This is a genomic window from Stenotrophomonas sp. YJH_SMC_43 (assembly GCF_059372535.1).
In genome coordinates, this window is the sequence record NZ_JCAFVQ010000003.1 from 847990 (window position 1) to 904247 (window position 56258).

Sequence of the window (56258 nt, forward strand, 5' to 3'; positions counted from 1 at the left end):
CCGACCAGGGTCGGCACGTGCCAGCGGATGTAGTCCCAGCTGCTGCTCTGGTCGCCGGTCCAGGCCACGGCGTAGCGCTGGATGCCGGCCCAGCCCATCACCGTCCACAGGAACGGGCGCGAATCGGAATTGTCGAGGATGCCGTTGAACGCCTGGCGGTTGGCGTCCATCGCGAACTGGTAGCCCTTGCCGGTCCAGGCCACGTCCAGCTTCTGCACGCGGCTGCCGGCCTTGCCCACTTCCCAGGCGATCTTGTCGACGCCGTTCTCGGTCCACAGTCCGGTGCGGAAACCGTAGCCGGCCAGCCCCTTCACGGTTTCCGGCAACTGCTTGTAACCGCAGCCGTAGCCGTCGTTGGGCAGGATCCAGCCACCGGGCATGTCGTGGGCGCGGTACTGCTTGGCCACGCTGTCGATCACATCGGGGGTGGTGCCGGTCGGGCCGTCGCTCCAGCCTTCGGGCACGGTGCCGGGCTTCTTGCTGTTGTCGCCATCGTTGTAGCAATCGGCGTCGCCGTAGGACAGCGCCCAGCGCGCGACCATGTTCGGGCGGCCAGTCAGCTGGGTGTAGCGCTCGATCAGTTTCGGCAGGTCGGCGCCGACGAAGTAATAGGCATCGAAGCGGTCTTCGCGATGCAGCAGCGTGGCCTGGTCGCTCTGGCGCAGATCGTAGCTGCCATCGCTCCAGGTATTGCGCAGCATGCCCCAGCCACGGCTGCTCAGCAGCATCGGTGCTGGGCTGGGGCGGTCGCCCTCTTCCCAACCGCCGGAATAGGACACCTCCAGCTCGCGGCCCTTGAACTGGTAGCGGCCGTTCTGCTGGCCGCCACCGAAATAGCCTTCATCGGCCTGCGAGGACAGCACCTGCACGCTCTGCGCAGCATCCAGGTCCAGCGGCTGCAGTTCCTGCCACAGCGCGGTGGGCTGGCCGTTGTCCAGCCGTTCCAGGCGCATGCGCAGCGGCTGCCGCTGTACATGCAGCACCAGTGCATCAGTGCGCACGCGGATTTCCTGCGCGTCTTCTTCCAGCTGCGCCTGCACGTTCGCCTTGGGCTGCGGCAGCACGATCGGTGCAGCCTTGTCGCCGGCACCGGTCAGCGTGCCGTTGCGGCCAGCCTGCACGCGGATGATGTCGGTGGCCGGCAGTTCGATGCGGATGCGCGCGCCCTTGTCGGTCTGCAGGTCCCAGCCCTGCACGCCGTCGCGGCTGGCGCTGGCGGCAACCGAACGCAGGTTGCCGACCGACTCGGCCTGGGCCGGCATGGACGCCAACATCAATGCCGGCAACAGAGCCAGCATCAGCGGCGAGCGACGAACGCAGATTTCCACACGGACTCCCAACCCGTTCACCGGGCGTTTCGAAAGCGGTTGGGCCGACTCTAGGGCAGCGATTCGAAAGATGTCAACAAATTGAAAGGAAAAAGGAAGATATATTCCGTTGAAACGAAAGTTGTTGCGTCGCAATACTTTGTGTAATCGATTGCAGCTGCCTGTTAAGCATTGTGCGATACGGCATTCGCCCCGTTCTTTCGTTTTCCCGAGCGCCCGGCAGCGGGAAAAGTCATCGCGTCATTTTCTTTCTTTTTACTTTCGATGTTTGACATTTCGAAAGAAAACGCAGATGGTGCGCTGGCCCAACTGGAACCTCCGAATGGACGTCACCCTGCTTTCCGATGTGTCCGCCTGGCAGCGCCTTGGCGGAGCCGATACCGCTACCGAAATCGCCCAGCAGCCAGCGCTGTGGGAAGCCCTCGCCCAGGATCTGTCGCGTGCCCGCGACCGCCTGCAGGCCTTCCTCGGCGGCAGCCTCAACGATCCCAACCAGCGCGTGCTGTTCACCGGCGCCGGCAGCTCCGGCTTCATCGCCGAGATGGTGGCCGATGCGATCAACGCGCAGTGGCCGGCCGAGGTGCGCGTGGTGCACACCACCAGCCTGCTGACCCATCCGGCGCTGTACCTGCAGCGCGACCGCCCCACCCTGCTGGTCTCGTTTGGCCGCAGTGGTTCCAGTCCGGAAAGCGTGGCCGCGGTGGACCGCGTGCGCGCCGATGTGGATGAGGCACGCTTCCTCGACATCACCTGCAACGCCGATGGCGAACTCGCCCGTCGTGGTGCCGGCCGTGCCGATACCTGCACGCTGCTGATGCCGTCGGCCAGCTGCGATCGCGCCTTCGCCATGACCAGCAGCCTGACCTGCATGCTGCTGGCCGCACTGACCGTGTTCGATCGTTCGCCGTGGGATGCGCGCGTGGCGCGCCTGAAGCAGATCGCCGCGCTGGCCCGCGAAGGCCAGGCGCAGTGGGATGCACCGGTGGCGGTGCTGGCGCAGCGCCCGTTCAACCGCATCATCTACCTCGGCAGCGGCCCGCTGGAAGCGCTGGCGCGCGAGTGCGCGCTGAAGGTGCTGGAGCTGACCGCCGGCCGCGTGCTGGCGCTGGCCAACACACCGCTGGGCTTCCGCCATGGCCCGAAGTCGACGCTGGACGGCAACACCCTGGTGGTGGTGCTGCGCAGCGTGCAGCCGCTGGCGCGCCGCTACGAACAGGACCTGCTGGAAGAACTGCGCCGCGATGGCGTGGCCGGCCAGGTACTGGCGATCGGCCCGCATTCGGACATCGGCGCCGACGACGAATACACCCTCACCGTGCCGGCACTGGACGATCCGTGGCTGGCACCGGTGTGGCTGGGCTTCGCGCAGCTGTTCGCGCTGCAGCGCTCGGCCGCGCTGGGCCTGACCCCGGACAACCCGTTCCCGGACGGCACCGTCAACCGCGTCGTCAAGGGCGTCACCATCCACCATGGCTGAGCTGATCGCCCACGCCTGCTACGGCATCGACATCGGCGGCACCAAGATCGAGCTGGTGGCGTGCGATGCGGCGATGCAGGTCACCTGGCGCCGCCGCGTGGCCACCCCACAGGGTGACTACGACGGCTTCCTGAAGGCGGTGGTGGCGCTGGTGGCCGAGGCCGATGCGGCGCTGGGCCGCGGTGATGCCGCCATCGGCATCGCCCTGCCCGGCGTGCGCGACCGCCGCAGCGGCCGCCAGCTCAGCGCGAACGTGCCGGCACTGACCGGCCAATGCGTGGCGCAGGATCTGCAGGCACGCCTGCAACGCCCGCTGCACTTCGGCAACGACCTGCAGTGCTTTGCCCTGTCGGAAGCGCATGGCGGGGCCGCCGACGGCTACCCCAGCATGTTCGGCGCCATTCTCGGCACTGGTGCCGGCGGCGGCTTCTGCCTGCAGGGCCGCCTGCTATCCGGCTTCAACGGCCTGGCCGGCGAATGGGGCCACTGGAGCGTGCCCGGCCACCTGCTGCAGCGACATGGCCTGCCGCTGATCGACTGCGCCTGTGGCCTGCAGGGCTGCGTGGAGCGCTACGTGTCCGGCAGCGGGCTGGCAATGATCGAGCGCCACCTCGGTGGCAGTGCCGCAGACGCCAGCGCCGTGATCGCCCTGGCCGAAGCCGGCGATGCACATGCGCGCAAGGCGCTGGACATCCACCGCGATCTGCTTGGCCACAGCCTGGCCGCGCTGGTGCTGGCGCTGGATCCGCACGTGATCGTGCTCGGCGGTGGCCTCTCGCAGTACGCGCCGCTGTACCAGCAGCTGCCGGCGGCCATCGCCGCTCATCTGTTCAACGGCGTGCAGGTTCCGCCGATCGTGCCGCCGCGCTTCGGCGATGCCGGTGGCGCACGTGGTGCCGCCCTGCTCGCCTGCCAACCCTCGTTTTCCTGATTGACCGGAGCCTGACCATGTCCCCGTTGCAGACCCTGCTTGCCTCCCACCGCGCCGGTGCCAACGTCGGCCTGTACAGCGTCTGCTGCAGCAACGAGCAGGTGCTGCGTGCGGCCATGCACGTGGCGCTGGCGCACGGCACCGTGCTGCTGATCGAGGCCACCTCCAACCAGGTCGACCAGTTCGGCGGCTACACCGGGATGACTCCGCCGCAGTACCGCGATTACGTCAGCACGCTGGCCGATGAAGAAGGTTTCCCGCGCGAGCGGCTGATCCTGGGTGGCGACCACCTCGGCCCGAATGCCTGGCAGAAGCGCCCGGCTGCCGAAGCGATGACCCACGCGCGCGTGCTGATCGAAGCCTACGTCGCCGCCGGTTTCCACAAGATCCACCTCGATTGCAGCATGTCCTGCGCCGATGACCCGGTGCCGCTGCCCGACGCCATCGTCGCCGCGCGCTCGGCCGAGCTGGCCGAGATCGCCGAACGCACCGCCGCCGATCATGGCCTGCCGCCGCCGGTCTACGTGATCGGTACCGAAGTGCCGATTCCCGGTGGCGAAGCCTCGCTGGCCGAAGGCCTGCAGGTGACCACGCCCGCTGCTGCCGCGCAGACCCTGGCGATTCATCAGCAGGCGTTCGATACGCCGCAGCTGCGCGATGCGTGGCAGCGCGTGATCGCCATGGTGGTGCAACCGGGCGTGGACTTCGACCACAGCAGTGTGCACGAGTACGACCCGGCCGCCGCCAGCACGCTGGCCGACTTCCTCGAACAGCAGCCGCGCATCGTGTTCGAAGCGCATTCCACCGACTACCAGCGCGAAAGTGGCCTGCACGCCTTGGTGCGCGACCACTTCGCCATCCTCAAGGTCGGCCCGGCGGCGACCTTCGCCTACCGCGAAGCGCTGTTCGCGCTGGCCGCGATCGAGGCCGAACTGCTGCCGGCCGCACAGTGCTCGCGCCTGCCGCAGGTGCTGGATGAAGTGATGGTGGCGCAGCCGAAGTACTGGCAGTCCTACTACCAGGGCGATGAGGCAGCGCTGCGCCTGCTGCGCAGCTATTCCTTCAGCGACCGCTGCCGCTACTACTGGGGCGAGCCCGCGCTGGTGCAGGCGGTGCAGACCCTGTTCACCAACCTGGAACAGCACGCGCCGCCGCTGGTACTGCTCAGCCAGTACCTGCCGGAGCAGTACCGCGCCGTGCGCGAGGGCACCCTGGCCAATACGCCTACCGCGCTGGCACGGCATCGCGTCGGCCTGTGCCTGGGCGAGTACGCCCGTGCGTGCAGCGCCAACCAGGCCGGAACCCGCACGCATCACGCAGACGCGGCTGCCGCCGTTGCTGCGAACGGCTAATCTCTACCTTTCCCCGCGACACCGAGAATGGCCATGCGCAACACCCGCTCCCGCCGGCAACAGATCCTGCAGCTGCTGATCGAGCACGGCTCGGTGCAGGTGGCCGATCTGGTCGAGCGCTTCGGCGTGTCGGCGGTGACCATCCGTGCCGACCTGACCCACTTCGAATCGCAAGGCCTGGCCAACCGTACCCACGGTGGCGCCACGCTGGTACGCACGCCGCCGCAGGAACAGGACATCCACGAAAAGGACGCACTGAACCTGCCGCTGAAGGAATCGATCGGCGCGTGTGCCGCGCGCCTGGTGCGGCCCGGTGACAACATCATCATCGACTCCGGCTCGACCACGATGACCCTGGCCCGTCACTTGCGCACCCAGCGCGACGTGACGGTGATGACCAATGGGTTGAACATCGCCTGGGAACTGGCCAACGCGCCCGGCATCAACGTGCTGCTGACCGGTGGACTGCTGCGCCAGCAGTCGTTGTCGCTGCAGGGCAGCCAGGCCGAAGCCAGCCTCAACTCCTACAGCTTCGACACCCTGTTCCTGGGCGTGGACGGCCTGGACCTGCAGTTCGGCCTGACCACCCACGATGAAGCCGAAGCCCGCCTCAACCACCGCATGGTCGAGCGCGCGCGCCGCATCGTGGTGCTGACCGACGCCTCCAAGTTCGGCCGCGTCAGCCTGCACCGCATCGCACTTCTCGATCAGATCCACGCCATCATCACCGACGCCGGCATCGACGACGCAACCCGTGAAGGGCTGCAGCGGCTGGGCATCGAGGTGATCATCGCCGAGCCCACTGCATGACCGACACCCGCACCCTGCATGGCCGCATCCTCACGCCGCTGGGTTGGCGGCGTGGCCACGTCCACTTCGATTCGCACATCCGCCAGCTGCAGGTGGACGACCACAGCGGCGCTGACGACCTGCAGCTGCCGGTGATCCTGCCCGGCTTCATCGACCTGCACGTGCATGGTGCGGCCGGCGTCGACCTGATGCAGGGCGGCGACGTGGCCCGCACCATTGCCCGCACCCACTTGCGCTTCGGTACCACCACACTGCTGGCGACCACCATGACCGCCGGCCTGGATGAGATCGAGCACGCGCTGCACGGCGTGGCCGCGACCATGGCAGCGCCCGATGCCGACGCCGCCTGCATTGCCGGTGTACATCTGGAAGGGCCGTTCATCAGCCCGCAGCGCCTGGGCGCGCAACCCAACCGCACCATCGAGGCGACGCTGGCGCTGGTGCAGCAACTGCATGCACTTGCACCGATCCGGGTGATGACACTGGCGCCGGAAATCGGCGAGCACACCGCGCTGATTCCCGCGCTTTCGGCAATGGGCATCCGTGTGCAGCTTGGCCACAGCGCTGGCACTTACGAAGAAGGTGTTGCTGCGCTGCAGGCCGGGGCTTCCGGCTTCACCCATCTGTTCAACGGCATGACCGGCGTCGACCACTACCGGCCTGGCATCGCCGCGGCGGCGCTGGCACATGCGCAGTACGCCGAGATCATTCCCGACCTGCAGCACATCCATCCCGGCGTGATCCGCCTGGCCGCGCGCGCGATCCCGCGCTTGTACGCTGTGACCGACGCCACCGCCGCCACCGGCATGCCCGATGGCGAGTACGCCCTGGGCGAACAGCGCGTGCACAAGTGCGGCGGCTGCGTGCGCCTGGCCACCGGTTCGCTGGCCGGCAGCGCACTGACCATGGACCAGGCGCTGCGCAACCTGGTGCGTGTGGGACTGGAACTGGCCGATGCCTCGCATCGCGTGTCCACCTTCCCCGCCGATTACCTGGGCCTGGATGATCGCGGTCGCATTGCGCCCGACGCCCGTGCCGACCTGGTGGTACTGGATGCCGGATTGCGCCTGCAGCAGGTGGTGATCGGCGGGCGCGTCGTCGATCTGACCTGACGCAAGCGATGCGGCCCGGATGCCGCGCGGGCTCCCTGTAGAGCCGAGCCATGCTCGGCTCGCCGCGCGAAGCGCGGCATGGGGAACCTCGATATCGGAACGGAAAGCAGCCGAGCATGGCTCGGCTCTACAGAATGCACTCTGCGACGAACCGCCGCCGGGCCTGGCCCGGCGCTACCACAGGAACTGCCGATGACTGCAAGCACCGCCCCGCGCTGGCCCGTACGCTACCTGCTCTTCATCGGCGGCCTGGGGGGCCTGCTGTACGGCATCGACATCGGCATCATCGCCGGTGCCCTGCCCTATCTTGAAGCGACCGCCAGTCACGCCTGGCAGCTCAGCAGCCAGCAGCTCGGCTTCGTGGTGGCGGCCGTACTGCTGGGCAGCGTGCTGTCCTCGCTGTTCGCCGGCATGATCGCCGACCTGATTGGCCGCCGCGGCGCGATGCTGCTGGCCGGCCTGCTGTTCACCGCCTCGATTCCGATCATGGCACTGGCCTCCGGCTACACGCCGCTGCTGCTGGGACGCCTGCTGCAGGGCATCAGTGGCGGTTTGATCGGCGTCGTGATTCCGTTGTACCTGGCCGAAGTGCTCAGCCCCGAACGGCGCGGGCGCGGCGCGGCCATGTTCCAGCTGCTGCTGACCGTTGGCCTGGTGCTGGCAGCCCTGATCGGCCTGTACCACGCCCATGCCGTGGATGCCGCCGCCGAGGCCGTGCGCTCGCTGCCGGTCGCGCAGCAGGCGCAGGAACTGTTCACGGTGAAGGACCACGCTTGGCGCACCATCTTCTGGACCTGCCTGGCGCCCGGCCTGCTGTTCTGCGCCGGTATCTTCTGGCTGTCCGAATCACCACGCTGGCTGGTGCGCCGCGGCCGCATCGATGAAGCCCGCCGCAGCCTTCAGCGCGTCCTCCCCGCCGCAGACGTCGAGCCCACGCTGACCCAGATCCAGGCGCCGGAATCGAGCAGCAGCGACGGCAAGCGCGATCCGCTGCTCAGCCGCCGCTACGTGGTGCCGTTCGTGCTCGCGTGCGTGGTGCTGGCCTGCACCCAGGCCACCGGCATCAACTCGGTGCTGGCCTACGCGGTCAACATCCTCAACCAGGCCGGCCTGTCCGGTTCGGTGGCCAACGGTGCCGACGTGGCGATCAAGCTGCTCAACGCGGTGATGACCGTGGTCGCGCTGCTGCTGGTCGACCGCAAGGGCCGCAAGTTCCTGCTGATGCTGGGCAGCGGTGGCATCTGCGTGGCCCTGCTGGCGGCGGCCACGCTGTTCTTCCAGGCCGAGCGCGGACGCGCCGATGTGCAGCCTCAGCTGCAGGCGGCGGTCAGCGGCGACGGCCTGCAGCTGGTGCTGGATGACGCGCAGTGGCAACGCCTGAGCAATGGCATCGACAGCCAGGGCCGACCGATGCAGCTGACCGTGTCGTACGCCTATGGTGATTTCACCAATGTGCGCGCCCTGCGCAGCGACAACCTGATTGATCGCGAACTGCGCATCGAGCGCACCGGCACCGTGCAGCCGGACAGCGTGATCGGTGCGTTCTTCCGCAAACTCCACCTGAATCCATTTGCCGACCCGGCCAGTGCCAGCCAGGCGCCATTGCGCATCGAGCAGGCCCGCATTGGCCCGGTGCCGCCACCGGCACACGGCTGGGCCGTGGCCACCTGCATCCTGGTGTTCGTCGCGTTCTTCGCGGTGGGCCCCGGCGTCTGCGTGTGGCTGGCACTGTCGGAGCTGATGCCGAACCGCATCCGCTCCAACGGCATGAGCATCGCGCTGCTGATCAACCAGTTCGTGTCGACCACCATCGCCGCCCTCTTCCTGCCCACGGTGGGGCACTACGGCTACGCCAGCATGTTCGTGTTCTGGGCGGCGTGCACCTTCGTGTTCTTCCTGGTGGCCGCATTCTGGCTGCCGGAGACCAAGGGCAAGTCACTGGAGGAGATCGAGGCACGGTTCGCCCGGTAGCAGTCGACCTTGGTCGACCTCCGCGCGCAACGCGTTGGTGTTGGCGCGCCCGTCACTGACCGGTGATGTGCTTCGCCAACGCCTGCGCCTCGGCGATGCTCGGCAACCCGCTCAGCATCATCGATTCACCGAACGGGCCTTTCACCGTCGCCACCATCAGCACGCGGCCGTCCACGCTGAGCGCCGCGCGCTGGCCCACCAGTGCTTCCGTACCATCGTGGATGCGCTGGTGCGCTTCGGGCCGATAGCGGATCTGCAGGCCCGGCTGCTTGGCCTCGTCCAGCACGTAGCGCACATCGGCGATGTCGGCGCTGCCAGCGATCGGCGGCTCGCGCAGGGCGAGCGTTTCGCCCTGCCACTGCGCCTGCCTGCCCTTGCCGTCCGCATCGACCGCGCTCAGGCGTACATCCACACCCGCGCGCGGCGCATGATCCTTGCCTGCCAGCGCACCGGGCGTGGCACCCGGCATGCATCCGGCCAGCACCAGCGCTGCGCCCAGCAGGAACGGAAACGCGCCCCTCACTTCAGCTTCCGCAGCTTGAACGCCACCAGCACCTGCAGCAGCCCGTACAGCAGGCTGCCAATGCCGATCCACAGCGTGGTCACCGCCACGCCTGCATACGGATTGGCCGCGAACAGCAGCCCCAGCACCGCCGCCAGCACGCCACTGAGGATCAGCAGCCACTCGCCCTGGATCTGCTTGCGCACGCGGATCGCGAACACGATGCGATAGATGCCGGCCACCAGCAGCCACGCCGCCAGGAACAGCACCAGCACGCTGGCGGTGGCCAGCGGATTGATCACCGCCAGGATGCCGAAGCCCAGCGAGGCGATGGCATACAGCGCCAGCCAGCCGCGCGGAGCACCATTGCCGCCGCTGATCAGTGCGAACAGGCTGATGACGCCTTCAACGATGGCCATCACGCCCAGTGTCCAGGCCAGTGCCATCGCTGCGGACAGCGGCCAACCGATGGCGATGATGCCGAAGCCCAGTGCGACGAGCCCGTACAGCAGCAGGATCCACCAGCTGCGCCCAACCGCCGACAACAAGGGAGACAGGGGGGAATTCATGGCCACTCCACCGATCCGGAACCGGCCTCATCCTAGCCCCTGTGGATGAAGAGGGCGATCACGGCGCCCGCGCACAGACCCACACGCGCACCTCCGCTGCTCCGGCCAGGCGTAGCGTCTCGGCGACCTCCATCACCGTGCTGCCAGTGGTCATCACGTCATCGACCACGGTCAGCCGCGAGGGCACGGAACCACGCACGTCGAACGCATCGAACAGGTTTTCCCTGCGCTGTTCGGCCGTGCGTTCGGACTGCGGCGCGGTGTGGCGGCGCCGGTACAGCCCTTGCCAGACCGGCATCGGCAGCAGGCGGCACAGCTCGCCCGCCTGGTTGTAGCCGCGCTGGCGCAACCGGCGATTGTGCAGCGGCACCGGCACCAGCGGTGGACACCACCAGGGCGGCGGTGCGCGTTGCATCAGCTGCGCGAGCAGGCGTCCGGCTGCGAGATCCTGATGGAACTTGTAGCGCACCAGCAGCTGATCCACGGGCGGCAGGTACAGCAGGCTGGCATGGGTGGCGGCCTGTGGCGGGACCTCCTCACGGCAGGTGCCGCAGACGATCAGCGCGGTGTCCGGCAACGGCAACGCGCAGCGCAGGCAGGCCCGGCCTGCCCAGGGCAGATCGGCCAAGCAAGCCCAGCACAGATCAAGATCATCGTGGCCCGGGTCGCCGCAGACCAGGCAGCGGAGCGGTAGCAGCACACCAAGCAGTGCGCGCGAGACACGGGTTGCCGAACGCAGGAGATAAGTACGCATCACCCAATACTTGATGGCGCACGCCGCGTGCGGCCATCGGCGAAGCACCGATTGCAGTGTCGGAACTGCCCTCAACTGCGACGGGGGCCGCCGCCCGTCAGGAAAGGCGTTCGCCCTGTCCGGTCGCCGGTGGCGTAGCGGCGGGCCCGATCAACAACTCCGCCAGCCCGCGATAGATCGGCACCCTGCACACCAGCCCGGACACGCCACGCGCGATCAGCACCGTGGCCAGTATCGGCAGCAGCAGGTCGCCGCTGTCGGTCAGCTCCAGCGAGATCACGGCCGACGTCAGCGGGGCCTGGGTAACGCCGGTCAGGTAAGCACACATGCCCAGCAGCACGAACGCGCGCGGGTCCACGCCCGGCATCAGCACTGCCAGGTTGTGGCCGAGTCCAGCGCCGACCGCCAACGCCGGCGAGAACAGGCCGCCGGGAATGCCCGCCACGTACGAGGCCAGATTGGCCAGCAGCTTCATCAACCCGAACTCGTGGCCGACCACCGCCTGCCCCTGCACCAGGCTGCGCGCCTGCTCGTAGCCGGTGCCGAACGCGCCTTCACCGAAGACCAGGGCGAGCAGTACCACCACCAGGCCGCAGCCTGCGGCCAACAGAACCGGATGCCGCTGCCGCAGTTGCCCGAGCCAGCGCGGGCGGCCCGCCGCACTGGCCAGCACCGCACGCGCGAACAGGCCACCCAGCAGGCCCGCCACCACGCCGCACAGCAGGATTGCCAGCCAGCCCTGGCCGAGCGGCAGGCGTGCGCTCACATGGCCGAAGTAGGTGTAGTTGCCCAACAGGCCCAGCGACACCACGCCACCGACGATCACCGCGGTCAGCAGGGTGCCTGAGAAGCGATGCTCGAAACGACCGCTGAGCTCCTCGATGGCGAAGACGATGCCGGCCAGCGGCGTGTTGAACGCCGCCGCGATACCCGCCGCACCACCGGCCAGCAGGAAGTGCGAGAGCTCGCGGGGATCCTTGAAGCCGAACCAGCGGCCGAACAGGTACATCAAGCTGGCGCCTACGTGCACAGTCGGGCCCTCGCGGCCCACCGAGGCGCCACCCAGCAGTGACAGCGAGGTCAGCAGCAGCTTGCCGGCCGAAACCGCGGGTGAAAGGTTGGTCTTCCGGAACGGCTCATCGGCCTTGTCCAACGCGGCGATGACCTGCGGAATGCCGCTGCCGCGCGTGGGCTTCAGCACACCGGCGGTCAACCAGGCCAGCAGCGCGAAGATGCCCGGCGTGAGCAGCAGGGCCCACCACGGCGAGTGCGACGTGATGCGCTGGAACAGATGGAACGCCGCGTCGCTGGCCTTGGCGAACAGGATCGCCACCAGCGCCACGGCCACGGCGCCGCCCCAGAGCGCGGCGCGGCGGCGCCAGGCTTCGCTGAGAACCAGCGCGGTGATGCGGCCGCGGAGGCGATGGAGATCGGTCATGGGAAAGAGTCTGCGCGCCAGCGCTTCCGTTGGGCAGCGGCCACTTTGGCCGCAGCCCTTGCAGGATGCGGTGAAATGCGGCGTTTCCGCCAGGCTTGATGGGAGCGGCCAACCGTAAACCACAATAACAACATTGAGGTTGACAGCGTTCATCAACCCACCCACACTGCCGCCCTCGCTCCACTCGTACCCAAGGTCCCGCCATGGCTGCTGCCATCCGCCACGACTGGCAACACGACGAACTGCAGGCGCTGTTCGATCTGCCGTTCCCCGAGCTGCTGTTCCGCGCCGCAGCGGTCCATCGCGAGCACTTCGACCCGTCGCAGGTGCAGGTGTCCACGCTGCTGTCGGTGAAGACCGGCGGCTGCCCGGAAGACTGCGCGTACTGCCCGCAGGCGCAGCGCTACAGCACCGGGGTGAACGCGCAGAAGCTGATGGAGACCGACGCGGTGCTGGCCAAGGCACGCCAGGCCAAGGCCGCCGGTGCATCGCGCTTCTGCATGGGTGCCGCATGGCGTTCGCCGAAGGATCGAGACATTCCGAAGGTCGCGGCGATGATCGCCGGGGTGAAGGCACTGGGTCTGGAGACCTGCGCCACGCTGGGCATGCTCAGCGGCGAGCAGGCGCGTGCGCTGAAGGACGCCGGCCTGGACTACTACAACCACAACCTCGACACCGCGCCGGACTACTACGATTCGATCATCCACACGCGCCAGTACCAAGACCGCCTGGATACGCTGGAACACGTGCGCGATGCCGGCCTGAAGACCTGCTGCGGCGGCATCGTCGGCATGGGCGAGACGCGCGCGCAGCGCGTCTGCCTGCTGCTGGCGCTGGCCACGCTGCCGGCGCATCCGGATTCGGTGCCGATCAACAAGCTGGTGCAGGTGGCGGGTACGCCGCTGCATGGCAGCGCCGAACTGGACCCATTCGAGTTCGTGCGCATGATCGCGGTGGCCCGCATCGCCATGCCGCGCTCGATGGTGCGGCTGTCGGCCGGGCGCGAGGCGATGAGTGACGAACTGCAGGCGCTGTGTTTCCTGGCCGGCGCCAACTCCATCTTCTACGGCGACAAGCTGCTGACCACCGGCAACCCGGAAAGCGAGCGCGACCTGGCCCTGTTCGCTCGGCTGGGGTTGCAGCCGATGGCGGTGCAGGTGGATGCCGAAGGCCACGACCACGGCGGTACCGTGCACGCCGATATCAGTGCCGATACGCCCGGCTGTGGCTGCGCTCACGCGGCCTGAGACGGGCCGCAAGCAGGCGCCGCGGCAACGCGCTACCCTAGCCGCCCCGTCGACGCATTCAGCCACCATGGCCCGCCCCGACCTGACCGCCCGCCTCCACGCCCAGCGCGCTCTGCGCGATGCCCAAGGCCGTCGCCGCCCGCGACGCACGGTCACCCGTCGTGATGGCGTGCGCCTGGAAGTGGACGGCCAGTGGCTGACCGGCTTCTGCAGCAACGACTACCTGGGCCTGGCCCAGCAGTTCAGCGTGGTCAACGCGCTTCAGGATGCCGCCGCACGCGAAGGCGCTGGCGCCGGTGCCTCGCACCTGGTCTGCGGCCATCATGCCTTGCATGAGGCGCTGGAACGCGAGGTGGCCGAGTGGCTTGGCTATCCACGTGCGCTGCTGTTCGGCAGTGGCTTCGCCGCCAATCTGGCGGTGCAGCAGGCACTGCTGAGCGAAGAGAACGATGTCTGCGTACAGGACAAGCTCAACCACGCCAGCCTGCTCGATGCGACCCGGTTGGCCGGTGCACGTCTGCGCCGCTATCCGCACCTGGATCCGGAAGGCGCAATGCGTCAGCTCAAGCACGCGCCCGATGGCGCGGCCATGCTGGCCACCGATGGTGTCTTCAGCATGGATGGCGACATCGCACCGCTGCGTGCATTGTCGCTTGTGGCACGCCTGCAGCAGGCGCTGTTCTATGTGGATGATGCGCACGGTGTCGGCGTGGTCGGTGATGGCCGTGGTGCCGTGGCCGCCGCCGGGCTGGGCGTGGACGACGTACCGCTGCAGCTGGTCACACTGGGCAAGGCACTGGGCGGTTCCGGTGCGCTGGTGCTGGGCCGCGACGACCTGATCGAGCATCTGGCCGAAACCGCGCGCCCGTACATCTACACCACCGCCGTGCCACCGGCGATGGCCGCTGCTGCGCTTGAAGCAGTGCGCCTGGCGCGCCGCGACCACTGGCGTCGCACAAAGCTGACCGACCTGATCGCGCTGTTCCGCACTGAAGCGCGTCGCCATGGCCTGGACCTGATGGCTTCGGAAACACCGATCCAGCCGCTGCTGTGCGGCGATGACCGCACCGCCGTGGCGATGTCCACGGCGCTGGAACAGGCCGGCTGGCTGGTCGGTGCAATCCGCCCGCCGACGGTGCCGGAAGGCAAGGCACGCCTGCGCGTGACACTGTCCGCGCTGCATACGCCGGAACAGGTGGGTGGCCTGGTGGAGGCCATCGCCAGCGCGCGCGATCGCGTGACCCTGGCCGTGCGTGAAGCCGCGCCACCGCCGCTGCCCGCTTTTGCCTGAGTTCCGTGTCGTTGCCCATGCATATTGACGTCACCGGCCGTGGGCCGGACCTGGTACTGATCCACGGCTGGGCCCTGCAGGGCGGTGTATTCGCGCCGCTGGTGCAGCGCCTGGCAGACCAGTTCACCCTGCACCTGGTCGACCTGCCCGGCCATGGCCACAGCCGCGACGACACCACGCCGCTGCGCCTGCCGTTCGTGGTCAGTGCCATTGCCGCGGCCACACCGCCGGCGGTGTGGTGCGGCTGGTCGCTGGGTGGCCTGTTCGCACTGCATGCGGCGGCCACGCTGCCGAAGGTCCGCGGTCTCGCGATGATCGCCGCCACGCCGCGTTTCGTGCGTGGCGAGGATTGGCCGCACGCGGTGGAGCCGGCGGTGTTCGAGCAGTTCGGGCGTGAGCTGGCGACCGACTTCGGCGGCACGCTGGAACGCTTCCTCGCGCTGGACGTGATGGGCTCGGCGCATGCCCGCGAGGAACTGCGCACCCTGCGCCAGCGCCTGGTCGAGCGCGGTGCGCCCACCGAACGCGCCCTGCTGGAAGGCCTGCGCCTGCTGGAGAGCACCGACCTGCGCGGGGCACTGCCGACGCTGGGCAAGCCCAGCCTGTGGATCGCCGGCCAGCGCGACCGCCTGGTGTCACCGGTCGCCATGGAGGCCGCTGCGGCGCTGGCCCCGGGTGCGCAGGCGCTGACCATCGCCCACGGCGGCCATGCGCCCTTCCTCGGCCATGCCGACGAAGTGGCTGCCGCCCTGCAACACTTCGTTGCCGGCCTGTCACCGGCCGATGGCGGACAATGAGCCCCCTCCGAATTCCGCAGGATTGACGCATGGATCTGGGTATCAACGGCCGCTGGGCACTGGTCTGCGGCGCAAGCAAGGGGCTGGGCCTGGGCTGCGCGCGTGCGCTCATACGCGAGGGCGTGAACGTGGTGATCGTGGCGCGTGGCGAGGCTGCACTGAAGGTCGCCGCCGACGAACTGCGTGCACTGCCCGGTGCCGGTGAGGTGCGCGCCGTCGCCGCCGACGTCACCACCGAGGCCGGCCGCACTGCGGCGCTGGCCGCCTGCCCGCAGGTGGACATCCTGGTCAACAATGCCGGTGGTCCGCCGCCCGGTGATTTCCGCAATTTCGAACGCGACGACTGGATTGCCGCGCTGGACGCCAACATGCTGGCGCCAATCGCGCTGATCCGCGCCACCGTCGACGCGATGATCGAGCGCGGCTTCGGCCGCATCGTCAACATCACCTCGTCGGCGGTGAAAGCCCCGATCGACATCCTGGCGTTGTCCAACGGCGCGCGCAGTGGCCTGACCGGTTTCGTCGCCGGCCTGGCGCGCCGCACGGTGGCCCACAACGTCACCATCAACAATCTGCTGCCCGGCCAGTTCGACACCGACCGCCTGCGCGCCAACTTCGCCCACAGTGCGGGCAAGGACGGCGATGCCGGCGAAGTCGCCGAACGCCGCCGCCAGCAGATTCCCGCCGGCCGCTTCGGCACGCCTGACGAATTCGGCGCCGCCTGCGCCTTCCTGTGCAGTGCACAGGCCGGTTACCTCACCGGACAGAACCTGCTGATCGACGGCGGCGCCTACCCCGGTACGTTCTAAGAGACTTTCGCAATGCCGTCCCACTTCGATGCCCGCCATGTCCGCCGCGCGTTCGCGCGTGCCGCCAGCAGCTATGACGCCGCTGCCGCCCTGCAGCGCGAGGTGCAGTCGCGGCTGATCGAATCGCTGGACTACCTGGAGGCACGCAAGCCCGAGGTGGTGCTGGACATCGGCGCCGGCACCGGCCACGCCAGCGCGTTGATGAAGAAGCGCTGGCCGAAGGCGCAGGTGATCGCGCTGGACGTGGCGCTGCCGATGCTGGACCAGGCCAAGCGCCAGGCCGGCTGGTGGAAGCCGTTCCAGCGCCTGTGCGGCGACGCCGCCGCATTGCCGTTGGCGGACAACAGCGTGGATGTGATCTTCAGCAACCTGTGCCTGCAGTGGGTGGACGACCTGCCGGCGGTGTTCGCAGGCTTCCGTCGCGTGCTCAAGCCCGGTGGCCTGCTGCTGTGTTCCACCTTCGGCCCGGAAACCCTGATCGAACTCAACGAAGCCTTCGCGGCCGCCGATGACCGCCCGCACGTGAGCCGCTTCGCGCAGATCGCCCAGTTCGGCGATGCGTTGATGATGGCGGGCTTCCGCGACCCGGTGCTGGACCGCGATCTGTTCACCCTGACCTACGACGACCTGCCCTCGTTGATGCGCGAACTGCGCGCGATGGGCGCGACCAACGCGCGGGTGGACCGCCGCCACACACTGACCGGGCGTAGCCGTTTCGCGGCGGCGGCAGCGGCGTATGAACCGATGCGGCGCGCCGACGGCAAGCTGCCCAGCAGCTGGGAAGTGATCTATGCCCATGCCTGGGCACCGGACCCCGGCGCACCAATCCGCGAAGGCGGGCATGACGTGGCCTCGGTGCCGGTGTCGGCGATTCCGATCCGGCGCAAGCAGACCTGATCGAAAGCCGCCGGGCATGGCCCGGCGCTACCGGGCGCGCGATAGGGGCCGCGCCGGGTGCACCAATGGTAGCGCCGGGCCATGCCCGGCGAGCGCAGCGGCGCGGCAGCCGCTCAGGTATTGGCCGGCGAACTCAGCGGCGGGCGCACCAGGTCGCGGTGGAAGAAATAGATTTCCTGCACCAGGAAGCGCCAGCTGGTGTGGAAGCTGCGGAAGCGCGTGCTGGGCGTGGACGAGGCCAGCGCATCGATGCCCAGTGCCTTGCTCAGTCGCAGCGCGCGCGCCATGTGCAGCGGGTCGCTGACGATGATCACCCGGTGCAGGTCGCGCTGGTCCATCAGTCGCTTGGCTTCGACCAGGTTCTGCACGGTGTTGCGCGAAGCGGTCTCGATCAGGATCGCATCGTCCGGCACGCCATGCTTGAGCGCGTAGCGGCGCGCCACCTGCGATTCGGAGAAGCGCGCACCGGTGCCGCCATAGCCGCCGGTGAAGATCAGCAGCGGCGCGTACCGGGCCTCGTACAGGTCCAGTCCATGCCGGATACGTTCTTCGAACACCGGCGATGGCTTGGCGTCATAGGCGGCCGCACCCAGCACGATGATGGCATCGGCCTTGGCGGCCTGGTCGCGCTCGCCGACCCAGACGATCCAGGCAGTCACACCCAGCAGCCAGATCACCAGCAGGACAAACAGCCGCCACAGCCAGCCCAGCAGGCCGGTGCGAGGCCGATGCCGGTCGCGGCTCATGGCGCCCCCCAGCGCAACGCGGGCAGGTCGACGTTGCCGCCGGACAGCACCAGGCCCACGCGCAGGCCGGCAAAACGTTGCGGCTGTGCCAGCACCGCGGCCAGTACGGTGGCCGAGGATGGCTCGACCACCTGCTTGAGCACCTCCCACAGCAGGCGCATTGCGGCCATGGTCGCAGTGTCATCGACCACGATCACCTCGGCACCGGCCGCGCGCAGCAGTTCGAAATTCGGCGCGCCGATCAGGGTACGCAGTCCATCGCAGATCGTGTCCGGGGTGAACGCGCCCTGCCGCTCGCCAGCGGCCAGCGAGCGCGCGGTATCGTCGGCTCCGGCTGGCTCGGCCAGCACCAGGCGGGTCTGCGGGCTGGCGTGCTGCAGCGCCAGCGCGGTACCGCTGGCCAGGCCACCGCCGCCCACCGGCACCACCAGCACATCGAACGGGCCGTCGCTGTGCAGCAGTTCCAGGGCCGCAGTGCCCTGCCCGGCCATCACCGCCGGGTCCGTATACGGATGGACCAGGGTCGCGCCGGTATCGGCCTGCACCCTGGCACAGGTGGCCTCGCGGTCGGCGATGGTCGGCGGACAGCGCCAGAGCGTGGCGCCGTGGCGGGCGATGTTCGCCAGCTTGGCGGCCACCGCCCCTTCCGGCACCACCACATGGCAGGGGATGCCCCGGGTGCGTGCGGCCAGGGCCAGCGCGGCACCGTGGTTGCCGGAGGAATGGGTCACCACGCCAGCGATGGCACGATCAGCATCAAGCGACCACACCGCATTGCAGGCACCACGGAACTTGAATGCGCCACCGCGCTGCAGGTGCTCGGCCTTGAACGCCAGCTGTGCGCCGGCCAGCGCATCGAGCGTGCGCGAGCGCAGCACCGGCGTCACGCTGGCGTGCGGGGCGATCCTCGCCGCAGCAAGCAGGACGTCATCGGCGCGGGGCAACAGTGAATCGCTCATGACGCAAGATTAACGTATGGCTTCGCGCTGGCGACCGGGACACAGGTCATGCCAGCATGCAGCCCTACGCCTCCATTCATCCTGGCCGGCGGAATTAAGGGCCGATTCAACGCTGGCGCCCGAAGCTGACTGCACACCCGTCCTCTGGGGGGACCCACCATGAAAATGCGCCTGATGCTTGCCGGTGGCCTGCTGCTGGCCCTGACCGGCTGCACCACCTACGACTATGTCGGCGGCGGCCGCAGCGGCAGCTACTACCACGGTGCGCCGTCGGTGGAGTACCGCTACCCGGCCGGCTATCCCTACAACTACGGCCCCTACTACGGTGGCTATGGCGGCTACTACGGCGGCTACGGCAATCCGTATTACTCGCGCCCGATCTACCGCCCGCCGCACAACCATCGCCCGCCGCCGCGCCCGGGCAATGGTGGCGAGCACCGTCCGCCGCCGCCGTCGCGACCGTCGTACAACGGTGGTTCGCCGTGGCGGAACATGGACTCCATGCGCCGCCCGCCGCAGTCGAACGCGCAGCCGTCGGCGCCCCCGCCGCAGGCCCGTCCGGCACCGGCACCGAGTGCGCCGAGGATGAACGGTTCCCCCTGGCGCAACATGGATCGTGCGACGCAGCGCACAGTTGAGCGCTGAACCGTCTTGCATTTCACACGGTCTAAGCCGCACTCTACGCGGACAGTGACGGCCCGCGTCACAAAGTGACAAAAACGACACGGGCCGCCGCAAAAAGCTCTACGTCGATATCCGACAGGAACATCTGGATCCCCCCTGTTCCGGCCCTGTCGGATGTCGGCACCTCTGAAGGCAGACGGCCCCGCAATGCGGGGCCGTTTGTTTTGTCAGGTCGCCAACCGGCGAAGGCCCCAGCTTCAGTAGATCCACGCCATGCGTGGATGGCGCCTTCCCGACAGCCCCAAAAAAACAGGGCCGGACAGTCCCCCGACTGCCGGCCCTCTGCTCCCCCACCGTGCGCCTGTACCGGCCCCTGTTCCAATTCCGGTCACGGGCGCCTACGGCGCCAGCCACGATGGGTGCTATTGGGTTATCTGCAAAAATCCTGCCAACTTTAGGGCCGATTTCGCCACCAACTGGCCGGCGCCGGCGTCCGGACCCCGAATGGCGCTAAAATCGCCACCCCGGCGGCGCCCCCGGCCGCGCCTGCCCCAAGCTGAACAGCCCCCATGAACCCGTCCTTCCATCGTTACGACGTCATCGTCATCGGCGGTGGCCACGCCGGCACCGAAGCCGCGCTGGCCGCGGCCCGCACCGGCGTGCGCACCCTGCTGCTGACCCACAACATCGAAACGGTGGGCGCGATGAGCTGCAACCCGGCCATCGGCGGCATCGGCAAGGGCCACCTGGTCAAGGAGATCGACGCCCTGGGCGGTGCGATGGCGCATGCCGCCGACCGCGCCGGCATCCAATGGCGCACGCTCAACGCATCGAAGGGGCCGGCCGTGCGTGCCACCCGCTGCCAGGCCGACCGCAACCTGTACCGCATGGCGATCCGCGCCATCGTCGAAGGCCAAGCCAACCTGACGGTGTTCCAGGCCGCGGTCGATGACCTGGTCATCGAAGGCGATGCCGTGCGTGGGGTCATCACCCAGACCGGCCTGCGCTTCGACGCCGAGGCGGTGGTGCTGACCGCCGGCACCTTCCTGGCCGGCAAGATCCACGTCGGCCCGACCCAGTATGCCGCCGGCCGCATGGGCGACCCGCCGGCCACCACGCTGGCCGCGCGCCTGCGCGAGCGCCCGTTCCAGGTCGACCGCCTGAAGACCGGCACGCCGCCGCGCATCGATGGCCGCTCGCTGGACTACAGCGTGATGGACGAGCAGCCGGGCGACACGCCGCGCCCGGTGATGTCCTTCCTCGGCTCGGTGGACGAGCATCCGCAGCAGGTCAGCTGCTGGATCACCCACACCACTGAACAGACCCACCAGATCATCCGCGACGCGCTGCACCGCTCGCCGCTGTACAGCGGCCAGATCGAAGGCATCGGCCCGCGCTACTGCCCGTCCATCGAGGACAAGGTGGTGCGCTTCGCCGAAAAGGCCAGCCACCAGATCTTCGTCGAACCCGAAGGCCTGGGCATCGTCGAGATCTACCCCAACGGTATTTCCACCTCGCTGCCGTTCGACGTGCAGCTGGAGATGGTGCGCAGCATCCGCGGTTTCGCCAACGCGCACATCACCCGCCCCGGTTATGCCATCGAATACGACTTCTTCGATCCGCGCGGGCTGAAGGCCTCGCTGGAAACCAAGCTGGTCAACGGCCTGTTCTTCGCCGGCCAGATCAACGGCACCACCGGCTATGAAGAAGCCGCCGCGCAGGGCCTGCTGGCCGGCCTCAACGCTGCACGCCAGGTGCGCGGGCTGGACGGTTGGTGCCCGCGTCGCGACGAGGCGTACCTGGGCGTGCTGGTGGATGACCTGATCACCCACGGCACCAATGAGCCGTACCGCATGTTCACCAGCCGCGCCGAGTACCGCCTGCAGCTGCGCGAGGACAACGCCGACCAGCGCCTGACCCCGGCCGGCCGCGAGATGGGCCTGGTGGATGACCGCCGCTGGAACGCGTTCGAGACCAAGCAGGCCGCCGTGGCCGCCGAGCGTGCGCGTCTGGGTGCGCTGTGGGCGACCCCGGCCAATGCGCTGGGCCGTGAAGTGCAGGACACGCTGGGCGTGGCGGTCAGCCGCGAAACCAACGTGCTGGACCTGATCAAGCGCCCGGAGCTGGACTACGCGCAGCTGATGCAGGTGCCGTCGCTGGGCCCGGCGGTAGCCGACGCCAAAGTGGCCGAGCAGGTGGAGATCGGCGTGAAGTACGCCGGCTATCTGGATCGCCAGCGCGAGGAAATCGAGCGCCAGCAGCGGCACGAAGCCACGCCGATCGCTGAAGCCTTCGATTACGCGACGGTGCGCGGGCTGTCGGCCGAGGCGCTGCAGAAGCTGGAGCGCGTACGCCCGCAGACCATCGGCCAGGCACAGCGGATTCCCGGCATGACGCCGGCGGCGATCTCGCTGCTGCTGGTGCATCTGGAGCGCGCACGCCGGGGACGCGTGGCGTAAGCGGTCGCACCTGCCTCTGGTGGGTGCCGACCTTGGTCGGCACAAATCATCCGATCGCGATGCTCCATGCATGTGTGCCGGCCAAGTTCGGCACCCACCGGAGCGGAACACGCACCCACATCGGCGAACGCGTTACCGTGCGTCCGCGCCGCCGCCCAGCACCTTGAACAAGGTCACCCGGTTGCCCGCCTCCTGCTGCTGCAACGCGATCAGGTCCTGCTGCGCGGCATACAGGTTGCGCTGTGCGTCCAGCGACTGCAGGTAGCCGTCCAGCCCGGTGCGGTAACGCGCATCGGCCAGCGTGTAGCTGCGCTGGCTGGCGGCCACCAGCGCGCGCTGCGCGTCCATCTGTGCGGTCAGGTGGTCACGCGTGACCAGCGCATCGGCCACCTCGCTAAAGGCCTGCTGGATCGCCTTCTCGTATTGCGCGATGCCGATGTCCTTGCCGATCTTCGAGGCATCCAGCGACGCCTTCAGTGCGCCGGCATGGAAGATCGGAGCGGTGATACTGGGCGCGAACGACCAGCCACGGGTACCAGCCGAGAACAGCGTCGACAACGCGGTGGAGCTGTGGCCGTAGTTGGCAGTCAATGTCAGCGTCGGGAAGAACGCGGCGCGCGCGGCGCCTATATCGGCATTGGCCGCCTGCAGCGCGTGTTCGGCGGACAACACGTCCGGGCGCTGCAGCAGCACGCTTGAGGGCAGGTCGGCCGGCAACGGCGCCAGTGCCACGCTGCCCTCCAGCGCCTGCGCGGTCGGCAGCAGGGCCGGATCCAGCGGCGCCCCCACCAACAGCTGCAATGCATCGCGATCCTGCGCCTGCTGCGTCTGCAGCTTGGCAAGCGCGCCGCGCGCGGCTTCCACGCTGGTCTGCACCTGCGACAGGTCCAGCCCCGAGGCCAGCCCCTGCGCATGGCGGGCCTCGGTGCGCTGCAGGGTCTGCTGCTGGCTGTCCAGGGTCTGTTGCGTGAATGCCAGCGACTGCCCATCGGCGGCCAGCGCCAGCCACGCCGTCGCCACTTCGGCGACCAGGCTGGTGCGCGCCGCACGCTGGTTCTCGGCACTGGCCAGCCAGTTCTGCAGGGCTTCGCTCTTCAGGCTGCGGATGCGCCCGAACAGGTCCAGCTCCCAGCTGCTGATGCCGACCTGCAGCGCGTCGGACTCGGTCACCTGGGTGGCCCCGGTCTCACTGTTGGCGTCACTGACCCGCGAACGGGTGACGCTGCCGCTGGCATCCACCGACGGCAGCAGCGCCACACGCTGGATGCGGTACTGCGCCCGCTCCTTCTCCACCTGCAGCACGGCCACGCGCAGGTCGCGGTTGTTCTGCAGCGCCAGCGCGATCACCTGCTGCAGGCGTGGTTCCAGGAACACCTCACGCCATGCCGGCATCGCCAGCGCAGGATCAGCCTCGCCGGTGGCCGCATTGCCGAACTGCACCGGCACCGGTGCCCCAGGCCGCTGGTAATGCGGCGCCATGCCCACGCAGCCACCGAGCACGGTGGTCATCGTCGCGGCCGCCAGGGCGCGCAGCAGCATCGGCTTCATGGGTGTGCCTCCGGGACAGTGGCTTCGGTCGGTGCGCGGCCCGGGAACATGCGGCGAACCAACAGGTAGAACAACGGCACGAAGAACATGCCCAGCACCATCGAGGCGACCGTGCCGCCGGCCACGCCGGTACCCAGCGATCGGCGCGCGGCTGAACCGGCACCGGTGGCGAACACCAGCGGCAGCACGCCCATCAGGAAGGCCAGCGAGGTCATCACGATCGGCCGCAGCCGCAGGTAGACCGCCTGCAGGATCGCCTCGCGGGTGCTCTTGCCCTGCTGTTCGAGGATGCGCGCGAACTCGACGATCAGGATGCCGTTCTTGGCCGCCAGGCCAATCGTGGTCAACAGGCCGACCTGGAAGTACACGTCGTTGTTGAGGCCGCGCAGGTTCATCATCAGCACCGCACCGAACACGCCTACCGGCACCGCCAGCATCACCGCGAACGGCACCGCCCAGCTTTCATACAGCGCGGCCAGGCACAGGAACACGAACAGCAGCGAGATGGCGTACAGCATCGGCGCCTGGTTGCCCGACAGCTGTTCCTGGTAGGCCATGTCCGACCACGCGTGGCTGAAGCCTTCCGGCAGCGTATCGGCCAGGCGCGCGATCTCGGCCATCGCCTCGCCGGAGCTGACGCCCGGCGCCGGCTGGCCGGTGATCTCCATCGCCGAGATGCCGTTGTAGCGCTGCAGCGCGGCCGGTGCGCTGGACCAGTGCGCGCTGACCAGCGATGACAGCGGCACCATCTGCCCAGCCTGGTTGCGCACGCTCCAGCGCTCGATGTCCTGCGGCTGCATTCGTGCTTCGGCAGCGCCTTGGATGAACACCTTCTTGATGCGGCCCTTGTAGATGAAGTTGTTGACGAAGTCGCCGCCCAGCGCCGCGTTCAAGGTGTCATTGATGTCCTGCGGATTCACGCCCATCGCCTGCGCCTTGGCGTCGTCCACCTTCACCGCATACACCGGTGCATCTTCCAGGCTGGCATAGCGCACGTTGACCAGCTTCGGATCCTTGGCAGCTTCCTTCAGCAATGTGTTGCGTGCAGCCACGGCGGCGGCATGGCCGGCACCGCCTTCGTCCTGCAGTTCCAGGGTGAATCCGCCCGCATCGCCCAGGCCGAGGATGGCCGGCGGCGAGGTGATGAACACCTGCGCATCGGGCACGCTGGCCATGGCCTTGGTCAACCGTACGGCGATGGTATCGGCATCATCCTTGCGGTCATCCCAGTCCTTCAGGCGGATGAAGGCCTGGCCGACATTCTGGCCGCTGCCGGTCACGCTGAAGCCGGCGGTGGCCTGGATCGACAGCACGCTGTCGTCTTTTACTGCGGCGGCACTGAGGCGATCCATCACAGCACGGGTCTGTTCCAGCGTGGCGCCGGCTGGCAGCTTCACCAGCGCGTTGAGCATGCCCTGGTCCTCGTCGGGCAGGAACGCGCCGGGCAGGTGCCACAGCAGCAGGCCGGTGACCACGCTCAGCACCAGGTAGAACACTACGCCGAGCGTGCGCCGACCGAGGAAACCATCCACCCGACGACGCAGGCCGTTGGAGGTGCGCTCGAAACGGTGGTTGAACCAGATGAAGAACTTGCCCAGCAGGCTCGGTTCGCCGCCGTGGTCGCCGTGCGGATGGCCGCCCTTGGGAATCTGGTGCAGGATGCTGCCGCACAGCGCCGGGGTGATGGTCATCGCCACCAGCACCGACAGGATCATCGCTGCCGCAATCGTCACCGAGAACTGGCGGTAGATCACGCCGGTGACACCGCTGAAGAACGCCATCGGCAGGAACACTGCGGTCAGCACCAGCACGATACCGACCAGCGCGCCGGTGATCTGGCCCATCGCCTTCAGCGTCGCCGGCTTCGGCGCCAGCCCTTCGAAGGTCATCACCCGTTCCACGTTCTCCACCACCACGATGGCATCGTCCACCAGCAGGCCGATGGCCAATACCAGCGCGAACATGGTCAGCGTGTTGATCGAATAACCGAACGCGGCCAGAACGCCGAACGTGCCCAGCAGCACCACCGGCACTGCGATGGTCGGGATCAGGGTGGCGCGCCAGTTCTGCAGGAACAGGTACATCACCAGCACCACCAGGATGATCGCCTCGATCAGGGTGATCACCACTTCCTTCAGCGAGATGGTCACGAACGGCGTGGTGGTGAACGCCACGTGGGCGGTGTAGCCATGCGGCCAGTACTTCTGCAGCTGCTGAAGCCGTGCATCGATGGCCTTGGACACGGCGATGGCGTTGGCACCGGCATTGAGTTCGATACCCAGCGATGCAGACGGCTTGCCGTTGAAGGTGCTGATGCTGTCGTAGCTCTCCGGGCCCAGGCCGATCTTCGCCACCTCACCCAGATGCACCACGCTGCCGTTGGCATCGGCCTTCAGCACCACCTGCGCGAACTGTTCGGGCGTGTGCAGGCGGCTGCGCGCGGTCACCGTGGCGTCTAGCTGCTGGCCCTTCAGCGCCGGCTGGCCGCCGAGTTCACCGGCCGAGACGTCGGTGTTCTGTGCCTGCAGCGCGGTCTCGATGTCCGACGGCATCAGCGCGTACTGGCGCATCTTCTCCGGGTCCAGCCAGATGCGCATGGCGTACTCCTGGCCGATCGGCTGGATGTTGCCGACACCGCTGACGCGGCTGATCTGGTCATCGATGCGCGCTTCCATGAAGTTGGCGACATCGAAGTTGTCCATGCTGCCGTCTTCGCTGGTGAACGACAGCACCTCGAAGATCGAACCACTGGACTTGGTGATGGTCAGGCCGTTCTGCTGCACCGCCTGCGGCAGCGTGGCCATGGCCGCCTGCAGCTGGTTCTGCACCTGCACCTGCGCGGTGTCCGGATTGGTGCCGGTGGCGAACACCAGGTTGACCTGCGCCGAGCCGTCGGAGGCACTGGTCGAGGTCATGTACATCAGGTGATCGAGGCTCTGCTGCGACTGCTCGATGACCTGGGTGACCGCATTTTCCACGGTCTGCGACGAGGCACCGGTGTAGGTGGCACGGATGGTGATGGTGGGCGGGGCGATCTGCGGATAGCGGTCCACCGGCAGGATCAGGATCGCAAGCAGGCCGAGCAGGCTGACCGCGATGGCGATCACCCAGGCGAAGATCGGCCGGTCGATGAAGAAACGAACCATGTGCGGCAGGCCTCAGTGCGACTTTTCGTCGGTGTTGCCGTTCGGGTCGATCGCCGGCATCGCCGCCAGCTGCGCCGTGGTGGCCGCCACCGCCTTGACCTGCTGGCCCAGTGATACCGCACTGCCGTTGCTGACGATCACCCGTTCGCCGGTCTTGAGACCATCGGTGATCTGCCACTGGTTGCCGACCACCTGGCCGGTGCTGACCCGGCGCTCGACCACATGATCCTTGGCGTCGAGCAGGCGCAGCAGCGGCTCGCCGCGTTCGTTGCGCGTCACCGCCTTCTGCGGCACCAGCAGCGCGCGCGCGTCGGTGGCCATCGGCAGCACCGCCTTCAGGTACATGCCGGGCAGCAACAGGCCGTCCGGGTTCGGGATGACCGCACGCAGCACCACATTGCCGGTACCCGGATCGACCGCGCTGCCGATGAACTCCAGCGTGCCTTCGTGCGCATAGGTGCTGCCGTCCTCCAGCAGCACCTTCACCTGTGCCTTGCCATCGATGGCCTTCACCAGGCCGGCATCGAGCTGCTTGCGCAGCGCCAGCATCTGCGTGCTGGACTGGGTGACATCCAGGTACACCGGGTCCAGCCGCTGGATGGTGGTCAGCGCGGCGTCCTGCCCGGCCGCGACCAGCGCACCAGCGGTCACGCTGGAGGTGCCGATGCGACCGTCGATGGGCGCGGTCACCCGGGTGTAGTCGAGATTGATGCGGGCGGCCTGCAATGCAGCGCGCGCGGCAATCACGTTGGCCTGCGCCTGCTTCAGCGCCGAGGTGGCGTCGTCGGCATCCTGCTTGCTGGCCGCATCCATGCTCACCAGCGCGCGGGTGCGCTCGGCCTTCGGCTGTGCCGACAACACGGTGGCCTCGGCCTGCGCCAGCTGCCCGCGGGCGGTATCGAAGGCCGCCTGGTATGGCGCCGGATCGACCTGGTACAGCAGCTGCCCCGCCTTGACCTGCTGGCCTTCGGTGAACAACCGCTGGCGGATCAGGCCGCCGATCTGCGGCCGTACCTCGGAGATCTCGAACGGCACGGCGCGGCCGGGCAGCGTCTGCTGTAGTGCCAGCGGCTGCGCGCTGGCCGTGATGACGCCCACTTCGGGCATGGCCGGTGCTTCAGTCCTGCCCGCCGAACAGGCCGCCAGGGCCAACAGCAGGGGCAGCAGCAGGGGACGCGGGGAACAGGACAGCGGGCGCAGGAGTGACATGGGGGACGTGGGGGCCTTGCGTTGACCCGTGCACGCTGCCGTGGAACTGTGCAGAGAATATGGAGATTGTGCGACCGGCTCAGCTGGCGCTTGCTTTCGGCGCCGCATGCGCCGCTAATGGCCTCCGCGATGGCGAAGATTCGACTCAAATTCGGCCTGACCGCGAAGACCTTCCTCGCGATCTTCACCGCCTGCCTGCTGGTGCTGGCAGTGAACGGTATTGCCAGCCGCGTGGCCTTCCAGACCGGATTCCTGGACTACCTCAACGACCAGGGCGACCTGCGCATGCAGCGGCTGATGCCCCACCTGCAGCGCGAGTACCGCGAGCACGGTGGCTGGGGACATCTGCATGGTGATGGCGACCGCTGGGCGCGGTTGCTGCGCCCGGATCTGGCCCATGGGCACGAAGGACCGGTGCCGCCGCTGTCCGACCAGACCGGCGTGCCGTCGCGTCTGGGCCTGTTCGATGCGCAGCACCACTTCGTGGCCGGCAACCCCGATGCCACCAGCGATGACGAGCCGCATGCGGTGCAGGTGGACGGGCAGACCGTAGGTTGGCTGGGCATGGTGCCGTTCCAGACCGTCATCGCCACCAACGACCTGAATTTCTACAACACCCAGGTGCGCGCCTGGTGGGTGATCGGCATCGCCCTACTGCTGGTGACGGTACTGCTGGCCTGGCTGGTATCGCGGGCGCTGCGCCAGCGCCTGGCCAAGCTGGCCGCGGCCACGCACCGGCTGGCGGCCGGTGACTACGCCACCCGCATCGAGCGCACCAGCGACGATGAGCTGGACGCACTGGTCAACGACTTCAACCGGATGGCGCAGGCGCTGGACGATACCGAGCGCAACCGCCGCGCCTTCATCGCCGACATCTCGCATGAGCTGCGCACACCATTGGCGGTGGTGCGCGCCGAGCTGGAGGCGATCGAAGATGGCATCCGTCCGCTGGACCGCGCCAACCTGGTGGGCCTGCAGGGCGAGATCCGCCAGCTGGGCAAGCTGATCGACGACCTGCACGACTTGTCGATGACCCAGTCTGGCGGCCTGGCGTACCGCTTCGCGCCACTGGACCTGGCGGCACTGCTGCGCAGCGAACTCAACGGCATGCGCATGCGCTTCGCCAATGCAGGCCTGGCGCTGGAGGAAGATCTGCCTGCCATGCCGTTGCAGGTGTCCGGTGACGAACGGCGCCTGCAGCAGGTGCTGGCCAACCTGCTGGAGAATGCACTGCGCTACACCCACGCCGGTGGCCGCGTACTCGTGCAGGCAGCGCACGTGCCTGCCGGCGTGCAGCTGATCGTGGAAGACACCGCGCCGGGCGTGCCGGCCGACAAGTGCGCGCTGTTGTTCGAACGCTTCTACCGCGTGGAGAGTTCGCGCAATCGTGCCAGTGGTGGCAGCGGGCTGGGCCTGGCCATCAGCCACAACATCATCCTCGCCCACCACGGCGTCATCCACGCCGAGCCCTCGCCACTGGGCGGGCTGCGCGTGGTCATCACCCTGCCGGAGCCTGCATGAGCACGTCGACCGCCACGTCCGCGAAGATCCTGATCGTCGAGGACGAGCCACGCCTGGCCTCGGTACTGCGCGACTACCTGGCCGCTGCCGGCATGGCCAGCGAGTGGGTGGACGACGGTGGCCAGGTGATCGACGCGTTCGCGCGCTACCAGCCCGATCTGGTGCTGCTGGACCTGATGCTGCCGCAGCGCGACGGCGTGGACCTGTGCCGCGAACTGCGCGCCAGCAGCGATGTGCCGGTCATCATGGTCACCGCACGGGTGGAAGAGATCGACCGCCTGCTGGGCCTGGAGATCGGTGCCGACGACTACATCTGCAAGCCGTTCAGTCCGCGCGAAGTGGTCGCTCGGGTAATGGCGGTGCTGCGCCGCTACCGCCCAGACCCCGGTGCGCGCGCCAACGGCGGCCTGCACATCGACGAGCCGGCCGCACGCGCCACCTGGAACGGCAAGGGCCTGGACCTGACGCCGGTGGAATACCGCCTGCTGCGCACGCTGCTGGCCACGCCAGGCCGGATCTGGGCGCGCGATGAACTGCTCGACCGGCTGTACCTGGACCATCGCGTGGTGGTCGACCGCACCGTCGACAGCCATGTGCGCAACCTGCGCCGCAAGCTGGCCGACGCCGGCATGGAAGGCGAGCCAATCCGTTCGGTGTACGGCATGGGCTACAGCTACGAACCCTGAGCTCCCTGTAGAGCCGAGCCCATGCTCGGCTGCGTAGGGAGCCGAGCATGGGCTCGGCTCTACAACGCACCACGCAGGTATCATCGTCGCGAACGCCCTGATTTCCGGAGACTTCGATGAACCCGCTGCGCCCCTTCCGCGACAAGATGCCCGTCCTCGGCGAGCGCGTGTACATCGACCCGGCCTGCACCGTCATCGGTGACGTGGAGCTGGCCGACGACGTGTCGGTGTGGCCGGGCACGGTCATCCGCGGCGATGTCAACTACGTGCGCATCGGTGCGCGCACCAACGTGCAGGACGGCACCATCATCCATGTCAGCCACCACAGCCCGTACAACAAGGCCGGCTACCCGACCCTGATCGGCGAAGGCGTGACCGTCGGCCACGGCTGCATCATCCACGCCTGCACGATCGGCGATTACAGCCTGATCGGCATGGGCGCCTGCATCCTCGACGGCGCCCGCGTGGAGCGCCATGGCTTCGTCGGCGCCGGTGCGGTGGTCGGCCCGGGCAAGGTGGTGGGCGAAGGCGAGCTGTGGGTCGGCAACCCGGCCCGGCCGGCGCGCACGCTGAGCGACAAGGAGATCGAGTCGCTGCACTATTCGGCCGACCACTACGTGCGGTTGAAGGACGAATACCGGGGCTGAGCAGCCAACGCCGCCACGCGGCTCTGCTAAAGTCTGGGCCCGACCAGGACCTGTCGAGACCCCCATGCCTGTGGCTGCCTGCCGGAGAGGACTCCGGCGCCCACAACGAAGGCCATCGCGCTGATGGCCGCACCGATGCTCGATACCTACCGCGAGGTGGTGACGCCAGAGGGTGTGCCGCTGCAGTTGCCTGCCGCCGGCCCGGTACCGCGGGCGATGGCCTGGCTGGTCGATCTCGGCGTGCGCATCGCGGCACTGGTGTTGGTGTCCATTCCGCTGGCGCTGCTGGACAAGTTCGGCTCCGGCCTCTACCTGGTGCTGATGTTCCTGGTCTACTGGGCCTACCCGATCGTCTGCGAAGCAGTGTGGGGACGCACCCTGGGCAAGCGTGCGCTGGGGCTGCGCGTGCTGTCCCGCGATGGCGCGCCGGTAGGCTGGATGGCGGCGATCACCCGCAACCTGCTGCGCACGGTGGACATGCTGCCCTTCGGCTATGCGCTGGGCCTGATCAGCAGCCTGTTCGATCCGCATGGCCGCCGCCTGGGCGACCTGGTGGCCGGCACCGTGGTGGTGCATGCACCCGCGCTGTATCTGCCACCGCCGCCGACCATCGACAGCGTGCTGGCCCCGCCGCAGCCCCTGCGACCAGAGGAACAGGCCGCGCTGATGGCCTTCGCCGAGCGCGCGCCACGCTTGTCGGCGGCGCGCCAGCAGGAGCTGGCCGGTATTGCCGAGCCACTGACCGGCACCCACGGCCAGGTCGGCGTTCTGCGCCTGTATGCGATGGCCAACTGGCTGCTGGGGCGGCGATGAAACAGGAGCAGTTCGTCGCCCGCTACCAGCAGGAATGGCAGGACCTGGAGCAGTGGCTGCTGCTGCGTGCCGGCGCCTCACGCCGCACGCGCCGCAAGGCCAGCGGCCTGGCACTGGACGACACTACCTTCCCGCAGCGCTACCGGCGGCTGTGCCAGCAGCTGGCGCTGGCCCGCGAGCGCGGCTACAGCCCGCAGCTGGTGCAGCGCCTGCAGCAGCTGATGCAGCAGGGCCACAGCGTGCTGTACCGCACGCCGCCGACACGTTGGCGGGGTGCCCTGGAGTTCCTGGTGGCCGACTTCCCGCTGCTGGTGCGCAGCCAGGCGCGCAGCATGTGGGTAGCGCTGGCGATGTTCGCGCTGCCGGCGGTGGCCTGCTTCGTGCTGGTGCAGGTCTATCCGGACCTGATCCACATGCTGATGGACAACCGCCAGATCGCAGAGATGGAGCGCATGTACGATCCCGCCGCCGAGCGCCTGGGGCGTGACAGCGGCACCGACTGGATGATGTTCGGCCACTACATCATGAACAACATCAGCATCGCCCTGCGCACCTTCGCCAGCGGACTGCTGGCCGGGCTGGGCACGCTGCTGGTGCTGCTGTTCAACGGCGTGATCATCGGTTCAGTGGCAGGCCACCTGCAGCACATCGGCCATGGCGACCCGTTCTGGCGCTTCGTGGTCGGCCACGGCGCCTTCGAGCTGACTGCGATCGTGATCGCTGGCGGTGCCGGCCTGCAGCTGGGCATGAAGCTGCTGGCGCCGGGCCGGCGCAGCCGCCTGGATGCACTGGTCGACGGCGGCCGCATCGGCGCGCGGCTGTGCCTCGGCGTCGCCTTCATGCTGTTGGTGGCCGCCTTCATCGAAGCCTTCTGGTCATCGATCGCCGAAGTACCTGCATGGGGCAAGTTCAGCGTGGCCGGTGTGTTGTGGGCCGGCGTGCTGCTGTGGCTGTGGCGCGGCGGACGTGGAGCTGGCCATGCGCATTGACCACCTGGACGTGGCGCTGCGTGCCCGCAGTGGCTGGGAAGCGATGGAGCTGGGCACCGCGCTGTCCCGCCGTCACGCGCGCGCGCTGTGGGGCAGCTGGCTGCTGGCCAGTGCACCGCTGTTCGTGATCTTCAACGCGCTGGGCTGGTGGCTGGATGCCTTCGGCTGGGCCTGGCTGGCGATGTGGTGGTGCAAACCGCTGTTCGAACGTGCGCCGTTGTATGTGCTGTCGCGCGGCATCTTCGGTGAACCAGTCGGCACGCTGGCCGCGCTGCGTGCGCAACGTCACTGGGGCAACAGCGGCTTCTGGGGCTACCTGGGTTGGCGTCGTTTCAGCGTGCTGCGCAGCCTGTGCCTGCCGGTGAACCTGCTGGAAGGCAACACACCGGGCCAGCGCGGCCCACGTCGTCGTGCAGTGGCAGCCGGCGCAGCGGGCGCGGCACTGGTACTGACCGTGACCTGCATGGCGTTCGAAGCCGTGCTGGTGTCCGGCGCGATCGGTGCGGTGTTCATGTTCATGCCACTGGAGCTGATGTCCGAATCATGGCGCGCCGCATGGGACATGATCGGCCAGGACACACCCGCATGGGCACGGCTGGGCTTCAACCTGGCGTGCTGGCTGGCCTCGGTGCTGATCGGCCCGTTCTTCGTCGGTGCGGGCTTTGGCCTGTACTTGAACCGGCGCACGCAGATGGAAGCCTGGGATGTGGAGATCGCCCTGCGCCGCCTGCGCGAGCGGCTGCTGCCGGCGGCATCGACGCTGGCCCTGCTGCTGTGCCTGGCACTGCCGCTGGTCTCCGCACCGGTGCATGCGCAGGACACAGACGCCGAGCCCGAACGCGCCATGGGCAAGCCCAACGACCGTGGCATCGACGCCGAGGAAGGCGACGAAGCACCGACCATCGACCCGGGCAACACCCCGGCAACGATCTTCGGCGGTACGCCGGTGGACACCGCCGGTTTCCGTCAGGCAGTGAACCGCGCCTATGAAGACCCGCTGCAGCGCCCGACCCGCCAGGTCACCCGCTGGAAGCCGATCGAACAGGCCGAGGAAGAGAAGAAGGAAGACAAGCAGCTGCAGCGTGACACCAACAGCAACGGTGAACGCAAAGCGCGCAAGGACGGCATCGCCTGGCTGGCGCGGCTGGCCGAATGGGGCCTGTGGGGGCTGCTCGGCGTCCTGCTGCTGGTGCTGCTGCTGACCGCACGGCTGTGGCTGCCGTGGCTGCGGGGCAGTGGCCGACGCAAGGCCGAGGCCGCACCGCCGGTGGTGGAGGAACAGGTGGAGTTGCCGGTGGTGCTGCCGCCGGACGTGGCCACCCAGGCCGGCCTGCTCTGGGACCAGGGCCGGCCGCGGCAGGCGCTGGCCCTTCTGTACCGCGCCAGCGTGCGCACGGTGGGCGAGCGCAGCGGTATCGCGCTTCCACCCGGTGCCACCGAAGCGCAATGCCTGCGCGCGTCGCGGCGCATGCCCGAGGCCAGCGACCGTGACCTGTTCGCGCGCATCGTGCGCATGTGGCAGTACGCCGCCTACGGTGGCCGCCTGCCCAGCCGCGCCGATTTCGATGCATTGGCCGATACGCTGCGCCAGCAGTACCGGTGGCAGGCATGAGCCCGCGCCTGTTCTGGTCGCTGCTGCTCGGTGCATTGGTGCTGTTCGGTGTACCGCTGACGATCCTTTACCTGCGCACGCATGAGCGGGTGACCGAGACCGTGCAGCTGCCGCCGCAGGGCGAAGCTGGCTACAACCCGCTGTACGTGCTCGGCCAGGCCCTGCGCGCCGACGGCATTGACGTGCACTCGCGGCCACGGCTGGAACTGCGGCAAATGACGCTGGGGCCGCACGACACGGTGGTGCTGCTGCAGGACAGCAGCGAACTGCCGCCGCCCGTCGCCAGCGCGCTGCTGGACTGGGTCGATGGGGGCGGCCACCTGCTGGTGCGGACGCCGCCACCGGCCGAGGACGATGCCGGCAGCACGCAGGGGCCCCTGCTGGATCAGCTGGGCGTGGACAGCCTGTTCCAGCGCAGCGACTGCCAGCCGTTCCATGTCGACGACGATCCTGGTCACGTTGAGTTCTGTGGAGGCCGCCGCTTCACCCTGGGTTTTGCCGCCAGTGCACAGGCCGAACGTCGCTGGGGTACGGATCGCGACCTGGTGTTTGCGCGCCTGCGCCATGGCCAGGGCAAGGTGAGCGTGCTGGCCGACATGGAGTTCATGCGCAGCGAGGTGCACTCACCGGCAGCGCGCCTGGCATCGGCAGGGGGCAAGGCCAGCGACGGCCTGCACGACGCGTCGCACCGCGACCTGACCCGCTATCTGCTCGATCCGAACTACGGCAAGGGTGCGGTCTGGCTGATCTACGCCAGCCGCCCGCCGTCGCTGTGGTCGCGCATGTTCTACCAGGGCTGGCCACTGTGGGCGCCACTGCTGCTGGCCCTGCTGGGCTGGTTGTGGGGCCGCTCGCAGCGCTTCGGCAGCCTGCTGCCGTCACCGGTACTGGAACGCCGTTCGCTGCTGGAACACGTGCGTGCCAGTGGTGAACTGCTGCTGCGTTTCGGCCACGGTACGCGCCTGTACGAGGCCGTACTCGCCCTGTTCCTGCACCGCCTGCGCCTGCGCGCACCGGTTGCGGCCGCACTGGAGGGTGCGCCACGCGATCAGGCCATCGCCGAGCTGCTGAAGTGGCCTCAAGGCCGCGTTGCCAGCGCGCTCACGCCCCCTCCGCCGCACGATTCCTCCGCCCTGCGCGAGCGCATCCGCTTGCTGCTCCAGATGAGATCCCTGCTATGACCGAAGTCCCCGAGCTGCCGGCGGCCGCCAACGCCCGCCTGATCGAACGCGTCGATGCCATCCGCACCGCCGTCGGACACGCCTTCATCGGCCAGGCCGATGTGCTGGACCAGATTCTGGTGGCCCTGCTGGCCGGCGGCCACGTGCTGATCGAAGGCGTGCCCGGGCTGGGCAAGACGTTGCTGGTGCGCGCGCTGGCCCAGGCCCTGGAGCTGGACTACGGTCGCGTGCAGTTCACCCCCGACCTGATGCCCAGCGACGTCAGCGGCCACGCGGTGTACGACCCGAAGAGCGAGAGCTTCAAGATCCGCCGCGGCCCGGTGTTCACCAATCTGCTGCTGGCCGATGAGATCAACCGTGCACCGGCCAAGACCCAGTCGGCGCTGCTGGAAGTGATGCAGGAAGGCCAGGTGACCATCGAAGGCAAGGCCTTCACCCTGGCGCCGCCGTTCATGGCGCTGGCCACGCAGAACCCGCTGGAGCAGGAGGGCACCTACCCGCTGCCGGAAGCGCAGCTGGACCGTTTCCTGCTGAAGGTGCTGATCGACTATCCGCAGCTGGAGGACGAGAAGCGCATGGTGACCGCGATCACCAGTGGTCGTGCTGCCAGCGATTTCGACCTGAGCCAGGTGCCGCGCGTGCTCGGTGCCGGCGAGTTGCTGGAACTGCAGCGTGCCACTGCGGCGATCACCGTCGATGACGAAGTGATCGACTACGCGGTGCGCATCGTTGCCGCCACCCGGCAGTGGCCGGGTATCGCGGTCGGTGCCGGCCCCCGTGGCAGCATCGCGCTGGTGCGTGCTTCGCGCGCGCAGGCGGTGCTGGCCGGCCGTGATTTCGTCACTCCGGATGATGTGCGCGACATCGCACGCCCGGCGCTGCGCCACCGCATCGCGCTGGCCCCGGAACTGCAGATCGAAGGCCAGGACGCCGACGACGTGCTGGGCGCGTTGCTGGCCAAGGTGGAAGCGCCGCGCCGATGAGGCCGGCCCCGCTGCTGCTGGCGCTGCTGCTGGCCTGGGCCGCCTTGGGTGGCCTGGTGCTGGGCGGGTTGCTGCCGCGCTGGAGCTGGGCGCTGGCGGCACTGGCGATTGCCGTGCCGGCGTTGATGGATCTGTGGCGGCAGTCGCGGCGTCCGTCGCCGCAGGTGCAACGCGAACTGCCCGAAGCGCTGGCACTGGGCGTGCGCCGCGAGGCCGCGCTGCGGCTGCAGGCAGACACGTCGATGACGGTGCAGGTGTTCGACCTGGTGCCGGGCGGCTGGCCGCTGGAATCGCTGCCGCAGCGCGTGCGCCTGCAGGCCGGCAGCGCCTCCACCCTGCACTATCACCTGCACCCGCTGCAGCGTGGGCACTTCCGCTTTGAAGGCGTGCACCTGCGCATGCGCTCACCGTGGCGCCTGTGGTGGCAGCAACGCACGCTGCCTCCCGCGCTGGACGTGCGGGTCTATCCGAACTTCGTGCCGCTCACCCGCTTCGCATTGTTCAGTGCCGACCAGGCCTCGCGGCTGGTCGGTGCGCACGTGAAGCGCCGGCGTGGCGAAGGCACCGACTTCCACCAGATGCGCGAGTACCGCGTGGGCGACAGCCTGCGCCAGCTCGACTGGAAGGCCACGGCACGGGCACGCAAACTGGTCTCGCGTGAGTACCAGGACGAGAAGAACCAGCAGCTGCTGCTGATGCTCGACAGTGGGCGGCGCATGCTGGCCAGCGAAGGCGGGCTCTCGCATTTCGACCACGCCTTGAACGCCTCGCTGGTGGTGGCGTACCTGGCGCTGCGCCAGGGTGACGCCGCCGGCCTGTTCGCTGCCGGTGGTGAACGCCGCTGGGTGGCACCGCAGCGTGGCATGGGCACGGTCGAGCACCTGCTGCGCGCCAGCTACGACCTGCAGCCGCGCGCGGTGGCCACCGACTACCTGGCTGCGGCCACCGAGGTATCGCTGCGCCAGCGCCGGCGCGCGCTGGTGATGCTGGTCAGCAACGTGCGCGACGAGGACATCGAAGACCTGCTGGCGGCAGTGCGCCTGCTGCAGCGGCGCCACCTGGTATGCGTGGCCAGCCTGCGCGAGCGCGAGCTGGACGGCGTGCTGGACAGCGAAGTGCAGACACTGGAAGACGCCACCCAGGCCGGTGCCGCCGCACTCTACCTGCAGCAGCGCGCGAAGGCGCACGAGGCACTGCGCAGCGAGAAGGTGATGGTGCTGGACGTGACCGCCGATGCCCTGCCCGCAGCGCTGGTGGAGCGCTACCTGGCAGTGAAGCGCGAAGGGTTGTTGTAGCCCTGCGCTTGACCGGAGCCGAGCATGGGCTCGGCTCTACACGTGTTGTTCCGTAGAGCCGAGCCCACGCTCGGCTGCCGTATCAGCGCTCACCCAACAACCGCCGCTGCAACCGCTCCACCGCACGCTGCAGCAACACCCGGTTGCGGGCCAGCTTCATCCACTGCGGGAGGCGCGAGAACATGGATCGGTGATGGCCGCGGCTTTCCCGCAACGTCGCGCTCGCATACTCGTGCAGTGCCTGCAGATGTTCAGTGTTATAGGCCCAGAGCAGGCCCGCGCGGGTCGGTTCGACCAGGCGCAGCGGCAATCCGAAGTGCGGATCGGCAGGCTCGGCGTCACGCAACGGACGCACCACGACCGAAACATCGGTACTGCGATCACATTGCGCACATCGAGCAGCGAAGGACGCCGGTGCAGGCACGCCAGCGGGAACCCGGCGGCGCACATGCAGCCACTGATGCCCACAGAATCCACAAGGTTGGCGGCCCAGGATGTAGACCGCACCGACCCAGTCACCACTGTCCAGCGCTGAACTGCAGCCTGTGCAGCGGAATCGCGCCGTCCACCGGTAGGGTTTCCAGCTGGCGATCACCCAACCGGGGGTGTCGCAGCGATGGCAACGCACAGCGACGCGGTCCGCGAAGGCCTGCAGGCTGCGCCCGTCATCGAAATGCCGGCCCGGCACGGGCGTGGGACGCCCATGCCGGCCAGGCCAACGCCGCACCGTCATCAGACGTAGATCCGCGTCGGCGCCTCATCAACGATCGCGTGCGGCACGAAGCGCGCACTGTCGCGGGTGATCGCGCTGTCGTCCTCGCGGATACCGATGCCGCAGGCGTGGTCACCGATCACCCAGCTGCCGATCAGCGGGTAGCCGCCTTCGATGCGGGTCAGCGGATGCGCGCGCTGGATGATCGCCGGGCCGTCGTAGGGACCGTCGCTGCGCTGGGTGCTGCCATCGGCCAGGTGCATCTCGATGTTCGCGCCTTCGCGCGAGAACAGCGGCTTGCGCACCCAGCCCGAGGCCAGCGTGCTGCCGTCATCGAAGTGCGCTTCCAGCAGGTTCGGATGGCCCACGTTGCGCTGCCACAGCAGCGGCAGGATGCCCTTGTTGCTCAGCACCGCCTTCCACGCCGGTTCCAGCAGCTGCACGCCCGAGCCGGGCAGCGCGCGACCGAATTCCTCGGCCATCAGGTCTTCCAGCGGGTACAGCTTGAACAGCGTGCCGATCACCGAATCATCCAGCGCGGTGAAGCGGCCGTCCTCGGACAGACCGATGTCCTCGACGGCGATGGCCTGGCCATGCAGGCCGGCCTGCGAAGCGCAGTCGCGCAGGTAATCGACGGTGCCACGGTCTTCTTCGGAACTGCCCACCGCGCTGAAGTACAGCGGCGGCGGCAACTGCGTGGCCAGTTCGCCGAAACGCTCGACCAGCGCCTCGTGGATCGCATTGAACTGGTCGGCGTGCTGCGGCAGGCGACCGGCGTTGCGCTGGTCTTCCAGCCACTGCCACTGGAAGAAGCTGGCCTCGAACAGCGAGGTCGGCGTGTCGTAGTTCAGTTCGTACAGCTTGGCCGGGCCGGTACCGTCGTAGGCCAGGTCCAGGCGCCCGTACAGGTGTGGCTGGCGCTGGCGCCAGCTGTCGGCGATCCAGTCGCGGTAGTGCGACGGAATCGCCAGCTGGTCCATCAACCGTTCACTGGCGATGACATCGCCCACCAGGTCCAGCGCCATCTGGTGCAGCTCGGCGCTGGGGTCTTCGATGTCCTGTTCGATCTGGCGCAGGGTGAAGGCGTAGTACGCGCTTTCATCCCAGTACGGCTGGCCGTCGATGGTGTGGAAGCGGAAACCCGCCTCTTCCGCGCGTACCCGCCACTGGGCACGCTCGGCAATCCGGATGCGCTGCATGGGTCGATCAGCCGCCGTAGCTGCCGCTGGTGCTGCGGCGTGCGCTGGTGTTGCCGAAGCCACCACGGCTGGCAGTGACCGCACGGTTCGGCTCGCTGGTGACCGGCGCCAGGCCAGCCTTGCCGGCACCGATGCCGCTGGCGGTGTTCAGGCCACCGGTGCCGCCCGGTGCCGGGCGCGCCCAGCCAGCGTTCTTGTCCTGATAAGCCGGTGCCGACGCCGGCGCCTGCGGGGCGAGGCCGCCGCGGTTGCTCAGCATCTGCGACATGAAGAAGCCCATCATCATCGGGCCGATGAACGAGGTACCCGCCGAAGTGTGCTGCTGCACGCACTGCTCCGGCTTGTAGTCCTTCTCGCAGGCTTCCTTGCTGGCGTACTTCGGCGCCGCATCGGCGGCCTGCTTCTGCGCTTCGGCGAAGGCATTGCGGCACGCCGACGGATCGCCGGTGGCCTCGGTGCAGGCTTCCACCGAGGTGTACAGGCCTTCCTGCACCTTCACCTCCGGCTCCTTCTGGCAGGCGGTGAACAGCAGCGGCGCGGCGCTCATCAGCAGCAGCGCGGTGGTGCGGGAACGTTTCATGGCCTCATGCCCTGTCGACGGATCAATGCCCCAATGATGCCAAATCCGGGCCAGCAACCGGAATCGGCAAAGTGGGAAAGATGAACGGCCTTTCATTTTCGTCGTTCCCCATCATCCACGCGTGGCGTGGATCCATCGTGTCGACCAAGGTCGACACCTACCACGAGCAACGCAGAGCGCCGGCCCCGACAGATCGCGGGAAACTGTCGAAGGCGGGGTGGGTCCGCTGGCGGGGGTGTCCGCGGCATGGATGCCGCGGTCAAGCCCCCAAGGAAGGGTTTACGGCGTCCCCCGCCAGCGGACCCACCCCGCCTCCCGCAGGAAGCCCGCTGTTGCTTCGGCTGTTGCTTCGGCCGTTGCTTCGGCGGGTGCCGGGCGCAGCCCGGCCGGACCACCTCCGGTGGTTGCAGCAGCAACCGAAAAAATTGGCCATGATCGGCTGACTCCCACGTCGTACGGCCCGCCCGTTCCGCCAGCCATGCCCGAATACCGTTCCCGCACCTCCACCGCCGGCCGCAACATGGCCGGCGCCCGCGCCCTGTGGCGTGCCACCGGCATGAAGGACGGCGACTTCCACAAGCCGATCATCGCCATCGCCAACTCCTTCACCCAGTTCGTGCCCGGCCACGTGCACCTGAAGGACCTCGGCCAGCTGGTCGCGCGCGAGATCGAACAGGTCGGCGGCGTCGCCAAGGAATTCAACACCATCGCCGTGGACGACGGCATCGCGATGGGCCACGACGGCATGCTGTATTCGCTGCCCAGCCGCGAGATCATCGCCGACGCCGTGGAGTACATGGTCAACGCGCATTGCGCCGACGCACTGGTGTGCATCAGCAACTGCGACAAGATCACCCCCGGCATGCTGATGGCCGCGCTGCGCCTGAACATCCCGGTGGTGTTCGTGTCCGGCGGGCCGATGGAAGCGGGCAAGACCAAGCTGTCCGAGCACAAGCTGGACCTGGTCGATGCGATGGTGGTGGCCGCCGATGACAGCGCCTCCGACGAGAAGGTGGCCGCATTCGAGCGCAGCGCCTGCCCTACCTGCGGCTCCTGCTCGGGCATGTTCACCGCCAACTCGATGAACTGCCTGACCGAGGCGCTGGGCCTGTCACTGCCCGGCAACGGCACCACGCTGGCCACCCACGCCGACCGTGAGGCGCTGTTCCGCCGTGCCGGGCGCCTGATCGTCGAACTCTGCCATCGCTGGTATGGCGGCGAAGACCCGAGCGCGCTGCCGCGCGGCATCGCCACCCAGGCCGCGTTCGCCAATGCAATGACCCTGGATATCGCCATGGGCGGTTCCACCAACACCATCCTGCACCTGCTGGCCGCCGCGCAGGAAGCGGAGGTCGACTTCGACCTGACCCACATCGACGCGCTGTCGCGGCGCGTACCGCAGCTGTGCAAGGTGGCGCCGAATACGCCGAAGTACCACATCGAGGACGTGCACCGCGCCGGCGGCGTGTTCGGCATCCTCGGTGAACTGGAGCGCGCCGGCCTGCTCGAAACCACGGTGCCGACCGTACACAGCACCAGCCTGGCCGAAGCGCTGGAACGCTGGGACGTGGTGCGCAGTGACAACGACACCCTGCACACCTTCTTCAAGGCAGGCCCGGCCGGCATTCCCACCCAGGAAGCCTTCAGCCAGGCCACGCGCTGGCCGACGCTGGACATCGACCGCGCTGAAGGCTGCATCCGCTCGCTGCAGCACGCGTACTCACTGCAAGGCGGCCTCGCCGTGCTGCGCGGCAACCTGGCCGTGGATGGCTGCGTGGTGAAGACCGCCGGCGTGGACGAGTCGATCCACGTGTTCGAAGGCCCTGCGCGCGTCTATGAAAGCCAGGACGCGGCCGTCGCCGGCATCCTCGCGGACGAAGTGCAACCCGGCGAGGTGGTGGTGATCCGCTACGAAGGCCCGAAGGGTGGCCCGGGCATGCAGGAAATGCTGTACCCGACCAGCTATCTGAAGTCGAAGGGGCTGGGCAAACAGTGCGCGCTGCTCACGGATGGCCGCTTCTCCGGCGGCACCTCGGGCCTGTCGATCGGCCACGTCTCGCCGGAAGCGGCCAGCGGCGGCGCGATCGGCCTGGTGGAAGATGGCGACCGCATCCGCATCGACATTCCGGCCCGCCGCATTGATCTGCTGCTGGATGAGGCCACCCTGGCGCAACGCCGCGCCGACGCCGATGCCCGCGGCTGGAAGCCGCGTGCGGCGCGCCCGCGCAAGGTCACCAGCGCCCTGAAGGCCTACGCCCTGCTTGCCACCAGCGCAGACAAGGGCGCCGTGCGCAACGCCGCGCTTCTGGGCGATTGACCGCCATACGGTAGTGCCGGCCGCTGGCCGGCATCTGTACTGCGACGCCCCACATCAATGAGGTTGCCGGCCAGCGGCCGGCGCTACCCATCCTGATCCGTTATGGTGGTCCAGGAAGTCACCAACACGGAGGTTGAGATGATGTTGCTTTCCTTTGCGCTGGCCGCTGCCATGGGTGCAGCAGCCGAACCGCCAAAAGCACCCGACTGCAGCTACGACCGTGCAGCGATGCTGGCGATGGAACCTGGCCGGTTCGATCAGGACCTGGAAGGTGGCTGGCGCCCGTTGGCCGACCGTGGCTGTACCCGCGAAGCGGCCGACCTGCTGTCCGCCTACGGCGCACTGTCCAAAGCGGAAGGCAATGTCATCATCACGTGGCACGAGGGCCAGCTGCGCGCGGAGCTGGGGCAGACCGCGCAGGCGATTGCGCTAATGGAACGCAGCCACAAGCCAGTAAACGGGAGCGACCCGGGTTACTGGAATGCCTACGTGGACGGCATGGTCGCGTTCCTGCGCCAGGATCGCAGCGCCCTGGAGAAGGCTCGTGCGAGGCTGGTCGCGATACCGACGCCCACCGCGATCGCGGAGAACATCAAGGACGGCCGCTACCACTTCACCACCGAGGGCGGGCAGCAGGTGCAGATGCCGTGGCCGCCGAACCTGGACGTGCTTGATGGACTGCTGCGCTGCTTCGGCAAACCCTACGTGAAGGCCTATGGGCCAGGCTGCCGGAATCCGGAAGGCCGTTGAGGCCCTCCGCCGGGCATGGCCCGGCGCTACCAGCACCCGTCAACCAATCACGCGCTTGAACGGCGGCAGGGCGTCGATGATGCGCTTGCCGTAGCGGCGGGTCAGCAGCCGCGAATCAAGAATGACCACGCGGCCGGTGTCGGTGGAGGTGCGGATCAGGCGGCCGGCGAACTGGGTCAGCGTGCGCAGCGCATGCGGAATGGCGATCAGGTTGAACGCATTGAGCCCGCGCCCCTCGAACCATTCGCTGAGCGTGGCGGTCTGCGGGTCGGTCGGCACCGCGAACGGCACCTGGGTGATCACCACCGTGGTGCAGGCTTCACCTGGCAGGTCGAGGCCTTCGCCGAACGAATTCAGCCCGAACAGCACCGAGCCTTCACCCGCCGCGACACGGCGCAGGTGCTCGTCGATCAGGCGGGTCTTGGACATCTCGCCCTGCACCAGCACCTGCTTGCGGCGCGCGGCCGACATCAGGCCAGCCACCTTCTCCATCTTCCAGCGCGAGGTGAACAGCACCATCGAGCCCTTGGCCCAATCCAGCTCGGTGTCGAGGTAGCGTGCCACTTCGCGCGGATGGCCTTCGCGGTCATCCGGCGTGACCGGGAACTTCGGCACGATCAGCTCGGCCTGGTTGGGCAGGTCGAACGGCGACGACAGCGAAACCATCTCGGCCTCTTCGGGAATGCCGTTGTCGATCGCCAGCGATTGGAAATCGCCACCGCCGGTCAGCGTCGCCGAGGTCATCACCACCGAATCCACTTCATCCCACAGCAGCTTGCGCAGCACGTGCGCGGCCGACACCGGCGAGCCGTGCAGCACCAGGTCGCCGTCGCGGGTGGCGGTGACCCAGCGCGCCATCGGCGGCGCGCCGTCCTTGTCCTCGCGGCGCCAGGCCTGCCACAGGTTGTACTGCTGCTCGATCATTTCCAGCGCCATGCCCAGGTTGCGCTGCAGGCGCTCGCGCGCGGCATCGTCCGGCTTGCCCTTGGCGACCTGCGCGGTGGCGGCATGCGCCCAGTTGTAGAGGCTGCGGGTATCGTCAGCCAGCGCTTCGATCGGCTCGCGCCAGGCGTCGGGCAGTCGCCCATTCGCCGCGCGCCACATCGGCTCTTCGTCCGCCGGCGCCGGCATCCACACGCGCTCGATATGATCGCGGAACGCGCGCAGCTGCTTGGCCACGTTGCTGGCCACTTCGATCGCTTCGTTCGGCAGCAGGTTGCCGAGGCGGTCCTTGTCGACCGCGCGGTAGGCACCGGCGATCAGGATCTGCAGGCGGCCGGTGCGCTTGGCCATTTCATCCAGCGCCAGGCTGGCCGCGCCCTGGTCGATCGCCACGTTGCCGATGTGATGGCCTTCGTCCAGCACCAGCAGCATGTCCGACGGCGGCGCGATCAACGGCTGGCCGTTGTCGCTGTCGCCGATCGACAGCGCCGACAGCAGCAGCGCGTGGTTGGTAACGACGATCTGCGCATCACGCACGGTGTTGCGCGAACGCAGCACCGCACACTGCGCCGAATAGGCACAGCGGCGCCCGGCGCAGCCCGAGGCCGGCGTGGTGATGCGGCTGCGCAGGCCGGGGCTGATGGTCTCCGGTGCGTTGTCGATGTCGCCATCCCAGCTGCCGCTGGTGAAGGCGTCGGTCAGGCGCTTGGCGATGTCCATTTCGATCGGCGCCAGCGGCCGATCAAACAGCGGCGCGTCATCCTCGAACATGCCGCCCTGCGCGCCCTCACCCTGTGCCTCGGCAGCATTGCGCGTGCACAGATAGCGGGTGCGGCCTTTGGCCAGCGCCACGGTCGCTTCCAGGCCGGTGGCCTTGAGGAAATTCGGGATATCGCGCTCGACCAGCTGCGACTGCAGCGCCACGGTACCGGTGCTGATCACCAGCTTCTTCTTGCTGGCCAGCGCAATGGGTACGCCCGCGGTGAGGTAGCCCAGGCTCTTGCCGACGCCGGTGGGCGCCTCGACCACGCCGACGCCGCCGCTTTTCGACAGCGCGCGCGACACCACGCCGATCATCTGGCTCTGCGAACGGCGGGTGGAGAAGCCGGGGGTATTGGCCTGCAGCGTCGTGTACGCCTTGCGGATCGCATCCTTCAAGGTGTCATCGAGCGTGCGCGGAGCGGCAACGGTTTCGGTCACGCCGGGAAGTACCGTGGCTGGATCAGGCCGGTCATTGTCGCATGGCCGGCCACGTTCACCGCCGCTGGCACCCTGAACGGGCCAGCGACGACGCCTGGCGGCGGTCACGGTCCGGTGGCCGGACCGCTCAGGGGCCAGATACGCCGGGCATGACCCGGCGCTGCCGCTCAGGCCGCCGGGATCGTACGGCTACGCAGCAGGCGCACCAGTGCCCAGACCAGCAGCACCACGCCGATGGCCTCGACCATTGCCAGGGCGAAATGCAGCACGCCGAGGATGGTGCCCATGCCCGAGATGACGCTGAAGTTGCCACTGCTGACCAGCCACATCGGCAGGACACCCGCCGCCAGGCCGCCCAGGCTGGACAGCAGCAACAGCCCCAGGCCGACCAGGGCGCCGGTGCGGGTGGCATCGCGCGGTGCGCCGACCACCCAGACCAGGCCGATGCACAGCGCGATCAGCACCGGCAGGCGCACGCCGACCATGCTCAGCACGGTCACCATCAACGTTGTGCTGTCCATCGATCAGTCCTCGCCGGCCAGCACCGCCGCGCCCTGGCGCAGCGACTGGTAGATCTCGTCGGTCTGAGGGCGCACGCCATGCCACTGCAGGAAGCTCTCGGCCGCCTGTTCGACCAGCATGCCCAGGCCATCCACGGTATTGCGGCAGTTCGCCGCACGTGCCCAGGCCAGGAAGGCGATGGCGGCCTCGCCGTAGTTCAGGTCGACGGCGGTGGTCATCGAATTGACCAGCGACAGCGGCAGCTTGAACTCGACGTCGCGGTCGCGGCCGGCCGAGGTGGCATTGACGATCAGTTCGAAGTCGCCCAGATCACGCAGGTCTTCCCAGTAGCGGCTGATCGCGCGGCCCGGTTCGCCCATCGCGTCGATCAGTTCATCGGCGCGTTCCGGCGTGCGGTTGACCACCACCAGCTCGGTGATGCCGGCATCGAGGAAGGCCGGGGCGACGCTGCGCGCGGAGCCACCGGCACCGATCAGCAGCATGCGGCGGCCACGCAGGTCCAGGCCATGACGGTCGGTCAGGTCACGCACCAGGCCGATGCCATCGGTGGTGTCGCCATGCCAGCGGTCGCCCTTGCGCAGCAGCGTGTTCACCGAGCCGGCGCGGCGCGCACGTGCGGTCAGGGTGGAGCACACCGAGAACGCAGCCTCCTTGTGCGGCGAGGTGACGTTGGCGCCGACACCGCCGTCGGCGGCGAAGGCTTCCAGGCCGGCCAGGAATGCATCCGGGGCCAGGTCGATCGCGCGGTAATCCACCGCGATGCCTTCCTGGCGACCGAACGTCGCGTGGATCTGCGGCGACTTCGAGTGGGCAACGGGGTGTCCGAAGACGGCGTAACGGTCGGTCATGGAATCCTCAAGCTGGCTAGACTGATGCTCTTTCGTGCACGGACCCGGATGATGCGCATCACCCCGCCCCTGCTGGTGCTTGCCGCCAGTCTACTCTCTGCCCCCGTGGCGATGGCGTTGAACGAGTACGGCATCGAAGGCATGGGCGTGGTCTCCACCCGTGCCGACGAGGGCCGCGCCACGATCAGTCCCGATGGCCAGCGCATCGTCTTTGCCCGCCGCGGTGAGGCTGGCTGGGGCCTGTGGGAGGCGCGCGTGGTCGGCGGCCGCTGGCAGCAGGCGCAGGCCCTGCCGGTAGGCGTGGCCGGTGAGGTCCGTGATCCCTACTTCAGCCGTGACGGCCGCTGGCTGCTGTTCGCGGCCGGCCGCGAGGGCAGGCTGGCGCTGTACCGCGCCGCAGTCTCCGCCGATGGCCAGCTGGGCAAGGCGCAGCATTTGGCGGGCGACGGTGACCGCCGCGAAGAGCGCGGACCAGCCCTGAGCGTGGATGGCAAGCGGCTGTTGTTCACCCGCCAGCAGGGTCGCGGCGCGGGCTGGGACCTGTTCGTGGCGTCATTGGACGCGCAGGGCGTGCGTGGCCCAGCCACCGCGTTGGCCGCGTTGAACAGCGCCGACGACGAGACCGACGGCGACTGGCTGGGCAACGACGGCGCCGTGGTATTCAGTCGTGGCAGCGGCGCGACCGCGCAGGTGTGGAGCAGCGGCTGTGCGTGGACCGGCGCGGCGCTGCAGCCATTGGGGCTGTCATTCAACCAGGCCGGCGGCTGGACCGGCGCGCCGGTGATCGACAACGCCAAGCCGGGCGAGATGATGGTTGCCAGCAGTGCGGCGAAGGCGCCACGTGCCGGTGGCGTGGATGTGTACCGGTTGGCGGTGCCGAAGGTGGCGGCGGTTGCGGGGTGCGTGCCTGCCGCCCGGTAGATGCCAACCTTGGTTGGCATGCGGGAAAGTGCCAACCAAGGTTGGCACCCACCCGTCAGCGCGACAACACCTTCGCGCGCTGCTGCTCGTACTCGACTTCGCTCAACTGGCCGTTGTCCTTGCGCTGGTTCAGCGCGGCCAGCTCGGCCTGCACGCTCTCCGGCAGGGCCTGCTCACGGGCCACGTGGCGGGCGGCGGAGAGCTGCTCCGGCGGGCGCTTGCCCGCGCGCCATGCGGCGATGAAGACACCGACGATGATGGCGCCGAACACCAGCGTACCGATGCCCCAGATCAACCATTGCATCCATCCCAGTTCGGGTCCCATCGCGCAGTCCTCCGTCTATCGTGGCGCTATTGTCAGCGCTCGCGCAGCCATCGCGCCACCTGCGGCGCGAAATAGGTCAGCACGCCGTCGGCACCGGCCCGCTTGAAGCCCAGCAGCGACTCCAGCACGCAGGCGCGCTCGTCCAGCCAGCCGTTGGCGAAGGCGGCCTTCATCATCGCGTACTCGCCACTCACCTGATAGGCGAAGGTCGGCACGCCGAACGTCTCCTTCACCCGGCGCACCAGGTCCAGGTACGGCATGCCCGGCTTGACCATCACCATGTCGGCGCCCTCTTCCAGGTCCAGCGCGATCTCGCGCAGGGCCTCGTCGCCGTTGGCCGGGTCCATCTGGTAGGTCTTCTTGTCGGCCTTGCCGAGGCTGGCCGCGCTGCCCACTGCATCACGGAACGGACCGTAGAACGCCGAGGCGTACTTGGCCGAGTACGCCATGATGCGCACATTGATGTGGTTGCCGGCATCCAGCGCACGGCGGATCGCGCCGATGCGGCCGTCCATCATGTCCGACGGCGAGACGATGTCCACACCGGCCTCGGCGTGCGACACCGACTGCTTGACCAGCGCTTCGACCGTGATGTCGTTCAGCACATAGCCCTTGTCATCGATGATGCCGTCCTGGCCGTGGGTGGTGTACGGGTCCAGCGCCACGTCGGTCATCACTCCCAGCTCCGGGAAGCGCGACTTCAGCGCGCGGATCGCACGCTGCGCCAGACCGTCCTCGGCCCACGCCGCCGATGCATCCAGCGACTTCAGCGACGGGTCGATCACCGGGAACAGGTCGATCACCGGAATGCCCAGCTCCAGCGCTTCTTCGGCCACCTTCAGCAGCTCTTCGATCGACAGCCGCTCCACGCCCGGCATCGACGGCACTGCGGTGCGGCCGGCCAGTTCGTGCACGAACACCGGGTAGATCAGGTCGTCGGTGGTCAGCGTGTTCTCGCGCATCAGGCGGCGCGAGAACTCGTCATGGCGCATGCGGCGCGGGCGGTAAAGCGGGTGGGACATGGCAGGCTCCGAGGAGTGGCTATTGCAACAGGTAGCCCTGCGGCAGCAGGGGTTCGGGCAATGGGCGTTCGCCGAGCGCGTCGAGCTGGTCGATCTCGATCGTGCGCACCAGCGCGTCCAGCGGCAGGTCATTCGGCTCCAGGCCGAACGGGTCTTCCATTTCTTCGCCCAGCTGGTCCAGGCCGAAGAAGGCATAGGCCAGCACCGCCGACAGCACCGGCGTGCCCCAGCCCAGCGAACTGGCCAGGCCGAACGGCAGCAGCACGCAGAACATCCACGCGCAGCGGTGCAGCAGCAGGGTGTAGGCGAACGGCAGCGGGGTGGTGAGGATGCGCTCGCAGCCGGCCTGGATCGACGACATCGCGTGCAGGCGCTCTTCCAGCTGGGTGTAGAGGATCGGGTCGAGGTCACCGGCGCGCAGGGCTTGGGCCAACTCGGCCGCGATCATCGACAGCAGCGCGTCGGGCACGTTCTCACGCTGCCCGAGTTGTTCGCGCTGGCGCTTGTCCAGCCACGGCAGGGCCATCAGCGCCACGATGCGCCCGCGCAGGCGACCGGCCAATGCATGGGCGAAGGCGGTGGTGAGATAGGCGATGCGGCGGCGACGGCCGGTGTCATCGGCCAGCAGCAGGTTCACCTGGCGGGCCAGCGAGCGCGATTCGTAGACCAGCTGGCCCCACAGCTTGCGGCCTTCCCACCAGCGCTCGTAGCAGGCGCTGTTGCGGAAGCTGAGGAAGATCGACAGCACCAGGCCAAGCAGGGTGAACGGCGTGACCGACACGCGTTCGATGCCGGTGGGCGGCGCCAGCTCGACCACCGCGGCCACGGCGATGGACAGGATCAGGATGGCCAGCACCTTGGGCGCGATCGCTTTGACGATCGAACCGCGCAGGATGTACAGCAATTGCCAGCCGTGGGGACGGGGTCGGATGATCATGGGGCAGCCGCGCCGGGCGCGGATTCACAGGCACGCGGGGGGCTCGCGCAGCCATTCATTGTACGCCCCTGCCCGGCCACCGGCCGTGCGCCTGCGACGCCCTGTCGCACCCGGGCGCGGGCTCAGATCACGCCGCCACCCAGGCCGAGGCGGAGGATGCCCACCACCACCACGATGCCGTTCAGGACCAGGCCGGCCCAGGCCCGGCCACGCTTGCTCGGGTGGGTGAACAGGATGCCCAGCGCTGCGATGACTGCGCCCACCGCAGCGAACGGGATCAGGAACCAGTTGCCCCAGCCGAGCAGTGGAATCAGCGCCAGGATCATCCACAACAGCGCCAGTACGCCCCACAACAGACTGATCACACCCATGCCGCTCTCCCGCAGTTGGTTCCTGCCCCAACCATAGACGTTCCCGCTGCCGCCGCCTACTGCCATTGGCGGGGCTGTCACCCGCACCGTGCTAGCGTGCTGCCGTGCGTGCCCTGGCCCGGGTGTTGGCGCCGATTCAGAGTGGCCCGCCGATGATCGCAACCAGTCCTACAGGGGTCGTGCCATGAACATCCGTTGGGCCGCGTTGGCGGCCATCCTGCTGGTCGCCGCTGGCTGTGCCAGCACCTCCAAGGTGATGCTGGGCCGCGCCCGCGCACCGATCGATCCGGCGCTGGTGCAGATCTATTCGACGCCACCGGCCGGTTCCCAGGAAATCGCCCAGCTGGAATCGGCGTCCGCCGTCGGCTTCGGCACCCAGGGCCAGACCGATGCCGCCGTGGCCCGCCTGAAGCGCGAGGCCGCCGCGCTCGGCGCCAATGGCGTGGTGCTGATGGGTGTGGGCAGCAGTGGCTCGCCGGTGGGCATGTCGGTGGGCGCCGGCACGTTCGGTTCGCACGTCGGTGGCGGCGTCGGCATCGGTATTCCGACGACGCAGAAGCGCGCCGCCGGCGTCGCCATCTGGGTGCCGAATCCGGCACCGCCAGCGCGGTTGCCGACACAGGTGATCACCCCGCAGCGGTGACGCAGCAGCGTCACCGCTGGTAGCGCCGGGCCATGCCCGGCGTCTCTCCCGCTGCGCTCGCCGGGTATGGCCCGGCGCTACCGATTATTTCTGCCGGTACTTCGGCACGAACACCTTGTTCACCGCATCGGCGAGCTGGTCCGGCGGCAGCAGGCCCTGGTCGAGCAGGAAGTTGTTGAACGCCAGGCGGTCAAACTTCGCGCCCAGTGCCAGCTCGGTCTGCATGCGCAGCTCCAGGATGCGGGTGTAGCCGTAGAAGTAGCTGCCGGCCTGGCCCGGCATGCGCACCATGTAGCGGTCCAGCTCCTGGGTGGCCATCGCCTTGGACAGGCCGACCTGCTCCATCAGCACGCGCTCGCCGTTGGCGCGATCGGTCAGGCCGAGGTTGAGCATCGGGTCCAGCATCGCGCGCGCGGCACGCAGCAGGCGGAACTGCAGGGCGATCATCTGACCGTCCAGCGGTTCGTAGGGCACCATCTCGGCCTCGGCATACAGTGCCCAGCCTTCCACGTTCACCGAATTGAACGCGAACATGGTGCGTGCCAGCGACACGCCACGCTCGACCATCGCGGTGAACTGCAGCTCGTGACCGGGGCGGCCTTCATGCGCGCTCAGCGTCCATGCCGCCGCACCGAAGTTGAAGTCGTCGTACTGCGCGCCCGGGCCCGCTGCCGGGTTGCCCAGCGGCAGCACGAAGGTGCCCTGCTGCCCGGTGTTGTTGACCAGCGGTGCCGGCAGGAAGTGCGGCGCCGGGCTGGCCGCGCTCTCGGCGGCCGAACCCAGGCGCATCTGCATGGCACGCTTGGGTACGTCGACGATGGCGTGTTCACGGATCAGCGGGTCGATCGCATCGATCACCTTGCGATAGTGGCCTTCCAGATGGTCGTCGGCGATCTTGTCGGCCTTCAGTGCGCGGATCACCGCCACCGGGTCGCTCGGGTCGGCCACCTTCAGGCCCTTGTCCTTCGCCACCAGCGGCGCCAGCTGCTGCATCGCCGAGCGGGTTTCCATGAATTCCAGCTGCGCGCGCTGCATCAGCAGCTTCGGGTCGATATCGATACCGACCTGCTTGAGCTGGTAGGCGTACAACGGTGCCGGCAGGCGCGCGTCGGTACGCGCCTTCGGCAGCACCTCCTTGCGGGTCCAGGCGGCGTAGTCCTTCATCTGCCCGGCCAGCGCCTTCATCGCTTCATCGGCGCCGGCAATCTGGTACTTCTTCAGCAGCGACTCGATGCCGGTGATGTAGGTCTCGACGTTGTCCAGCGACTGCTGCACTTCGATCTTGGTCGGCTGCAGCAGGCTGCTGTCCTTCAGGCGTTCTTCGTAGCGCTGGCGGGCCAGCGTGGTGAACGCGGTGCCGCCCGGCTGCAGGCCGGCATAGGCCTTGAGGCGGTCAAGCGCCTTGGCCCGGCGCTCGGCCGGCACCTGATCGGACAGCAGCAGGTTGAGGCCGCTGAACACGGTCTGCGGCGCATCACTCCACGGCAGCAGGTATTTCTCGTTGAGCTCGCTGCCTTCGATGTTCTGGCTGGCGGCGTGGATCATGATCTCCAGGTCCTGGCGGACGTTGGGATCCTTCTCGGTGGCCAGCTTTGCCTTGAGTTCATCGCGGGCTTTGGCCATCGCGGCGCGATAGCGCTTGCCGTTGTCCGGGCCAAGGTCTGCGACCTTGTCGTCGTAGCCGGGAACGCCGAAGAAGCCGGTTTCCTCCGGCTGGAACGGGCCTTGTGCATCAAGCAGGATCTGCGCCAGTGCATTGCTGCGGGCAACCCAGGCCGGGCTGGCCGGAGTAGTGGCCTTGGCAGCCGGCGCGGCCAGGGCCGGCGGTGCGGACAGCAACGGGGCGGCGGTCAGGGCCAGGGCAACGGCCAATGCAATCGGCTTCATGGTGCACTCCAGGACAGGGTTGCCCGCACCCTACGCGCTCACGGCGATGGCGACAATCGGCTGGAGGTCACAACGCCGCGGTCAGCGGGCATTCGCCGCGATCACGGCAGGCCTGCAACTCGCACTCTCCCGCAGCCTCGTCGTCATCCAGTGCGGTCAGATCGAAGGTCTGCTTGTCTTCGGCCAATACATACATCACCGGGTAATCCCAGACTTCATCGCGACGGCTGCCCTGCACGAACAATCGCCCGTGCGCATGCGGTCCTTCCAGCGCAACGGTCAGGCCGACATCGCGCTGGCCATTGATCGCGGTCTGCATGCTGCCCAGCGGCATCGATTCGATATGCAGCGGCTCGCCGAAGGCTTCCACCAGTTCGATGCTGCAGCCCGCGCGACGCAGCGCTTCGCGCATCGGCGGGCTCTCGCGTGCCGCCTCGCTCCAGCGCAGCACGCTCCAGGTCACCACGCCACCTGCGCCGCCCAGCACCAGCACCACCGTCAGCGGCATCGCCCAGCGCCAATGACGGCACCACCAACCGGCGGACGTCTGTCGATGGGCGGGAATCGGTGGTGGCAGGGTCATCGGCGGGCTCCTTCCCGACTGCGGATCAGGGCTTCAGGCAACGTCCCAGGAAGGCTTCGGCCACGCGGTAGCGATGCAGGGCATCGGCGCCGGACAGGCCATGCTTGGCACCCGGGTAGGTCATCAGCTCGAACGGCTGTGCACGCTTCTGCAACGCGCTCATCAGGCTGGTCGAATTGGTGAACAGCACGTTGTCGTCGGCCATGCCGTGGATCAGCAGCAGCGGCGAGCGCAGGCCGTCGATATGGGTCAGCACGCGCGCTTCGCGGTAACCCGCTTCATTGCGCGCCGGCAGATCCATGTAGCGTTCGGTGTAATGGCTGTCATACAGGCCCCAGTCGGTCACCGGCGCACCGGCCACGCCACAGGCGTACTGGTTCGAGGCCTTGGCCAGCAGCATCAGGGTCATGTAGCCACCGTTGGACCAGCCCTGCACGCCGATGCGCGCCGGGTCCACCCACGGTTGCTGCTTCAGCCAGGTCACGCCGCGCAGCTGGTCGGTCACTTCCACCGTGCCCTGCTTGCCATACAGCGCACCACCGAAGTCACGGCCACGTCGCGGGGTGCCACGGTTGTCCAGCGAGAACACCACGTAGCCCTGCTGGGCCAGATACTGGTTGAACAGGTGGTCGCCACGGCCGGGCCAGCTGTCGGTGACGGTCTGGCTGGCCGGGCCGCCGTAGACGTACACCGCCACCGGGTAGCGCTTGGACGGATCGAAGCCGGCCGGCTTGATCAGGCTGTAGTTCAGCGGGGTCTTGCCATCGGCAGCCGTCAACGTGCCGAACTCGACCGGGCGCTGCGCATCGCGGTAGCGCGCATACGGGTGCTTGGGATCGGCCAGGTCGTTCTCCACCAGCGTAGCGATCTTCTCGCCGTTGGCGCGGAACAGTTCAATCTGCGGCGGCGTAGTGCTGTTGGACCAGCTGTCAACGTAGACGCTGGCATTGCGGGCGAACGTGGCGCTGTGCATGCCCGGCGCCCTGGACAGGCGCTGCGGCTCGCCACCCTGCAGCGACACCGCGTAGATCTGGCTTTCGCGCGAGGTCTCGATGCCGGCACGGAAGTAGGCCTTGCCGGCCTTTTCATCGACCGCCAGCAGTTCGTCCACCGGCCAGTTGCCGTGGGTCAGCGCGGTGGCCTTGCCCTTGCTATCGATGCGGTACAGGTGCTGGAAGCCGGTGCGCTCGGACGACCACAGCACGCTGCCGTCTTCCAGGAAGCGCAGGCTGTTGTGCAGCGGCACCCAGGTCGGGCTGGTCTCGTGGGCGAGCAGGCGCTGGCGGTTGGAATCGAGCGCCACTTCCACCAGGTCCAGCTGCTTCTGGTCGCGCGACTGGCGCTGGAAGCTCAGGTGCTGTGCATCGCGCCAATCGACGCGGGCCAGGTAGATGTCCTGCTCCTTGCCCAGGTCGACCCAGCGCGGCTGCGCGTCGGCGGCCGGTGCGATCACGCCCAGCTGCACGCGCACGTTGGCGTCGCCGGCGGCCGGATACCGCTGTTCAATCACATCGGTGCGGTCGGCGTAGACCTCGTAGCGCTTCTGCACCGGCACCGATGCCTCGTCGATGCGGGCAAAGGCAATGGCCGAATCATCCGGCGCCCACCAGTAACCCGTGTGGCGGTCCATCTCCTCATCGGCGACGAACTCGGCCACGCCGTTGCCGATGGTGGTGCTGCCATCACGGGTCAGCTGCAGCTGCTTGCCACTGGCCAGGTCGATCACCCACAGGTTGCGGCCGCGGATGAAGCTGACGAAGCCGCCCTTGGGCGACAGCTTGGCGTCGGTGGCGAATCCTTCACCGTGGGTCAGCTGGCGTACCGCGGCCTGGCCCTGCTGCTTGAGGTCGTACAGGTACAGCTCGCCGCCCAACGGGAACAGCAGGCGCTGCGCGTCCGGCGACCACTGGTAATCGACGATGCCGGTCATCGCGGCGATGCGCTGGCGTTCGCGGCGTGCCTTTTCCTCATCGCTGAGGGTTTCGGTGCCGGGCAGCACCACCTTGGAATCGACCAGCAGCCGGGTCTGGCCGCTGCCGATGTCGTAGGTCCACAGGTCCAGCTGGTTGCGGTCGCTGTCCTTGCCGCGCAGGAAACTGACCTGCGAACCGTCCGGCGCCACCTTCGGCTTCATCAGGGTCGGGCCGGACAACGGCAACGGGCCGGTGATGGCTTCCAGGGTCAGCTTTTCAGCGTGGGCGGCGGTTGTGGTGGCGAGCATGAGGGCGAGCGAAGCGAACAGGTGGCGCATGGAGGATCCCGGCAAACGGCAGGTCCACCCCGGCTCGGAGCACGGGGCGGTCGTTCCCCATCCTAACCAAGCCCGTGCAGGAAGGCAGCATGACCTTTTGCCCATAAGGAATGCTGACGAGTGCCGACCAACGGCCGGCACCCACCGTCCTGGGTCAACGCTGGCCGAACAGGTGCTTGCGCTCTTCGTCGCTGAGCGGCTTGCCGGCGTTGGGGTTCACCTGCTGGCGCAGGGCATAGGCGCGCTGGGTGGCCGGGCGTGCGGCGATGGCGTCGTGCCAGCGCTTGAGGTTCGGGAACGCGGCGAAATCCACCGGCAGCTTGTCGTAGGCGCCGATCCACGGATAGCTGGCCATGTCGGCGATGCTGTACGCGTCGCCGGCAAGGAAGGCGTGCTGGGCCAGGCGCTTGTCCATCACCCCGTGCAGTCGGCGCACCTCGTTGTCGTAGCGCTCGATGGCATACGGGATCTTGTCCGGCGCATACACGTTGAAGTGGCCCATCTGGCCGCTCATCGGGCCCAGGCCGGCCATCTGCCAGAACAGC

The 56258-nt window shown here is 68.3% G+C and carries 50 protein-coding genes (2 of these 50 only partly in view); 26 read left to right on the forward strand and 24 right to left on the reverse strand.

Going from position 1 to position 56258, the window contains the following annotated elements; all coding sequences use genetic code 11:
• On the reverse strand, positions 1-1328 hold the beginning of the coding sequence (locus AC5QAH_RS16070) for a TIM-barrel domain-containing protein (RefSeq protein WP_495232455.1). It extends 2032 nt beyond the left edge of the window; the window shows 1328 of its 3360 coding nt (coding positions 1-1328); its start codon is at positions 1326-1328; its stop codon lies beyond the left edge, outside the window.
• 322 nt (positions 1329-1650) lie between these two features.
• Between AC5QAH_RS16070 and AC5QAH_RS16075 the strand changes: the two genes are divergently transcribed.
• From AC5QAH_RS16075 to AC5QAH_RS16100, 6 genes are all read left to right on the forward strand, one after another.
• A complete protein-coding gene (locus AC5QAH_RS16075; protein WP_143994158.1) occupies positions 1651-2805 on the forward strand; it encodes an SIS domain-containing protein in 1155 nt (384 codons plus the stop codon).
• On the forward strand, positions 2798-3736 hold the full coding sequence (locus tag AC5QAH_RS16080; RefSeq protein ID WP_241877500.1) for an ROK family protein: 939 nt from the start codon (positions 2798-2800) through the stop codon (positions 3734-3736). The genes AC5QAH_RS16075 and AC5QAH_RS16080 overlap by 8 nt, the downstream gene beginning before the upstream one ends.
• Before the next feature lie 17 nt (positions 3737-3753).
• Positions 3754-5088 (forward strand): D-tagatose-bisphosphate aldolase, class II, non-catalytic subunit, encoded by a 1335-nt coding sequence (locus tag AC5QAH_RS16085; protein ID WP_279939642.1) that lies wholly within the window; start codon positions 3754-3756, stop codon positions 5086-5088.
• Positions 5089-5121: 33 nt separating this feature from the next.
• Positions 5122-5898 carry a DeoR family transcriptional regulator gene (locus AC5QAH_RS16090; RefSeq protein WP_010482152.1) on the forward strand — a complete coding sequence of 259 codons (777 nt, stop codon included), beginning with the start codon at positions 5122-5124 and terminating at the stop codon, positions 5896-5898.
• Positions 5895-7010: an N-acetylglucosamine-6-phosphate deacetylase gene (locus AC5QAH_RS16095; RefSeq protein WP_010482153.1), complete on the forward strand. Its 1116-nt coding sequence runs from the start codon at positions 5895-5897 to the stop codon at positions 7008-7010. The genes AC5QAH_RS16090 and AC5QAH_RS16095 overlap by 4 nt, the downstream gene beginning before the upstream one ends.
• Positions 7011-7202: 192 nt before the next feature.
• Positions 7203-8981: an MFS transporter gene (locus AC5QAH_RS16100; RefSeq protein ID WP_495232456.1), complete on the forward strand. Its 1779-nt coding sequence runs from the start codon at positions 7203-7205 to the stop codon at positions 8979-8981.
• Between the two features lie 52 nt (positions 8982-9033).
• Here the strand turns inward: AC5QAH_RS16100 and AC5QAH_RS16105 are convergent, their stop codons facing one another.
• The 4 genes from AC5QAH_RS16105 to AC5QAH_RS16120 form a co-directional block, all read right to left on the reverse strand.
• Positions 9034-9504 carry a SecDF P1 head subdomain-containing protein gene (locus AC5QAH_RS16105; RefSeq protein WP_049454066.1) on the reverse strand — a complete coding sequence of 157 codons (471 nt, stop codon included), beginning with the start codon at positions 9502-9504 and terminating at the stop codon, positions 9034-9036.
• Positions 9501-10052 carry an HdeD family acid-resistance protein gene (locus AC5QAH_RS16110; RefSeq protein ID WP_019661632.1) on the reverse strand — a complete coding sequence of 184 codons (552 nt, stop codon included), beginning with the start codon at positions 10050-10052 and terminating at the stop codon, positions 9501-9503. The genes AC5QAH_RS16105 and AC5QAH_RS16110 overlap by 4 nt, the downstream gene beginning before the upstream one ends.
• A gap of 58 nt (positions 10053-10110) precedes the next feature.
• Positions 10111-10806 (reverse strand): ComF family protein, encoded by a 696-nt coding sequence (locus AC5QAH_RS16115; RefSeq protein ID WP_317215564.1) that lies wholly within the window; start codon positions 10804-10806, stop codon positions 10111-10113.
• 97 nt (positions 10807-10903) lie between these two features.
• A complete protein-coding gene (locus tag AC5QAH_RS16120) occupies positions 10904-12244 on the reverse strand; it encodes a chloride channel protein (RefSeq protein WP_071305542.1) in 1341 nt (446 codons plus the stop codon).
• Between the two features lie 203 nt (positions 12245-12447).
• On the opposite strand from AC5QAH_RS16120, the gene bioB reads away from it, so the two are divergent.
• From bioB to bioC, 5 genes are all read left to right on the forward strand, one after another.
• On the forward strand, positions 12448-13491 hold the full coding sequence (gene bioB / locus AC5QAH_RS16125; protein ID WP_071305543.1) for a biotin synthase BioB: 1044 nt from the start codon (positions 12448-12450) through the stop codon (positions 13489-13491).
• Positions 13492-13558: 67 nt separating this feature from the next.
• Positions 13559-14782: an 8-amino-7-oxononanoate synthase gene (gene bioF, locus AC5QAH_RS16130; RefSeq protein ID WP_010482170.1), complete on the forward strand. Its 1224-nt coding sequence runs from the start codon at positions 13559-13561 to the stop codon at positions 14780-14782.
• Between the two features lie 17 nt (positions 14783-14799).
• Complete coding sequence (bioH, locus tag AC5QAH_RS16135; protein ID WP_071305544.1) at positions 14800-15579, forward strand: pimeloyl-ACP methyl ester esterase BioH; 780 nt, start codon at positions 14800-14802, stop codon at positions 15577-15579.
• A gap of 29 nt (positions 15580-15608) precedes the next feature.
• Positions 15609-16388 (forward strand): SDR family oxidoreductase, encoded by a 780-nt coding sequence (locus AC5QAH_RS16140; protein ID WP_049480070.1) that lies wholly within the window; start codon positions 15609-15611, stop codon positions 16386-16388.
• Between the two features lie 12 nt (positions 16389-16400).
• Complete coding sequence (bioC, locus tag AC5QAH_RS16145) at positions 16401-17285, forward strand: malonyl-ACP O-methyltransferase BioC (protein ID WP_010482174.1); 885 nt, start codon at positions 16401-16403, stop codon at positions 17283-17285.
• Between the two features lie 113 nt (positions 17286-17398).
• On the opposite strand, the gene AC5QAH_RS16150 is transcribed toward bioC, so the two are convergent.
• The gene (locus AC5QAH_RS16150) at positions 17399-18043 is read right to left on the reverse strand and encodes a YdcF family protein (RefSeq protein WP_029379804.1); all 645 of its coding nucleotides are present in this window, start codon (positions 18041-18043) and stop codon (positions 17399-17401) included.
• Positions 18028-18990, reverse strand: coding sequence for a pyridoxal-phosphate dependent enzyme (locus AC5QAH_RS16155; RefSeq protein WP_010482176.1), 963 nt, complete (start codon positions 18988-18990; stop codon positions 18028-18030). The genes AC5QAH_RS16150 and AC5QAH_RS16155 overlap by 16 nt, the downstream gene beginning before the upstream one ends.
• 159 nt (positions 18991-19149) lie before the next feature.
• On the opposite strand from AC5QAH_RS16155, the gene AC5QAH_RS16160 reads away from it, so the two are divergent.
• Both AC5QAH_RS16160 and mnmG read left to right on the forward strand, forming a co-directional pair.
• Positions 19150-19635 (forward strand): hypothetical protein, encoded by a 486-nt coding sequence (locus AC5QAH_RS16160; protein WP_019337023.1) that lies wholly within the window; start codon positions 19150-19152, stop codon positions 19633-19635.
• A gap of 548 nt (positions 19636-20183) precedes the next feature.
• Positions 20184-22073: a tRNA uridine-5-carboxymethylaminomethyl(34) synthesis enzyme MnmG gene (mnmG, locus tag AC5QAH_RS16165; RefSeq protein WP_049454080.1), complete on the forward strand. Its 1890-nt coding sequence runs from the start codon at positions 20184-20186 to the stop codon at positions 22071-22073.
• Between the two features lie 132 nt (positions 22074-22205).
• Here mnmG and smeC read toward each other — a convergent pair whose 3' ends face one another.
• The 3 genes from smeC to smeA are packed head-to-tail and all read right to left on the reverse strand — an operon-like array spanning position 22206 to position 27976.
• Entirely contained in the window at positions 22206-23621 is a 1416-nt protein-coding gene (gene smeC / locus AC5QAH_RS16170; protein WP_049454081.1) for a multidrug efflux transporter outer membrane subunit SmeC, read from the reverse strand.
• Positions 23618-26767, reverse strand: a complete 3150-nt coding sequence (smeB, locus tag AC5QAH_RS16175; RefSeq protein WP_100447009.1) for a multidrug efflux RND transporter permease subunit SmeB — start codon at positions 26765-26767, stop codon at positions 23618-23620. The genes smeC and smeB overlap by 4 nt, the downstream gene beginning before the upstream one ends.
• A 12-nt stretch (positions 26768-26779) precedes the next feature.
• On the reverse strand, positions 26780-27976 hold the full coding sequence (smeA, locus tag AC5QAH_RS16180) for a multidrug efflux RND transporter periplasmic adaptor subunit SmeA (RefSeq protein WP_019337019.1): 1197 nt from the start codon (positions 27974-27976) through the stop codon (positions 26780-26782).
• Between the two features lie 117 nt (positions 27977-28093).
• Between smeA and baeS the strand changes: the two genes are divergently transcribed.
• The 9 genes from baeS to AC5QAH_RS16225 all read left to right on the forward strand — a co-directional run bounded on the left by baeS (position 28094) and on the right by AC5QAH_RS16225 (position 37703).
• The gene (gene baeS / locus AC5QAH_RS16185) at positions 28094-29497 is read left to right on the forward strand and encodes a sensor histidine kinase efflux regulator BaeS (protein WP_010482187.1); all 1404 of its coding nucleotides are present in this window, start codon (positions 28094-28096) and stop codon (positions 29495-29497) included.
• On the forward strand, positions 29494-30183 hold the full coding sequence (locus AC5QAH_RS16190; RefSeq protein WP_100447011.1) for a response regulator: 690 nt from the start codon (positions 29494-29496) through the stop codon (positions 30181-30183). The genes baeS and AC5QAH_RS16190 overlap by 4 nt, the downstream gene beginning before the upstream one ends.
• A gap of 116 nt (positions 30184-30299) precedes the next feature.
• A complete protein-coding gene (locus tag AC5QAH_RS16195) occupies positions 30300-30830 on the forward strand; it encodes a gamma carbonic anhydrase family protein (RefSeq protein WP_010482194.1) in 531 nt (176 codons plus the stop codon).
• Between the two features lie 123 nt (positions 30831-30953).
• On the forward strand, positions 30954-31643 hold the full coding sequence (locus AC5QAH_RS16200; RefSeq protein WP_010482196.1) for an RDD family protein: 690 nt from the start codon (positions 30954-30956) through the stop codon (positions 31641-31643).
• On the forward strand, positions 31640-32632 hold the full coding sequence (locus tag AC5QAH_RS16205) for a stage II sporulation protein M (protein WP_019337015.1): 993 nt from the start codon (positions 31640-31642) through the stop codon (positions 32630-32632). The genes AC5QAH_RS16200 and AC5QAH_RS16205 overlap by 4 nt, the downstream gene beginning before the upstream one ends.
• The gene (locus tag AC5QAH_RS16210; RefSeq protein WP_019661652.1) at positions 32622-34244 is read left to right on the forward strand and encodes a DUF4129 domain-containing protein; all 1623 of its coding nucleotides are present in this window, start codon (positions 32622-32624) and stop codon (positions 34242-34244) included. The genes AC5QAH_RS16205 and AC5QAH_RS16210 overlap by 11 nt, the downstream gene beginning before the upstream one ends.
• On the forward strand, positions 34241-35425 hold the full coding sequence (locus AC5QAH_RS16215) for a DUF4350 domain-containing protein (protein ID WP_100447015.1): 1185 nt from the start codon (positions 34241-34243) through the stop codon (positions 35423-35425). The genes AC5QAH_RS16210 and AC5QAH_RS16215 overlap by 4 nt, the downstream gene beginning before the upstream one ends.
• Positions 35422-36408, forward strand: a complete 987-nt coding sequence (locus AC5QAH_RS16220) for an AAA family ATPase (RefSeq protein WP_014648782.1) — start codon at positions 35422-35424, stop codon at positions 36406-36408. Before AC5QAH_RS16215 ends, AC5QAH_RS16220 begins: the two co-directional genes overlap by 4 nt.
• The gene (locus tag AC5QAH_RS16225) at positions 36405-37703 is read left to right on the forward strand and encodes a DUF58 domain-containing protein (protein ID WP_043402778.1); all 1299 of its coding nucleotides are present in this window, start codon (positions 36405-36407) and stop codon (positions 37701-37703) included. The genes AC5QAH_RS16220 and AC5QAH_RS16225 overlap by 4 nt, the downstream gene beginning before the upstream one ends.
• Positions 37704-37785: 82 nt before the next feature.
• On the opposite strand, the gene AC5QAH_RS16230 is transcribed toward AC5QAH_RS16225, so the two are convergent.
• From AC5QAH_RS16230 to AC5QAH_RS16240, 3 genes are read right to left on the reverse strand one after another with little or no spacing between them, the layout of a single operon-like run.
• Positions 37786-38436, reverse strand: coding sequence for a hypothetical protein (locus AC5QAH_RS16230; RefSeq protein ID WP_043402781.1), 651 nt, complete (start codon positions 38434-38436; stop codon positions 37786-37788).
• Positions 38436-39614 carry a glutathionylspermidine synthase family protein gene (locus tag AC5QAH_RS16235; RefSeq protein ID WP_043402784.1) on the reverse strand — a complete coding sequence of 393 codons (1179 nt, stop codon included), beginning with the start codon at positions 39612-39614 and terminating at the stop codon, positions 38436-38438. Before AC5QAH_RS16235 ends, AC5QAH_RS16230 begins: the two co-directional genes overlap by 1 nt.
• A 7-nt stretch (positions 39615-39621) precedes the next feature.
• Positions 39622-40194, reverse strand: coding sequence for a DUF1190 domain-containing protein (locus AC5QAH_RS16240; RefSeq protein ID WP_043402788.1), 573 nt, complete (start codon positions 40192-40194; stop codon positions 39622-39624).
• A gap of 478 nt (positions 40195-40672) precedes the next feature.
• On the opposite strand from AC5QAH_RS16240, the gene ilvD reads away from it, so the two are divergent.
• Complete coding sequence (gene ilvD, locus AC5QAH_RS16245; RefSeq protein WP_049454101.1) at positions 40673-42511, forward strand: dihydroxy-acid dehydratase; 1839 nt, start codon at positions 40673-40675, stop codon at positions 42509-42511.
• A 138-nt stretch (positions 42512-42649) separates the two neighbouring features.
• Positions 42650-43261: a hypothetical protein gene (locus tag AC5QAH_RS16250; protein ID WP_049454247.1), complete on the forward strand. Its 612-nt coding sequence runs from the start codon at positions 42650-42652 to the stop codon at positions 43259-43261.
• A gap of 39 nt (positions 43262-43300) precedes the next feature.
• Here AC5QAH_RS16250 and dinG read toward each other — a convergent pair whose 3' ends face one another.
• The 3 genes from dinG to aroE all read right to left on the reverse strand — a co-directional run bounded on the left by dinG (position 43301) and on the right by aroE (position 46773).
• Positions 43301-45403 (reverse strand): ATP-dependent DNA helicase DinG, encoded by a 2103-nt coding sequence (gene dinG / locus AC5QAH_RS16255; RefSeq protein ID WP_495232457.1) that lies wholly within the window; start codon positions 45401-45403, stop codon positions 43301-43303.
• Positions 45404-45570: 167 nt separating this feature from the next.
• A complete protein-coding gene (locus tag AC5QAH_RS16260; RefSeq protein WP_483697443.1) occupies positions 45571-45924 on the reverse strand; it encodes a hypothetical protein in 354 nt (117 codons plus the stop codon).
• A 3-nt stretch (positions 45925-45927) separates the two neighbouring features.
• On the reverse strand, positions 45928-46773 hold the full coding sequence (gene aroE / locus AC5QAH_RS16265; protein WP_495232458.1) for a shikimate dehydrogenase: 846 nt from the start codon (positions 46771-46773) through the stop codon (positions 45928-45930).
• A 48-nt stretch (positions 46774-46821) separates the two neighbouring features.
• Between aroE and AC5QAH_RS16270 the strand changes: the two genes are divergently transcribed.
• Positions 46822-47694: a TolB family protein gene (locus tag AC5QAH_RS16270; RefSeq protein WP_495232459.1), complete on the forward strand. Its 873-nt coding sequence runs from the start codon at positions 46822-46824 to the stop codon at positions 47692-47694.
• Positions 47695-47749: 55 nt separating this feature from the next.
• On the opposite strand, the gene AC5QAH_RS16275 is transcribed toward AC5QAH_RS16270, so the two are convergent.
• The 4 genes from AC5QAH_RS16275 to AC5QAH_RS16290 all read right to left on the reverse strand — a co-directional run bounded on the left by AC5QAH_RS16275 (position 47750) and on the right by AC5QAH_RS16290 (position 50349).
• On the reverse strand, positions 47750-48019 hold the full coding sequence (locus tag AC5QAH_RS16275; RefSeq protein ID WP_010482214.1) for a gas vesicle protein GvpG: 270 nt from the start codon (positions 48017-48019) through the stop codon (positions 47750-47752).
• Positions 48020-48051: 32 nt separating this feature from the next.
• A complete protein-coding gene (gene hemB, locus AC5QAH_RS16280) occupies positions 48052-49041 on the reverse strand; it encodes a porphobilinogen synthase (RefSeq protein ID WP_010482215.1) in 990 nt (329 codons plus the stop codon).
• Between the two features lie 19 nt (positions 49042-49060).
• The gene (locus AC5QAH_RS16285; RefSeq protein ID WP_010482217.1) at positions 49061-49978 is read right to left on the reverse strand and encodes a bestrophin family protein; all 918 of its coding nucleotides are present in this window, start codon (positions 49976-49978) and stop codon (positions 49061-49063) included.
• 122 nt (positions 49979-50100) lie between these two features.
• The gene (locus AC5QAH_RS16290; RefSeq protein WP_006475755.1) at positions 50101-50349 is read right to left on the reverse strand and encodes a hypothetical protein; all 249 of its coding nucleotides are present in this window, start codon (positions 50347-50349) and stop codon (positions 50101-50103) included.
• 184 nt (positions 50350-50533) lie between these two features.
• On the opposite strand from AC5QAH_RS16290, the gene AC5QAH_RS16295 reads away from it, so the two are divergent.
• Positions 50534-50992: a hypothetical protein gene (locus tag AC5QAH_RS16295; RefSeq protein ID WP_010482223.1), complete on the forward strand. Its 459-nt coding sequence runs from the start codon at positions 50534-50536 to the stop codon at positions 50990-50992.
• Between the two features lie 84 nt (positions 50993-51076).
• On the opposite strand, the gene AC5QAH_RS16300 is transcribed toward AC5QAH_RS16295, so the two are convergent.
• The 4 genes from AC5QAH_RS16300 to AC5QAH_RS16315 form a co-directional block, all read right to left on the reverse strand.
• On the reverse strand, positions 51077-52879 hold the full coding sequence (locus tag AC5QAH_RS16300; RefSeq protein WP_313311167.1) for a DUF885 domain-containing protein: 1803 nt from the start codon (positions 52877-52879) through the stop codon (positions 51077-51079).
• Between the two features lie 67 nt (positions 52880-52946).
• Entirely contained in the window at positions 52947-53462 is a 516-nt protein-coding gene (locus AC5QAH_RS16305) for a cytochrome c oxidase assembly factor Coa1 family protein (protein ID WP_029379809.1), read from the reverse strand.
• A gap of 25 nt (positions 53463-53487) precedes the next feature.
• The gene (locus tag AC5QAH_RS16310) at positions 53488-55713 is read right to left on the reverse strand and encodes a S9 family peptidase (protein WP_329834328.1); all 2226 of its coding nucleotides are present in this window, start codon (positions 55711-55713) and stop codon (positions 53488-53490) included.
• 154 nt (positions 55714-55867) lie between these two features.
• On the reverse strand, positions 55868-56258 hold the 3' portion of the coding sequence (locus AC5QAH_RS16315) for a glutathione binding-like protein (protein ID WP_010482229.1). It continues 299 nt past the right edge of the window; the window shows 391 of its 690 coding nt (coding positions 300-690); its start codon lies beyond the right edge, outside the window; it ends in the stop codon at positions 55868-55870.

Excerpts from the sequence above, each read along its gene's own strand:
- AC5QAH_RS16075 (WP_143994158.1), top strand. The coding sequence starts at position 1,651 with ATGGACGTCACCCTGCTTTCCGATGTGTCCGCCTGGCAGCGCCTTGGC.
- AC5QAH_RS16080 (WP_241877500.1), top strand. The coding sequence starts at position 2,798 with ATGGCTGAGCTGATCGCCCACGCCTGCTACGGCATCGACATCGGCGGC.
- AC5QAH_RS16085 (WP_279939642.1), top strand. The coding sequence starts at position 3,754 with ATGTCCCCGTTGCAGACCCTGCTTGCCTCCCACCGCGCCGGTGCCAAC.
- AC5QAH_RS16090 (WP_010482152.1), top strand. The coding sequence starts at position 5,122 with ATGCGCAACACCCGCTCCCGCCGGCAACAGATCCTGCAGCTGCTGATC.
- AC5QAH_RS16095 (WP_010482153.1), top strand. The coding sequence starts at position 5,895 with ATGACCGACACCCGCACCCTGCATGGCCGCATCCTCACGCCGCTGGGT.
- AC5QAH_RS16100 (WP_495232456.1), top strand. The coding sequence starts at position 7,203 with ATGACTGCAAGCACCGCCCCGCGCTGGCCCGTACGCTACCTGCTCTTC.
- AC5QAH_RS16110 (WP_019661632.1), bottom strand. The coding sequence starts at position 10,052 with ATGAATTCCCCCCTGTCTCCCTTGTTGTCGGCGGTTGGGCGCAGCTGG.
- AC5QAH_RS16115 (WP_317215564.1), bottom strand. The coding sequence starts at position 10,806 with ATGCGTACTTATCTCCTGCGTTCGGCAACCCGTGTCTCGCGCGCACTG.
- AC5QAH_RS16120 (WP_071305542.1), bottom strand. The coding sequence starts at position 12,244 with ATGACCGATCTCCATCGCCTCCGCGGCCGCATCACCGCGCTGGTTCTC.
- bioB (WP_071305543.1), top strand. The coding sequence starts at position 12,448 with ATGGCTGCTGCCATCCGCCACGACTGGCAACACGACGAACTGCAGGCG.
- bioF (WP_010482170.1), top strand. The coding sequence starts at position 13,559 with ATGGCCCGCCCCGACCTGACCGCCCGCCTCCACGCCCAGCGCGCTCTG.
- bioH (WP_071305544.1), top strand. The coding sequence starts at position 14,800 with ATGCATATTGACGTCACCGGCCGTGGGCCGGACCTGGTACTGATCCAC.
- AC5QAH_RS16140 (WP_049480070.1), top strand. The coding sequence starts at position 15,609 with ATGGATCTGGGTATCAACGGCCGCTGGGCACTGGTCTGCGGCGCAAGC.
- bioC (WP_010482174.1), top strand. The coding sequence starts at position 16,401 with ATGCCGTCCCACTTCGATGCCCGCCATGTCCGCCGCGCGTTCGCGCGT.
- AC5QAH_RS16155 (WP_010482176.1), bottom strand. The coding sequence starts at position 18,990 with ATGAGCGATTCACTGTTGCCCCGCGCCGATGACGTCCTGCTTGCTGCG.
- AC5QAH_RS16160 (WP_019337023.1), top strand. The coding sequence starts at position 19,150 with ATGAAAATGCGCCTGATGCTTGCCGGTGGCCTGCTGCTGGCCCTGACC.
- mnmG (WP_049454080.1), top strand. The coding sequence starts at position 20,184 with ATGAACCCGTCCTTCCATCGTTACGACGTCATCGTCATCGGCGGTGGC.
- smeC (WP_049454081.1), bottom strand. The coding sequence starts at position 23,621 with ATGAAGCCGATGCTGCTGCGCGCCCTGGCGGCCGCGACGATGACCACC.
- smeB (WP_100447009.1), bottom strand. The coding sequence starts at position 26,767 with ATGGTTCGTTTCTTCATCGACCGGCCGATCTTCGCCTGGGTGATCGCC.
- smeA (WP_019337019.1), bottom strand. The coding sequence starts at position 27,976 with ATGTCACTCCTGCGCCCGCTGTCCTGTTCCCCGCGTCCCCTGCTGCTG.
- baeS (WP_010482187.1), top strand. The coding sequence starts at position 28,094 with ATGGCCTCCGCGATGGCGAAGATTCGACTCAAATTCGGCCTGACCGCG.
- AC5QAH_RS16190 (WP_100447011.1), top strand. The coding sequence starts at position 29,494 with ATGAGCACGTCGACCGCCACGTCCGCGAAGATCCTGATCGTCGAGGAC.
- AC5QAH_RS16195 (WP_010482194.1), top strand. The coding sequence starts at position 30,300 with ATGAACCCGCTGCGCCCCTTCCGCGACAAGATGCCCGTCCTCGGCGAG.
- AC5QAH_RS16200 (WP_010482196.1), top strand. The coding sequence starts at position 30,954 with ATGGCCGCACCGATGCTCGATACCTACCGCGAGGTGGTGACGCCAGAG.
- AC5QAH_RS16205 (WP_019337015.1), top strand. The coding sequence starts at position 31,640 with ATGAAACAGGAGCAGTTCGTCGCCCGCTACCAGCAGGAATGGCAGGAC.
- AC5QAH_RS16210 (WP_019661652.1), top strand. The coding sequence starts at position 32,622 with ATGCGCATTGACCACCTGGACGTGGCGCTGCGTGCCCGCAGTGGCTGG.
- AC5QAH_RS16215 (WP_100447015.1), top strand. The coding sequence starts at position 34,241 with ATGAGCCCGCGCCTGTTCTGGTCGCTGCTGCTCGGTGCATTGGTGCTG.
- AC5QAH_RS16220 (WP_014648782.1), top strand. The coding sequence starts at position 35,422 with ATGACCGAAGTCCCCGAGCTGCCGGCGGCCGCCAACGCCCGCCTGATC.
- AC5QAH_RS16225 (WP_043402778.1), top strand. The coding sequence starts at position 36,405 with ATGAGGCCGGCCCCGCTGCTGCTGGCGCTGCTGCTGGCCTGGGCCGCC.
- AC5QAH_RS16230 (WP_043402781.1), bottom strand. The coding sequence starts at position 38,436 with ATGACGGTGCGGCGTTGGCCTGGCCGGCATGGGCGTCCCACGCCCGTG.
- AC5QAH_RS16235 (WP_043402784.1), bottom strand. The coding sequence starts at position 39,614 with ATGCAGCGCATCCGGATTGCCGAGCGTGCCCAGTGGCGGGTACGCGCG.
- AC5QAH_RS16240 (WP_043402788.1), bottom strand. The coding sequence starts at position 40,194 with ATGAAACGTTCCCGCACCACCGCGCTGCTGCTGATGAGCGCCGCGCCG.
- ilvD (WP_049454101.1), top strand. The coding sequence starts at position 40,673 with ATGCCCGAATACCGTTCCCGCACCTCCACCGCCGGCCGCAACATGGCC.
- AC5QAH_RS16250 (WP_049454247.1), top strand. The coding sequence starts at position 42,650 with ATGATGTTGCTTTCCTTTGCGCTGGCCGCTGCCATGGGTGCAGCAGCC.
- AC5QAH_RS16260 (WP_483697443.1), bottom strand. The coding sequence starts at position 45,924 with ATGGACAGCACAACGTTGATGGTGACCGTGCTGAGCATGGTCGGCGTG.
- aroE (WP_495232458.1), bottom strand. The coding sequence starts at position 46,773 with ATGACCGACCGTTACGCCGTCTTCGGACACCCCGTTGCCCACTCGAAG.
- AC5QAH_RS16270 (WP_495232459.1), top strand. The coding sequence starts at position 46,822 with ATGATGCGCATCACCCCGCCCCTGCTGGTGCTTGCCGCCAGTCTACTC.
- AC5QAH_RS16275 (WP_010482214.1), bottom strand. The coding sequence starts at position 48,019 with ATGGGACCCGAACTGGGATGGATGCAATGGTTGATCTGGGGCATCGGT.
- hemB (WP_010482215.1), bottom strand. The coding sequence starts at position 49,041 with ATGTCCCACCCGCTTTACCGCCCGCGCCGCATGCGCCATGACGAGTTC.
- AC5QAH_RS16285 (WP_010482217.1), bottom strand. The coding sequence starts at position 49,978 with ATGATCATCCGACCCCGTCCCCACGGCTGGCAATTGCTGTACATCCTG.
- AC5QAH_RS16290 (WP_006475755.1), bottom strand. The coding sequence starts at position 50,349 with ATGGGTGTGATCAGTCTGTTGTGGGGCGTACTGGCGCTGTTGTGGATG.
- AC5QAH_RS16295 (WP_010482223.1), top strand. The coding sequence starts at position 50,534 with ATGAACATCCGTTGGGCCGCGTTGGCGGCCATCCTGCTGGTCGCCGCT.
- AC5QAH_RS16300 (WP_313311167.1), bottom strand. The coding sequence starts at position 52,879 with ATGAAGCCGATTGCATTGGCCGTTGCCCTGGCCCTGACCGCCGCCCCG.
- AC5QAH_RS16305 (WP_029379809.1), bottom strand. The coding sequence starts at position 53,462 with ATGACCCTGCCACCACCGATTCCCGCCCATCGACAGACGTCCGCCGGT.
- AC5QAH_RS16310 (WP_329834328.1), bottom strand. The coding sequence starts at position 55,713 with ATGCGCCACCTGTTCGCTTCGCTCGCCCTCATGCTCGCCACCACAACC.